Origin of the sequence: Methylosinus sp. LW3 (assembly GCF_000527115.1) — a bacterium.
GTDB lineage: Bacteria > Pseudomonadota > Alphaproteobacteria > Rhizobiales > Beijerinckiaceae > Methylosinus.
The window spans coordinates 3,933,424-3,989,621 of sequence record NZ_AZUO01000001.1; the positions used below are offsets into that span (position 1 = coordinate 3,933,424).

The window sequence follows — 56,198 nt, forward strand, 5'->3', positions numbered from 1 at the left end:
CACGCGAAAGCCGAAGCGAAAGGCGCCGCGAAATGACCTATGTCGCCGAGCCCGAGCAATTTCCGCAATTGCGTCCGCGCTGGCTGCGGCCGGTCGCGGGCGCCGCGCCGCCGCTCGTCTATCTCGCCATCTTCGGCCTTCTCGCCATGACGACGGTGGAGCCGCCGAGCTCGACGGCGGACAGTTTCGATCTCGCCTATGTGCAGGACGGCGACGCCGCGCAGCAGGCCAGCGCCGACACCGCGCCCGACGAGCTGGCGCACAACATGGACAGCACGATCGCTCAGGAGGCCGCCGAGGCGCAAATGGCGGAAGCGCCGAAGGCTTCGGCGCCCGACGCGCCGACCGCGCTCGCCATGGCCGCGCCGAAAATTCGCGCCCCCGACGCTCTGGAGCTGCCCGAGGACGAGCCGCGCGAGGAAGAGCGCAAGCCGACGCTCGAGCAGCGGCGCGAGCATTCCAGCGAGCAGACGCCCGCTCCGACGGCGGACGGCAAGGTGCAGCGCGAGGCGACAGCGGCCGCGCAGGCGTCGGAAGCCTCCTCCTCCTCGGCCGATCGCGTCGGCGCGCTGGACGGGCGCAAGACGCCGAGCGGCGCGACGCGCGCCCGCTATGGCGCGCGGGTCCTCGCCGAAATTCAAAAGCACATGTTCTATCCGCCGCAGGCGCGTCGCAGCGGCGTCAAGGGCGACGCCGTCGTCACTTTCACCGTGGGCGCCGACGGCCATATGATCGAGCGCAAAATCGTCAAATCCGCTGGCGACGAGGCGCTCGACCACGCCGCTCTCGCCATGGTCGAAGCGACTGTCGCGCCGCCGCCGCCCGCTGGCCGCTTCCAGGGCAAGACGACGATCCGTTTCGATATTCGTCACGACCGCTGAGAATAGGGGCGCATCTCGTACGCCGGCGTTTCACGGCAGAGAATGCGGTCCCGCGCCGGAGCTCCGCGCGGCCGCGAAAGCGCTGCTGGCCGCCGAGCGCTTTGCGACTGCGGTTCGGTCCGAATCGCAGTCGCTTTTCGATTCGACGCCGCGCCTCTCGAATAGAGACGATTTGCATTTCAACGCTATAAAGCCCGCCCGCCGAAACGCCGGGCCTGGAGCCGCCTCGGCTTCGATCGCCGGATCGACGAAGCGTCGCGCCCGTTCTCGCCGCTCGAAGACGCCGTAGCAGGCGCAGGCGCTTGCCATGCGGCCCGTGACCGAGGAAGACTTCGGCCTCGCTCTCGCTTTGCGGGAGCATGTCCGGTCGATACGCAGGGAGCGGCGCCCATGCGAATTCTCTTGGTGGAAGATCAGAGCGAGCTCGCGGGAGAAATCCGGCGGCGAATGCGGCGCGACGGCTTCGCGGTGGATCATGTCGGCTCGGTGGGCGATGCGCTGGAGGCGTTGCGGGCGCATTCTTACGCCGTCGCCATGCTGGATCGGCGACTGCCGGATGGGGATGGTCTCGCCATCGTCCCGGAGATCAGACGGCGCCAGCCCGGCAGCCGCGTGCTGGTCCTCTCCGCGCTGGATGCGGTGGACGAGCGGATCAACGGCCTCGACGCCGGCGCCGACGATTATCTCACCAAGCCCTTCGATCTCGACGAGATGATGGCGCGCATTCGCGCGGCCTTGCGCCGTCCGGGCGCCGACTCCGCCCCGCCGATCCGCGTCGGCGCGCTGGAGTTCGACCTTGGAACGCGCGCCGTCGCCATCGACGGCCGGCCCGCCGTGTTCCATCATCGCGAGCTGGCTCTGCTCGAGGGGCTCGTGCGCCGCGCGGGCCGTGTCGCGGAGCGCGAGGCTCTGGCCTCGGAGATTTGGGGCTTCGACGAGCCTGTGCAGTCGCATGCGCTGACGATCATCGTCTCCCGCGTGCGCGCGCGCCTGCAAAAGCTCGAGGCGCGGGTGGACATTCATATGGTGCGCGGCGTCGGCTATTTTCTCTGCGAGACGGAGGAATGAGGCCGCCGCCCTCGCTCACGCGCCGATTGATCGTCGATCTGTCCTATATGCAGCTCATCGCCATCGTCGTCGCATGGCTCGGAACGACGGCGCTCGGCGGGCTCGGCATCGTCGGCGCCAATGATTATTGGCTCGATGAATTCTACAGCTATTACTATATTCGCGATCTGGTCTTGCAATCGATCGTGCGGGATGCGGACGGAACGCTCCATATCGAGCCCAATGAGACGCTCCGCGACGAGATGCGCCGAACCCCGACATTGCGTTACGCCGCCATGGAGTCGATCCGCGGACCGGCGCTCCCCGGCTCTTTCGAGGACATCTCCGCGGCGCTCATCGGGATCACTTCGGTGGAGACGCGCGGGCTCGACTTTTTCTTCATCTCCGATGCGGGCCGTCGCACGGCGGCCTCCGCCTGGCGCTGGAAGGCTCCGACAGGGAACTTGTTCATCGCCTCTGGCGGCATGACCTTCAATTGGAAGGATGTCGTCTACGCTTTTCGAAACGAGCTCGTCTCCCAGAGCCTCTATCTCGCGGTGGTGTTCTCCGTTTCGGCGGCGGTCGCCTGGCTCGCCGTGCGACGCAGCCTCGCCCCTTTGCGGCGCGCGGCGGAAGCGGCCGAACGCATCGATCTCGAATCGCTCGGCCAAGGCCTATGCGTCGATGATGCGCCGAGCGAGATCCGCCCGCTCGTCGATGCGGTGAATCGAACGCTGAAGCGTCTCGACGCCAGCGTCGCGCGCATGCGGCGCTATACCGCCAACGCCGCGCATCAATTGCGCACGCCGGTCGCGATCCTGCGCGCGCGCCTCGAAAACCCGGAGGAGCGCGGCTTTCGCGTCGATCTCCAGCGCGACACGCGCCGCATTCAACTGATCGTCGAGCAGATGCTCGTCGCCGCACGCTTGACCGAAGGCCAAGCGTCGCCGGATCGAGATCTCGATCTCAGCGCCGTCGCGCGCGGCATCGTCGCCGATTATTCGCCGCTGATCTTCAAGGCCCGCCGTCGCATCGCCTTCGAGGCGCCCACGGCGCCCGTCGCTCTGCGCAGCAATCGCGTCGCGATCGAATGCGCCCTCGCCAATCTCATCGACAATGCGTTGCGCGCCGAGCCGGAGGGCGGGACTGTGCTCGTGCGGGTCGGCGCCGATCGCACGATTCGCGTGATCGATCATGGAGAGGGAGTCGATGAAAAGCATAGGGAGCTCATCTTCGAGCCCTTCTGGCGGCGCGGCGACGAAGCGCCGGGAAACGGTCTCGGCCTCGCCATCGTCGAGGAGCTGATCGAAATGCTCGGCGGCCGCATCGGCGTTGCGACCACGCCGGGGGGCGGGGCGACATTCGTGATGTCCTTCCCGATGCGTCGTGAAGCTCTGGACGAGGACGCACAGGCGCAGCTCTGAGCGGCAACAAAGCAACTGGCCTGCGACGCGACGATCGGTTTCTGAGGCGAGCGCCGCGGACGGAAACGGGGCTCGGGGCGTTTCCGCCGCCGGCCCCGTCCTTCATCTCGCGATTCAGGCTTCCTTCACATCCGGCGGCGTCGCCTCGGCGGCGAGCGCGGCCAGCGCGTCGGCAAGGCTCGCAGAGCTCTGCGCTTGCGAGCCGAGACGGCGGATGGAGACGGTGCGCTCGGCCGCCTCCTTCTTGCCGACGACGAGCAGCGCCGGGACCTTGGCCAGCGAATGCTCGCGGACCTTATAGGTGATCTTCTCATTGCGCAGATCGAGATCGACCGCGAGGCCGAGCTTGCGCGCCTCCGCCGCGACCTCGAGCGCATAATCATCGGCGTCCTGCGTGATGGTGCAGACGACGATCTGCAGCGGCGAGAGCCACAGCGGCAGATGACCGGCGTAATGCTCGATCAATATGCCGGTGAAGCGCTCCAGCGAGCCGAACATGGCGCGGTGAATCATCACCGGCGTCTTCTTCTCGCTGTCCGCGCCGATATAGAAGGCGCCGAAACGCCCCGGCAGATTGAAGTCCACCTGCGTCGTGCCGCATTGCCATTCGCGGCCGATGGCGTCGCGCAGCGTATATTCGAGCTTCGGCCCATAGAAGGCGCCCTCGCCCGGATTGACGCCGGTCTTGAGGCCCCGCGCGGAAAGCTCTTCCAGCACTTTGTGGAGCGCCGCCTCGGCCTTGGCCCAGGCTTCATCAGAGCCGACATGCTTCTCCGGCCGGGTGGAGAGCTTCACCACCACATCGTCGAAGCCGAAGTCCTTATAGATCGTCAGGATGAGGTCGTTGATCTTCAACGCCTCCTCCATGATCTGGTCCTCGTTGCAGAAGATATGCGCATCATCCTGCGTGAAGGCGCGCACGCGCATCATGCCGTGCAGCGCGCCCGACGGCTCATAGCGATGCACAATGCCGAATTCGGCGATTTTCACCGGCAGGTCGCGATAGGACTTCAAGCCGTTCTTGAAGATCTGCACATGGCCGGGGCAGTTCATCGGCTTCAACGCGAAGATGCGCTCGTCCTCAGTTTTCGTGAGGAACATGTTCTCGCGATAGGTCTGCCAATGGCCGGAGGTCTCCCACAAAGCGCGGTCGAGCACCTGCGGCGTGTTCACCTCTTTGTAGCCCGCGGCCTTCTGGCGCCGGCGCATATAGGAGACGAGGCTCTGGAACAGCGCCCAGCCCTTCTCGTGCCAGAAGATCGTGCCCGGCCCCTCTTCCTGAAAATGGAACAGGTCCATCTCGCGCCCGAGGCGCCGATGATCGCGGCGCTCGGCCTCCTCGAGGCGATGCAGATAGGCGTCGAGGTCCTCCTGCTTCGCGAAGGCGGTTCCATAGATGCGCGAGAGCATCGGGTTGTTGTGGTCGCCGCGCCAATAGGCGCCCGCCACCTTCATCAGCTTGAAGGCGGTTCCCACCTTGCCGATCGACGGCAGATGCGGGCCGCGGCACAGGTCGAGCCAATGGCCCTGGCGATAGATCTTCAGATCCTCGCCGCCGGGAATGCTCTCGATCAGCTCACGCTTGAAGGCCTCGCCCTTCGCCGTGAAATAGGTCTTGGCCTGATCGCGGCTCCAGACTTCCTTGGTGATGGCGGCGTCGCGCGCGACGATCTCGCGCATCTTCTTCTCGATCGCCGGCAGATCGTCCGGCGTGAAGGGCTCGGACCGATAGAAATCGTAATAGAAGCCGTTCTCGATCACCGGGCCGATGGTGACCTGCGTGCCGGGAAACAGCTCCTGCACCGCTTCCGCCAGAAGATGCGCGCAATCGTGACGAATCAGCTCCAGCGCGCGCGGGTCCTCGCGGCCGACAAACTCGATTTTGGCGTCGCGGTCGATTCTGTCGACGAGGTCGCGCAGCTCTCCATCGAGAGCCATGGCGACGGTTCGCTTGGCGAGGGAAGGGGAAATGCTCTTGGCGATATCGAGGCCGGACACGCCGGGCTCGAATTGACGGGACGCCCCGTCGGGGAAGGTTACGGCGATCATATGCTCTCCTCATGCGCCCACTCGCCGATACAAGTCGGCGTAAGTCGCTTGCGGCCCGAGATGGGCCGGGGGCATTGATAAGGCAAGCATGTCGCGCTTGGCAATCGCCGGCGCCGGGGCGGATCGGCCGAATGCCGGAAGAGGCGTTTCCACCTCCCCCTCGAGGGGGGAGGTCGAGCGCTGAAGGCGCTCGGGAGGGGGTGACGCCCGAGTCTCGGGGGCACCCCACCCCGTCCAGCGAACGCCCGTCGCAAGCGCCGGGCTATCGCCGGCCACCCCCCTGAAGGGGAGGGTGGAGCGCCCTTTCGGCGGAGTTTCTGTTACTTCAACGCAAAGCCCAACGCCCGCAGCGCCTCCTTCAGCCGGTCGCGGCCGCTGAGGCTCTCCGGGCCGCGCACGCGGGAGAGCGCCTGGCGAATCCAGCCCTGCTCGGGAAGGCCGGCCTCCTTCTGGAAATCGCGGAACTTCTCGTCATAGGTCTTCACCGCCTCGCGCTGCGCCTCGTTCCAGGCATATTGCTCGCGATGCAGAACGGCGCCTTGGCCGAGGCGCGGGCGAACGCCGCCGGCCTTGGCCGGATCGGGACGGCCGACCGCCATGCCGAAGACGGCGAAAACGCCCGGCGGCAGGTCCAGCTCCTTCGCCACTTCCTCCGGCTTGTTGCGGATGCCGCCGATATAGACCCCGCCATAGCCGAGCGATTCCAGCGCGACCAGCGCATTTTGCGCGGCGAGGCCGGCGTCGATCGCCGCGGTGAGGAACATTTCGAGATAGGGCAGCGCCGCCCCGTCGCGGCCCTGCTCCTTGCCGATATTCTCGAGCCGCGAGAGATCGGCGAGCCACAGAAAAAACAAAGGCGCGTCGCGAATATGCTGCTGATTGCCGGCGAGATCGGCGAGGCGGCTCTTGCGCGCCTCGTCCTCCACGGCGACGAGGCTCCACACCTGGAGATTGGAGGAGGTGGCGGCCGATTGCGCGGCGGCCACGACGGTCGCCAGAGTCTCGGCGGGAATTTTTTCCGGCAGATAGGCGCGGATGGACCGATGCGCGAGCAGAAGGTCCAGCGTCTCGTTCCAAACGGGCGGGGTTGGCGAATCGTCGCGGCGATAGCGGGCGCGGATCGCCTCCGCGCCATCGGCCGCGCTCAATTCCCCTTTGGTGATCGGCTTGTTCATATCGTCTCCAGAAAACGCCGCGTGACGCGCGCCCGAGATGCGCGCTCGCGCGCTTTGCGGCATGGTGACGAAAGCCGCCGCAAAAATCCACCCTGGCCCCGCGGGAAAACCGGAAGCCGGCGGGACGAGCCCGGCCCCTCGGCTTATACGGAGAGCGGCGTCGTCCGAGCTGCTCCTTGTGGACAACGCCGGGCAGTTCTGTTAATTCCCCGCGCACGGGTCAGGCGCTCCGTCAGCGCCCGACCGACTATTCTCACCCGCAGCAACGTCTCCAACCGGGGCGCGCGCCGCCTCTAGAAACAGGATCGCTTCGTGCAAGTTCTCGTCCGCGACAATAATGTCGACCAGGCTCTCAAGGCGCTGAAGAAGAAGATGCAGCGCGAAGGTATTTTCCGTGAGATGAAGCTCCGCGGCCATTATGAGAAGCCCTCGGAGAAGCGCGCCCGCGAGAAGGCCGAGGCCGTGCGCCGCGCCCGCAAGCTCGCCCGCAAGAAGCTGCAGCGCGAAGGCCTGCTGCCGATGAAGCCGAAGCCCGCCGTCGGCGGCCGCTGAGCAGAAAGACGCGGGCGCGTCGAAATCTCGCCGAATTGCCCGCTATGATTCGTCTTCGTCGCGCATTCGAAGCGCTTTCAGGGCTTGTCTGAGGAGGTCGGACGGAATGGAATTGCCGCTCGGATCGGCGGTTCGCCGGACGTCCCCCGCATTTTGTCGCCACGCGCCTTTGCGCGCGGGCGTCGTAATCCTGACTCTGCTCGCCCTCTCGGGCTGTGAGACCGCCGGCGTGCTGCGGCCGCCGGGCCGCGGCTTCGCCGAGACCGACGCCGCCGATCCAAGGGCCGCCAACGCCAATATAGAGTCGCTGTCCGAGGTCGTGCGCCGCAATCCCAGCGCCGAGGCCTTCAACACGCGCGGCGTGGCGCTGGCCAAGATCGGCCAGTTCCAGGAGGCGATCGCCGATTTCTCCCAGGCGATCAAGATCGAGCCCAGCAGCGCCGCCGCCTTCACCAATCGCGCCCTCGCCTTCCGCCAGACGGGCCGCAACGATCAGGCGCGGCTCGACTTCGACCGCGCGATCGACGTCAACCCCAATCACGCCCCGGCCTATATCGGCCGCGCCAATCTCTTGCGCGCGCAGGGCAATCTGGAGCAGGCGCTCTCTGACCTCGACCAGGCGATCCGGCTCAATCCCGAGAGCGCACAGGCGTTTCACGCACGCGGGCTGATCCATCAGAAGCGCGGCGACAATCAGCGCGCCGTCACCGATTTCGACAACGCCATCGATCGCGATCCTTTCGCGGCGGCGCCCTATCAGGCGCGCGGCGAGAGCCTCGTGACGATGGGCAATTACGACAAGGCGATCGAGGATTTCAACGCGGCGCTCAATGTCGACAATAGGAGCGCGCCGGCCTGGGCGTGGCTCGGCCTCGCCTATGAGCGCAAGGGCAATCGCCAGAAGGCGAGCGAATCCTATCAGCGCGCTCTGGCGCTCGATCCGCAGCAGCCGATCGCGAAACAGGGCTCCTCGCGCGGCTGAGCCTCAATCGCTCGCCTCGAGACGCCGCGGCGTCGCCAGCGCGGCGTCCACCCAGCGGGCGACGCGCGGGAAGACGTCCGGCAATCCCAGCACCAGATGCTGCCCCCCGGACACGATCACGAAGCGCTTCGGCTCATTGGCGAGATCGAAGAGCTTGCGGCCGAGCGCGATCGGCACCACGCCATCCTTGTCGCCATGCACGATCAGCACGGGAACATGCACGTCGCGAATGGCGAGATCGGAGCGGAACTGATCCAGCATCAGCCAGCGCACCGGCAGAAAGCCATAGCGCGTCTCGGCGACATCGGCCGCCGAGGAGAAGGGCGAGTCGAGCGCCAGCGCCGCCGCCTCCCGCCGCGCGGCGAGCTGCGTCGCGACGCCCGAGCCCAATGATTCGCCGACAATGACGATCCGCTCCGGCCCATAGCCGCGCGCGCGGGCCTCCGCATAGGCGGCCTCGGCGTCGCGAATCAGGCCCTCTTGCGTCGGCGCGCCGCTGGAGCCCGCATAGCCGCGATAGGCGATGGCGAGAAAGCCATAGCCTTCGCCCATGAAAAATCGAAAACGCGCGACCCGATCGACGAGCCCGCCGGCGTTACCGTGGAAATAAAGCAGCACAGGCCGCCCCTCGCGCGGCGGCGCATGCCAGGCGACGATCGTCTCGCCGTCTGAGGTCGCGAGCTTCAGCTCCTCGACGCCGGAGAGCCCCGCCTGCTGCGGCAAGATTTGGCGCGTGTCCGGCAAATATTGCAGGCGCCGCTGAAACAGGCCGAGCGCCGCCGCCGCCAGAACATAGGCTCCGACAGCGACGAGCGCCGCCCATTTCAGCAGCGCGAGCGCCATGGGCGATCAGCCTCCGCTTTCGGCCTTGCGCCGCGCCTCGGCGCGCTCCTCGAGCTTCACCGCGATGAAGCCCGCGACGAGCACGAGAACGGCGCCGGCGACAGAGGCGGCAAATTCGAAATGCGCCGGCGCGGTCCAGCCGAATTTCTCCCAGATCGGATCGCTGGCGATGAGCTCGCCCGAAATCCAGCCGAGCAGGCCCGCGCCCGCCCAGACCAGAATGGGAAAGCGCGACAGCGCCTGCATCAGCAGGCCGGCGCCGAAGACCACGATCGGCACCGACACGGCGAGACCGAAGATGATGAGCGGCATGGAGCCTTCCGCCGCGCCGGCGATGGCGATGACATTGTCGAGCGACATCACCGCATCGGCCATGATGATGGCCGCCACCGCGCCCCAGAGGTCCTCTTTGGCCTCCATATGATGCTCGGTCTCGTCGACGAGCAGCTTGGTGGCGACGCCGAGCAGCATCAGGCCGCCGAGCGCCTTGAGCGCCGGAATCGCCATGAGCTGAATGACCACGAAGGCGAAGGCGATACGCAGCAGCACGCCGCCGCCCGCGCCCAGCAAAATGCCCCATCGTCGCTGCTGTTTCGGGAGCTTGTGACAGGCGAGAGCGATGAGAATCGCATTGTCGCCGGAGAGAAGCAGATCGATCCAGATGATCTCTAAGACTTGGAAGCCGACGGAAAGCTCGTCGCCGTTCATTGACTTGGGTGTCCAACCCTGCCCGAGGGCAGTATGCGCGCGATCATATCGCGCTTCATGGGGCCAACGCCAGCGAGATCGGCAGCGCTTCGCGCTATCGCCGCGTCTTGGCCGCGATATTGGCCGGCGCCGGCGCGCAAGGCGGCATGAATTCGGCGAGCTTCTTCTCATCCGCGCCGGGCGCGTGGGCGTCATGGCCGAGCAGCAGAGGCAGCCAGCCGAGCGCGTCATCCGCATGGGCGTAGACGTCCAGGAGCAGAGGCCCGCTCGGGAGTTCCGCGCGGCGGCAGAACAGCCCGCCCTCGAGATCGAGCGAGCCATGGGCTTTCGCGCCGCTCTCGCGCCAGCGCTTTCCCTCCTCCTGCGCGGCGCGAATGGCGGCGAGATCGCGCCTGTCGGCCTCGAAAACCATCAGTTCGCCGTTCGTCGCCGAGTCGAGTCCGGCGAGAATGGGCCGGTCTTCCGCATGCGCGGCGGCGACGAGGCGAATTGTCAGCACCCGCTTCGCCGTCTCCTCGTCCTCGCGCCAATAGGTCACGACGACGCGCGCGCTCGTCGGCGTCGGCTCGAGCCAATCGGGCGCGCGCAAGGCGACGCGGAGCGGCGCGACATCGGCGGTCGAGAGATCGAAGGAGCGCAGCTTCCACTGCGTGGAGAGCGGAACGCCGTTGCAGGCCGAAAGAAAAAGAGCAGAGGCGAGCGCGAGAGACGGGAGGCCGCGGGTCATGGATCGCTTCCTGTTGTTCGATGATATTTTCATATTTGACATTAAAAATAATATGCGTCAAATTGTTTCCATCGCGCATGTCGGCAATTTTTGCCGACGCGGCCGAAAAGGCGAAAAGGATAGAATCCATGACCGACGCCACCGCATTCCAAGACCCGCGTCTTTCCGCGCTGCGGGCGCGCATCGGCTGGATCTGCCAGACGATTCGCGCGCTCGTCATTTTCTTCACGGCGGCCGATCTGCTCGCTATGCTGACCTTCTGGGCCGATCCCGGAAAGGTCGAGCGCCATTATCGCGAGCTGTTGCAGATCGACGTTTCGGGCGCTTCGCAAGGCCAATATGCGGCGGCGACAGCGCTGAGCCTCGTCGTCTGGGTCTTCGCCGCCGTCATCTGCTTTTGCCTGTGGCGCGTGTTCAGCCTCTATCTCGAGGGCGGCGTCTTCTCCACGGAGGCGGCGCTATGGCTGCGGCGCGCGGGCGTCATCGGACTGTTCACAGTCCTTCTGGACGTGGCGATGCGCTCCGCGATCATTCTGGCCATCGCCGCGCATCTTCCGTACGCGCAGAGCCATCACGGCTACATAAGGCTCGAGGATCTGCTGAATGTCATCTTTCTGCTGATGCTGATCGCCATAGCCCATATCTTCAAGACCGCCGCCGACATCGCCGGCGAGCATGCGCAATTCGTGTGAGCGCCATGGCGATCGTGGTCAATCTCGACGTGATGCTCGCGCGGCGCAAAATGCGCTCGCGCGATCTCGCGCAACGCATCGGCATCGCCGAGCAGAATGTGAGCCTTTTGAAATCCGGCAAGGTGAAAGGAATTCGCTTCGATACGCTGGAGAAGATCTGCGAGGTCTTGGACTGCCAGCCGGGCGACATTCTGGAATATCGGCCGGAGGCGGAGGGAAAGGGAGGTTGATTTGTTCACATTGGCGCGCGTAGCAGTTTCCTGCTACCGCGGCTACTTACGGACGGAACTCGTTTGGCTCACGTTAGCTTGGAAATAGCATTGCGCCGAATTGTGTAGAGGAAAGCGAATGGAATATCTCGGAAGCCACCTGGAATATTTTGCGGCGAGGTGGTTCGGCACTCTCGCAGTCACGGGGATTATTTGGGGTGTCGCGACGTACCGCTTTGGGTGGAGGCCAACCCTGTGCATGTCGGTTACGGCCTTTCCTGGCTTCTTGCTGCAAACCGCCATGATCTTTTTGATATTCGACGCCTTCGTTATCAGAACATTCTACGATATGCCATTCCTTGCAGCGCTCATACGCGCTCTGCCTCTGCTCTTATTAGGACTATCAGCAACCCTCATTTATGGATTCCTCTTCAACTGGATTCCTTTTCTCGTGTTCGTTTACCTGCTCATCGGTTGGGCGCGGAGAACAGGACGATGGGATCGATGGAGCGCTTCCTCGATCCTCACTTATTCGACGATGCTTTTGAGCTATGTGATGACGCAAGCTTTCTTGAATGCAGAACATTGAGAGCACAATGATGGCCAGAAGCGAACGAGACGATCAATTATCCGCCATACATAATTAGGCCGACTTTCGGAGACGTCATGAGCGCGGACAATGAGCGAACGGCGAGGCTGGAAGCGCGTCTCGGATCGGAGGCGCTGGCCATGATCGAACGCGCCGCCGAAATTCAAGGCCGCAGCGTCGGTGATTTCGTGGTCGTCGCCGCGCTGGAAGCGGCGCTGCGCACGATCGCGGAAACACAGATCATCCGTCTCTCGTTGGAAGATCAGCGAATTTTCGCTGATGCCGTCCTCGACCCGCCGACGCCGGCGCCGGGGCTGCTGCGCGCCGCCGACGCCTATCGCCGTCTCGTCGAGGCTCCGAAGTGACCGCGGATTACCGCTCTCACTTCAAGAACACGTAGATATCCACCTCGAGCCCATCGTCATCGCTGGTCTTCAATTCGGTGAGATATTCCTCGACGAACAGATTTTTCGTGTCGAGGCCCTTCTCGTCCAGAAAGGCGGTGATCGCCTCATAGGTCGAGTCGATCTCCTCATAAGGCCCGCGATGCTGGAATTTCAGCGCCTTGCCGGCGGGCGAGGCGCCGGCCTCGACGCCATGCTCGAACTTGGCCTTGGCCTCGGGCGGGCGCGTCAGCGGCAGCATGGCCTCGAAATGAAAGCCATTGTCATCCGTCTCGGTGAAGGCGACCAGCGGGCGGCCGTCCACGGTGAGGCCGGTCTTGGAGGCGGCGATGCGCAGATTGGCGATGGCCTCGGAAAGCGTTTTGAGCCCGTCCGCCCATGTGCCCTGCCCGCGCAATTTGAGGACGGGCCGGGCGATGATATCGGTCGCCTGACCGGCGATGGCGTCGGCTTGCGCCTGCGCCTCCGCCTCGGCCTGAGAGGGCTCGTTGAGGTCCAGCGTCGGCTTCGGCGCGACGGGGCTGTCCGGCGCGGACTTTTGCGGCGTCTCCGCCGCGACCTGCGCGCTCGGCGCCGGAACGACGGCGGTGGGGGTGGGCGAAGTGGATGTCGCGCCGAAAAAGGCTCCCGCGACGACGGCGAGAACGGCCAGACCCGCGACAAAGGGCCAAGCGCGCTTCAATCTCTGCGTGAAGCCCTCATCGCTCGAATTGCTCATGGGTCTCGTCCTCTTGAAAGCGCGGGCGCCGGCCATAGCGTCGCGATTCGATTCTCTATATACGCCTGTAACAGGAAATGAACGGCATGATGACCAGCCCGCTCGCCGGCCTCCCGATCTTTCGCATGAACGGGATCGGCAATGAAATCCTCGTTCTCGACTTGCGCAGCGCGGGCCTCGAGGTCGCGCCCGCCGAGGCGCGCGCCATCGCCCGCGCCCCTGGCCTGCGCTTCGACCAGCTGATGGTCCTGCATGCGCCGCGCCATGCGGACGCGAACGCCTATATGCGCATCTACAATACCGACGGCTCGCTCTCCGCCGCCTGCGGCAATGGCACGCGCTGCGTCGCCTATGTGCTCGGCCGCGCCGGGGAAGGCGAGGCGCTGACGCTGGAGACCGACGCCGGCCCGGTGCGCACATGGCGCGCGGGCGAGACGCGCTTTACCGTCGATATGGGCGCGCCTCGACTCGGCTGGCGGGACATACCGCTCGCCGCCGAAGCCCCCGATACGAGAAATGTGCCGCTCGCGCCTGAAGTCCAGGGGGCGCCCGCCGCCTTTTCGGCTGTCAACATGGGCAATCCGCATGCGGTCTTCTTCGTCGCGGACCCACTGTCCATGGATCTCGCGACGCTCGGGCCGCAGCTCGAGCATCACAAGCTCTTTCCCGAGCGCGCCAATATCTCCTTCGCCAAGATCATCGCGCCGGACGAGATTTTGCTGCGCGTCTGGGAGCGCGGCACGGGCGAGACGCGCGCCTGCGGCTCGGCCGCCTGCGCGACGCTGGTGGCGGCCGCCCGCGCCGGCCTCTCCGCCCGCGAGGCCCGCATTCGCCTGCCGGGGGGCGAGCTCGTCATCGCTTGGGGGACGGACGATCATGTGATGATGACCGGCGACGTCGAGCTCGAATTCGAGACGGCGCTGGAAGCCGGCTACTTCGCCGAGCTGGACGCGTGACCGCCGCGGTCGACATCGTCACCTTCGGCTGCCGCCTCAATTACGTCGATTCCGAGCGGCTGCTGCGCGAGGCGCGCGCCGGCGCGCAAAACGAGCGCGTCATCGTCAATACTTGCGCCGTGACCGCCGAGGCGACGCGTCAGGCGCGCCAGACGATCCGCCGCCTGAAGCGCGAGCGGCCGACGGCCGAGATCGTGGTCGCCGGCTGCGCGGCGCGCATCGACCCGCAGAGCTTCGCCGCAATGGATGGCGTCACGCGCGTGCTGACCGAGCCAGGCGAGACGCGCGCCGACAGCGCCGCCGAGGGGCAGACGCGCGCCTTTCTCGCCGTGCAGAACGGCTGCGATCATAGCTGCACTTTCTGCATCATTCCCCTCGGCCGCGGCCCCTCGCGCTCCATCGCGCCGAGCGAGGTCGTCGCCGAGGCGCGGCGGCTGGTCGAGAGCGGCAAGCGCGAGATCGTGCTGACCGGCGTCGATCTCACCAGCTATGCCGCCGAGGGCGTTACGCTCGGCGGCCTCGCGCGCGCGCTGTTGCGGGAATTGCCGCAGCTCGAACGGCTGCGGCTCTCCTCCATCGACTGCATAGAGGCGGACGCCGCGCTTTTCGATTGCATGAGCGCGGAGCCGCGTTTGATGCCGCATCTGCATCTCTCGCTGCAATCGGGCGACGATCTGATTTTGAAGCGCATGAAGCGCCGCCATTCGCGCGCGGACGCCATTCGCTTTTGCGCCGAGCTGCGCGCGGCGCGGCCGGATATCGTCTTCGGCGCCGATTTCATCACCGGCTTTCCCACCGAGACGGAAGACATGTTCGCCCGCACGCTCGCTCTCGTCGAGGAGTGCGGGCTGACGCATCTGCATGTCTTCCCCTATTCGCCGCGTCCGGGGACGCCGGCGGCGCTGATGCCGCAAGTGAATGGCGCATTGGTGAAGGAGCGCGCCGCCCGCCTGCGCGCGGCCGGAGAAGCGGCGCTCGGGCGCCATCTCGACGCGCAGATCGGCAAGACGTTGCGCGTGCTGACGGAAAAAGGCGGCATGGCCCACGCCGAAGATTTCACAGCCCTGCGCACGCCCGGCGCAGAGGCGGGGCGCATGCTGGACATGCGCGTGACGGGGCATGACGGGAAGGCGCTGAGCGGGCGAATGATCTAGGCCGCGAACCCATAAAACCGAATGACCGAGATGGGGTGGATAGCTGCCGCTAGGAAGTGTTGCGTTTCCAATACGTGTCGTCCGCCGCAAGCCGAACGCGATCCCAAATTTCATCGCTCATCTCGAACTGCCACGCACCACCGAGAACCCAAGCCATTCGCCGATCTAGGCGCGCTTCGCTTTCGAACCTATCGATATAGTCTCGGCCATGGAACGAGAGCAAGTCTTCGACGGGGCCTGCAGCAAGTGCGCAGCACACCGCCTGCGCTTCCGTTGCGGCTTCGTCGTAAAAGTCTGCCTCCGGGTAGGCTTTCACGATCAACATGATCGTGTCCCACGTGAGTTCCGGCTCCTCTCGCGGGAAGTCCGACAATAAAAACTGCGCCAGACCGTTCGACGCGTCACTTCCAACGCTCCCTCGGCAGGCTATCCAATCGGCTGCAAGCTCGTTTGGGGTGGGATTCGTCCAAGTCATGTACGAAAGCCTGTTGCAACATCTGTGTTCGCAAGGGGGACGAATGCGGACTGACGACTTTCATATCGCGCAAATATCTGATTCAGCGTCGGCGTGAGCCCATACGAATGGCGCATGACCCATCCACTGCTACCCAACGAGCCGCGAGGCGTGCCGCGCGTCGATGACCGCCGCGCTCTAAACGGCATATTCTGGACGCTGCGGTCGGGTGCGCCGTGGCGCGACTTGCCCGAGCGCGTCCTTCGCTCGCGACCGCGTGCTGCTTCAGCCATTCATTCAGCTGCCGCCGAAAAACATGCTTGGGCGGATCGAGCCGCACGAGTGCATGAAATCTCGCCCCGCGCTCTATTTCTCCCATAGAAGCTTCTTCTTCAGCAGCGCTCTCAGCTCGTCATTGGGCGGTGGCGGCCGGTCCAGCGCCGTTTCGAACTCCGCGAAGTCTTTTTCACTCAGCACGAACAGACGTTGGTCGAGCAATATGTCGACCGCATGCTGTCGAGCGCTCGCCGTAATGAACTCGCTGCGCGTCTTGCCGATGAGCGACGCCGCCGTGTCGATCAGATTGCGTGTCGTCGTCGACATGCGCACATTCACTGTGGAATCATGCCGTTCTCTGGCCGGTGCGGCGGCCTGCTTCGACGCCTCGGTCGCCATTCGGCTCTCCTCTACGATCAACCTAATGAAAAGTGTGAGTAGGGACAACGTCAACACAAAATGACGTTCGTCACGGCGCCTTATAGACAATCCGATACACCGCCCCATTCTGATCGTCCGTCACCAGCAGCGATCCGTCCGGCAGCTCCGCCACATCCACGGGCCGGCCGAGATATTGCGGATCGCCATCGTTCCAGCCTTCCGCGAAAGGCTCGCTGACGCCGCGCTTTCCCTCCGGGCCGACGCGGGTGAACATCATGCGCGCGCCGACCGGCATTGTGCGGTCCCAGGAGCCGTGCTGCGCAGAGAAAATCCCGCCGCGATAATAGGGCGGGAAGGCCGAGCCGCGATAGAAGGTCATGCCGAGATCGGCGGCGTGCGGCGCCTCCTCCACTTGCGGAAAGACGACGCCCTCCGGCGGCGTATCGCGCGAATATTCGTCAGTTCGCACATGGCCGCCGCCATACCAGGGAAAGCCGAAATGCAGCCCCGCCCGCGGCGCGCGATTCAGCTCGCCGGGCGGCGTGTCGTCGCCCATGCGATCCACCTGATTGTCGGTGAACCATAGCGTCCCATCCGAAGGATCGAAATCCATGCCCACCGAATTGCGAATGCCGCGCGCAAAAACCTCGCGGCCGGAGCCGTCGCGATTCATGCGGATTATGCCGCCCATGCCGATGCGTTCGAACAGCTCGAGCTTGTCGCGCGGCGTGACGTTATAGGGCTGGCCCAGCGAGACATAGAGCTTGCCGTCCGGCCCGATGCGGCAGACGCGCGTCGTGTGATTGGCGCTCTGCTCGGCGACGGGGATGAGCCCGCCTTGCGGCGCGAGGCTGCGCGCATCCTTCCAGGCGAGCCGGCGCCAGTCCTTCTCGGCTGAAGCGAAGCTCGAAACGCGATTCTGCTCGACAACGAACAATGTTCCATCCTCGTCGAAGCAGAGCCCATGCGGAATCACGAAAGGCGCGTCCGCGGCGAAAGTCTCGACAGAGGCGGCGCGCTCGCCGCCCGGCGTCAGCACATGAATGCGGCTCGCATCCGTGCCCACGAAAATCGCCTCGCCGCGCGGACCGATGGCGAGCGTGCGCGCATGCGGAACCAGCGCATAGAGGGAAATGGAAAACCCCTCCGGCAGTTGAATGCGGCGCAGGTCCTTTTCGATTTGCTTGGCCTCGGCCTCCGCCGAAGGCACGGCATGGGCGGCGAGCGAGGTCGTCGCGCACAGAAAGAGGCAAAGAAAGAATCGGGCGATCATGGAGGAATCTCCGGGGCGGCCGCGCCTCTTAAGAAAGATAGGGGAGCAACCCGCCGCCGGCGCGCCGATTATTTAGCCCGGGTATTATTGACTCGACAAATTTATCATGGGTATAAATAGCGCATGGAAAAAGACGCTCTCTCCCGCCTGTCGCGGCCCTGCGCCGCTTTCGCCGATGGCCGCATGCTGGCCGCCGGCCCGCTGGTAGAGGTCGCCTTGGCGGTGAAGAACGCCGATGCGGCCGATGGTTATATCCTCACTTTCGATGACGCCACCGGCGAGGTGGTCGATCTCGATCTGCGCGGCGCCAAGCCGGAGATCATCGCGCGCCTCGCCGCCGCCCCGCCGGCCGGGCAGCGCAGCGACGCCGCGCCGGAGGAAGGCGCGGAGGAAGGCGCGCGCGGTCGCGGACGGCCCAAGCTCGGCGTGGTGGCGCGTGAGGTCACGCTGCTGCCGCGCCATTGGGACTGGCTCGCCGCGCAGCCGGGCGGCGCTTCGGCGACGCTGCGCCGCCTCGTCGAGACTGCGCGCCGCGAGGGCGGCGCCGAGAGCCAAAAGCGCGAGGCGCGCGAGGCCGCCTATCGATTTCTCGCCGCCGTCGCCGGAAATCTCCCCGGCTATGAGGAGGCGCTGCGTGCGCTCTTCGCCGGCGACGCGGCGCGATTCGAATCGCTCATGGCCGATTGGCCGCAGGATGTGCGCGCCTATGCGCTACGCCTCGCCGAAAGCGGCGGCGCGTGAGCGGAACGACGACGACACGGTGGCCGCGGCTTGCAATGGCGCGATCGGGAGCGCATGTAACGCGCGACACCCGTTTCCGGCGACGAGGATTTAAATGCCGCTCTACGCCTATAGCTGCAATTCCTGCGACAATGAATTCGAGACATTGGTTCGCTCGGACGATATTCCCGCCTGTCCGGCCTGCGGCGGCGTCGAATTGACACGCCAGCTCTCGCTGATCGCCAAGCCGGCGAGCGGCGGCGAGACCGAGGCCTCCTGCGCCTCCATGGGCGGAGGGGGCGGCTGCGGAGCCTCCTGCCCCGCTTTCGCCGACTGCGGGTGAGCGCGAATTTCAGGCGTTCGCCGCGAATAGTTCTATATCGACGGTTGACTTCGTCGAGGAGAGTGAGATTCTTTCGGCGTCGGCCCTCCGCCGGGTAGCCCCGGGGGAAATGACGGCTTACGCCGCTTTCTCTCGCGCATCGGATCGGATCGGAAGACGATCGAATTCATCCTGAAGGGAGAACATCCATTCGCCGTCCAATGAAGAGCACCGCGGCCCCACAGAAAGAGGGTCCGCGCATCAACCGGGAGATTCGCGCGCGCGAGGTGCAACTGATCGACTCGGAAGGCAAGAACCACGGCGTGGTTCCGTTTGTCGACGCCCTCTCTCTGGCGGAAACGGCTGCGCTCGATCTCGTCGAGATCGCGCCCAATTCCGAGCCGCCGGTCTGCAAAATTCTCGATTACGGCAGATTTCGATTTCTCGAGCAGAAAAAGGCCGCCGAGGCCCGCAAGAAGCAGAAGATCGTCGAGGTCAAGGAGATCAAGCTCCGTCCCGGCATCGACGAGCACGACTATGATGTGAAGATGAAAGCCGTGCAGCGCTTCTTCGAGGAGGGCGACAAGGTCAAGGTCACATTGCGTTTTCGTGGTCGCGAGATCGCGCATCAGGATATCGGCTACCGTCTGATGACTCGCGTCAAGGCGGAGACGGCGACCATCGCCAAGGTCGAGCTCGAGCCGTCCATGGAAGGCCGGCAGATGATCATGGTGCTGGCGCCGCGCTGACGCGGCTTCGGGCGGGGCCTCGATCCGCACTTGCCGAGGCCGCGTCTTTCAGTCTTTGTTGTCTTTCATGTCCAACGTCTCCCTCCGCGCGATTCTCTCCGGCGCGGCGCTTCTTTCGGCGCTCCCCGCCACGACCGGCGCCATCGCTCAGATGGCGCTGCCGGGCGCGGTCGCGCCGGCGCCGGCGGGTTCTGTCGCGGCCCCCGTCGAGCCCGGCTCCAAGCCCAAGCCCCGCGCCGCCGTGACGCCCGTCGCGCCCAAGCTGCCGAGCGAGGAGACGATCGTCGGACGCATCCTCTATCAAGATGGCGAGGCGCGCGGCTCGATCGAGCTGCAACGGCGTGGCGGCGCGCTCGAGGTCGCGCGGCTGTCGCTTGTGGGCGATCGGCTGACGCGCTCCGGGGAAACCTGCCGCATCGAGGTGTCCGAGCCCTTGCGCCTGACGCCGCGGCAGACGACCAGCGGGCTTCTTCGCTATGAGGTGGAATTTCCCGCCTGCCCCTTCGGCTTCGACGCGCTCGACGGCGCAATTCTGGTCAGCTCCGAGGGCAGGGCATGCGAGCTGAAGCAGGCCGATTGCCGCGCCGACCCCAATGGACTCTGGGGCATGGGGGCCGGCGAGTTCGACCCCAAGCGGGCCGGCGAAATGCTGACGACGCGCGCGCGCATAGATCAGACCGTTCGCAATGATTACAAAGCGCTCTACGACAAGATGAAATCCGAAAAGGGCCAGCGCAAGGAGCTCGTCCGCGAGCAGGCCGGCTTTTCCGCGCGCCGCGAGGAAATTTGCCGCTCCTATGTGCAGGAGGCGGATTTCGGCTATTGCGCGCTGCGCGTGACAGAGGCGCGCGCCCTCACGCTCGGCACGCAGCTGGCGAGCGGCTTCAAAAAGACGGCGGAAGCCGAGGGGAAGAAGAAGAAGCGCTGAGGCTCGGATTTGCGCTGGCACAAAAGACTCGGCGCGAATCCTTCTCCCACGCGTGGGAGAAGGTGGCCCGGCGTAGCCGGGTCGGATGAGGGCGCCGGCCATTTTCCGAGCATGACGCAGCTTTCGAATCCGCTCGAAACAGCCCTGATACGGAATGAAAAAGGCCGCCAATCACTGGCGGCCTTTTTCATTATGCGCGGGCCTCTCCCCCTCCTCTGTAGAGGAGAGGGACAAAACCCCTCGCCTCACTCCGCCGCGGCGGGCGGCAGGCGCGGTGTCGTCGGGCGCGCTTCGGCTTCGGCGGCGCGCTGCGTGATGATGAGATCGTCGCGGCCCGTTGCGATGCCACGGAATTTCGCCATGGCAGCGCCCGTGCCCGCCGGGATCAGCCGGCCGACGATAACATTCTCCTTGAGACCGACCAGCGGATCGACCTTGCCATTGACCGCCGCCTCGGTGAGCACGCGCGTGGTCTCCTGGAAGGAGGCCGCCGAGAAGAAGGAGCGCGTCTGCAGCGAGGCCTTGGTGATGCCGAGCAGGACCGGCGTGCCATGGGCCGGCTTGCCGCCCTCCTCGAGCGCCTTGGCGTTGGCCTCCTCGAGCTCGGTGAGATCGACCTGCTCGCCATCGAGGAAGCCGGTGTCGCCCGCATCGACGATATCGACCTTCTGCAACATCTGACGCACGATCACCTCGATGTGCTTGTCGTTGATGTTGACGCCCTGCAGCCGGTAGACCTCCTGAATCTCATTGACGAGGTAAGCCGCCAGCTCCTCCACGCCCTTGATCGCCAGAATGTCGTGCGGCGCCGGATTGCCGTCGACGATATAGTCGCCCTTCTCCACGACGTCGCCGTCCTGGAGATGGATGTGCTTGCCCTTGGGGATCAGATATTCGACCGGATCCGCGCCTTCCTCATGTGGAACGATCGAGAGGCGCTGCTTGTTCTTATAGTCGCGGCCGAATTGCACCGTGCCGGAGATCTCCGCGATGATCGCGTGATCCTTGGGACGGCGCGCCTCGAACAGCTCGGCGACGCGCGGCAGACCGCCGGTGATGTCGCGGGTCTTGGCGCTTTCGAGCGAGATACGCGCGACAATGTCGCCGGCCTTGATGTGCCCGCCCGGCTCGACCGCGATGATCGAGTCGACCGGCAACGTGTAGCGGGCGTCGCCGCCGCGCTGCAGCTTGATCACCTTGCCGTCGGCGCCCTTGATGACGATCGCCGGCTTGAGGCTCGCCGAACGCGTGTTGAGACGCCAATCCATGACGACGCGCTTGGTGATGCCGGTCGATTCGTCGGCCGTCTCGGTCACGGATTGGCCTTCGACCAGATCCTCGAAGCCGATCGCGCCATCGACCTCGCTGACGATGGGACGCGTATAGGGGTCCCATTCCGCGATACGGTCGCCGCGCTTGATCTTGTCGCCTTCGTCCACCTTCAGCCGCGCGCCATATTGGATGCGGTTGACGGCGCGCTCGACGCCGTCCGGCCCGACAATCACCGCCGCGACGTTACGCGCCATGACGATGAGATCGCCGTCCGAGTTGCGCGCGACATGGCGGTTGCGGATATGCACCGTGCCTTCGAAGTTCGACTCGACGAAGGACTGGTCCGCGAGCTGCGCCGCGCCGCCGATATGGAAGGTGCGCATGGTGAGCTGCGTGCCCGGCTCGCCGATCGACTGCGCCGCGATGACGCCGACCGCCTCGCCCATGTTGACGGGCGTGCCGCGGGCGAGATCGCGCCCGTAGCATTTGCCGCAGACGCCATTCTTCGACTCGCAGGTCAGCACCGAGCGGATCTTCACCTCCTGAAGACCGGCGGCGTTGATCGGCTCGATATGCCACTCCTGGATCATCTCGCCATTGGGGACGATGATCTTGCCTTGCTGGTCCCGCAGATCCTCCGCCGCGGTGCGGCCGAGAATGCGCGAGGTGAGCGAGGCGACGACCTGGCCGGCGTCGATGATCGCCCGCATGCGAATGCCCTTCTCGGTGCCGCAATCGACCGTGGTGATGATCGAATCCTGCGCCACGTCGACGAGACGACGCGTGAGATAGCCCGAGTTCGCGGTCTTCAACGCCGTGTCCGACAGGCCCTTGCGCGAGCCGTGGGTGGAGTTGAAGTATTCGAGAACGGTGAGGCCCTCTTTGAAGTTCGAGATGATCGGGGTCTCGATGATCTCGCCCGAGGGCTTGGTCATGAGGCCGCGCATCGCCGCGAGCTGCTTCATCTGCGCGGGCGAGCCGCGGGCGCCCGAGTGGGACATCATATAGATGGAGTTGATCGGCAGATCGCGGCCATGCTCGTCCTTGCGGACGGTGGAGATGCGGATCATCATCTCCTCGGCGAGCTTCTCCGAGCACTTCATCCAGGCGTCGACGACCTTATTGTATTTCTCGCCCTGGGTGATGAGGCCGTCATTATACTGCTGCTCATATTCCTTGGTCGCGCCGCGCGTCTCGGTGATGATGCGCTCCTTCGTCTCCGGAATGACCATGTCATCCTTGCCGAAGGAGATGCCCGCCTTGAACGCCTCGCGGAAGCCGAGAGACATGATGCGATCGCAGAAGATGACCGTCTCCTTCTGACCGCAGTTGCGGTAGACGGTGTCGATCATGTTGGAGATTTCCTTCTTCGTCATCAGCTTATTGGCTGCGTCGAAGGGAATCTTGGGGTTGCGCGGCAGCAGCTGGCCGAGGATCAGACGTCCGGGCGTCGTGTCGAAGATTTTCGACACGCGCTCACCCTTCTCATTGTAGGTCCAGGCGCGGCCCTTGATCTTGGTCTGCAGCGTGATCGCCTTGGCGGCCAGCGCATGCTCGATCTCGCCCTGATCGGCGAACATCATCCCCTGGCCGGGCTCGCCGTCGCGCTCCAGCGACAGATAATAGAGGCCGAGAACAATGTCCTGCGACGGCACGATGATCGGCTGACCATTGGCCGGATGCAGGATGTTGTTCGTCGACATCATCAGCACGCGCGCCTCGAGCTGCGCTTCCAGCGACAAGGGCACGTGCACGGCCATCTGGTCGCCGTCGAAATCGGCGTTGAACGCCGCGCAGACGAGCGGATGCAGCTGGATCGCCTTGCCCTCGATCAGCACCGGCTCGAAGGCCTGAATGCCGAGGCGATGGAGCGTCGGCGCGCGATTGAGCAGCACGGGATGCTCGCGGATCACCTCGTCGAGGATGTCCCAAACCTCCGGCTTCTCTTTTTCGACCAGCTTCTTGGCCTGCTTCACCGTGGCCGAATGGCCCTTCGCGTCGAGGCGCGAATAGATGAAGGGCTTGAACAGCTCGAGCGCCATCTTCTTCGGCAGGCCGCACTGATGGAGCTTGAGCTCCGGACCCACGACGATGACCGAGCGGCCGGAATAGTCGACGCGCTTGCCGAGCAGATTCTGACGGAAGCGGCCTTGCTTGCCCTTCAGCATGTCGGCGAGCGACTTCAGCGGACGCTTATTGGCGCCGGTGATGACGCGGCCACGACGGCCATTGTCGAACAGAGCGTCGACGGCCTCCTGCAGCATGCGCTTCTCGTTGCGGATGATGATATCCGGCGCGCGCAGCTCGATCAGCCGCTTCAGACGATTGTTGCGGTTGATGACGCGGCGATAGAGATCATTGAGGTCCGAGGTCGCGAAGCGGCCGCCGTCGAGCGGGACCAGCGGGCGCAGGTCCGGCGGAATGACCGGGACTTCCTTCAGGATCATCCACTCCGGCTTATTGCCGGACTGAATGAAGGCCTCGATGATCTTCAGGCGCTTGGCGAGCTTCTTGGGCTTCAGCTCGGTGGTCGCCTCGGCGATCTCCTGGCGCAGGCGCGCGGCGATGCCCTCGAGGTCCATCGACTCGAGGATCTTGCGGATCGCCTCGGCGCCGATCATGGCGGTGAAGTGATCCTGCCCATATTCGTCCTGGGCGCGCAGATATTCGTCCTCGGTGAGGAGCTGGCGCTCCTTCAAGGGCGTCAGGCCCGCATCGATGACGATATAGGACTCGAAATAGAGGATGCGCTCGAGGTCCTTCAGCGTCATGTCGAGCAGAAGGCCGATGCGCGAGGGCAGCGACTTCAAGAACCAGATATGCGCGACCGGGGCGGCGAGCGAGATGTGGCCCATGCGGTCGCGGCGCACGCGCGCCAGCGTCACCTCGACGCCGCATTTCTCGCAGATGACGCCCTTGTATTTCATGCGCTTGTACTTGCCGCACAAGCACTCGTAATCCTTGATCGGGCCGAAGATGCGGGCGCAGAACAGGCCGTCGCGCTCCGGCTTGAAGGTGCGGTAGTTGATCGTCTCCGGCTTCTTGATCTCGCCGAACGACCAGGAGAGAATTTTCTCCGGGCTCGCGATCGAAATCTGAATCTGATCGAACGCCTGCGGCTGGACGACCGGATTGAAGAGATTCATGACCTCTTGCTGATTCATGGTCTTCTCCTAGAGACGCAGAACGGATGAAGCGCGCTCGCCTCGCGATGTCTCTCCGCTACGTCCATAAATCTTATGTGCGCATCCCCTCTCCCACTTGTGGGAGAGGGTGGCCCGACGTCAGCCGGGTCGGGTGAGGGTTCCAAGGGCTCGCGCGATCCGCAGCGGCCCTCATCCGACCCCGCTTCGCGGGGCCACCTTCTCCCGCCCTGCGGGAGAAGGAAGAGCGGCGGCCTTATTCGGCCGCCTCGGCCGTCGTCTCGCCAGGCGGCGGCTCCTCGCCCTCCTCGGGCTCGGCGGAGGTGAGCTCGACGTTGAGCGCCAGCGAGCGCATTTCCTTGATGAGCACGTTGAAGCTCTCGGGAATGCCCGACTCGAAAGTGTCGTCGCCACGCACGATCGACTCATAGACCTTGGTGCGGCCGGCGACGTCATCGGACTTCACCGTCAGCATCTCCTGCAGCGTATAGGCTGCGCCATAGGCCTCGAGCGCCCAGACCTCCATCTCGCCGAAACGCTGTCCGCCGAACTGGGCCTTGCCGCCCAGCGGCTGCTGCGTGACCAGCGAATAGGGGCCGATCGAGCGCGCATGGATCTTGTCGTCGACGAGATGATGCAGCTTCAGCATATAGATGTAGCCGACCGTCACCTTGCGATCGAAGGCCTCGCCCGAGCGGCCGTCGAAGAGCGTCACCTGACCAGAGGAGGAGAGCCCCGCCCGCGTCAGCATCTCGACGATGTCCTTCTCGCGCGCGCCGTCGAAGACCGGCGTCGCGATCGGCACGCCGCGGCGCAGATTCTTGCCGACCTCCACCACCGTCGTGTCATCGAGTCCCTCGAGCGACTCGTTCGGCCCATAGATGTCGGAGAGCTTCTCCCGAAGCGGCTTCGTATCCTTGCTGCGCATATAGGCGTCGACGGCGGCGCCCACCTGCTTGCCGAGGCCGGCGCAGGCCCAGCCGAGATGCGTCTCGAGAATCTGCCCGACATTCATGCGGCTCGGCACGCCGAGCGGGTTCAGCACGATATCGACCGGCTGACCATCCTCGAGGAAGGGCATGTCCTCCTGCGGCACGATGCGCGAGACCACGCCCTTATTGCCGTGGCGTCCGGCCATTTTGTCGCCGGGCTGGATCTTGCGCTTCACCGCGACGAAGACCTTGACCATCTTCATCACGCCGGGCGGCAGCTCGTCGCCGCGCTGCAGCTTCTCGACCTTGTCGAGGAAGCGGTTCTCGAGACCCTTCTTCGACTCGTCATATTGCTTGCGCACGGCCTCGATGCCGCTCATCAGATTGTCGTCCTCGACGACGAAGGTCCACCACTGCGAGCGGGGATATTCGTCGAGGATCGCCTGGTTGAGCGGCTGGTCCTTCTTGAAGGTCTTCGGCCCCGCGATCGCGACCTTGCCGACCAGCATCTCGAAGAGACGGGCGTAGGTGTTGCGGTCGAGAATGGCGAGCTCGTCGTCGCGGTCCTTGGCGAGACGCTCGATCTCCTCGCGCTCGATCGCCTGGGCGCGCTCGTCCTTCTCGACGCCGTGGCGGTTGAACACGCGCACCTCGACGATCGTGCCCTGAACGCCCGGCGGCACGCGCAGAGACGTGTCGCGAACGTCGGACGCCTTCTCGCCGAAGATGGCGCGGAGCAGCTTCTCCTCCGGCGTCATCGGGCTCTCGCCCTTGGGCGTGATCTTGCCGACGAGAATGTCGCCCGCCTGCACTTCCGCGCCGATATAGACGATGCCGGCCTCGTCGAGATTCTTCAGCGTCTCTTCCGAGACGTTGGGAATATCGCGCGTGATCTCCTCCGGGCCGAGCTTGGTGTCGCGCGCCATCACCTCGAATTCGTCGATATGGATCGAGGTGAAGACGTCGTCCTTGACGATGCGCTCGTTGAGAAGGATCGAGTCCTCGAAGTTGTAGCCGTTCCACGGCATGAAGGCGACGAGCACATTGCGGCCGAGCGCCAGATCGCCGAGATCGGTCGAGGGACCGTCGGCGATGATGTCGCCCTTCTTCACATAGTCGCCGACCTTCACCAGCGGCTTCTGATTGATGCAGGTCGACTGGTTCGAGCGCTGGAACTTCATCAGACGATAGATGTCGACGCCCGGCTTGGTCGGGTCCTGCTCTTCCGTCGCGCGGACGACGATACGCGTCGCGTCGATCTGGTCGACGACGCCGGCGCGGCGCGAGGCGATGGCGGCGCCGGAGTCGGCGGCGACCACCGGCTCCATGCCGGTGCCGACCAGCGGCGCGTCGGCCTTCACCAGCGGCACGGCCTGGCGCTGCATGTTGGAGCCCATCAGCGCGCGGTTGGCGTCGTCATTCTCCAAGAAGGGAATGAGCGCCGCGGCGACCGAGACGAGCTGCTTGGGCGACACGTCCATGGCGTCGACGCGCTCGCGCGGGACGAGCACCACATCGCCGGCGTGACGGCACAGCACCAGATCCTCGAGCAGATTGCCCTCTGCGTCGATCGGCGCATTGGCCTGGGCGACGTGGTATTTCTGCTCCTCCATGGCGGAGAGATAGGCGACCTCGCTCGTCACCTTGCCGTCGCGCACGCGGCGGTAGGGACCTTCGATGAAGCCGTATTTGTTCACGCGCGCGAAGGTCGCGAGCGAGTTGATGAGGCCGATGTTCGGACCTTCCGGCGTCTCGATCGGGCAGATGCGGCCGTAATGCGTCGGATGCACGTCGCGCACCTCGAAGCCGGCGCGCTCGCGCGTCAGACCGCCCGGTCCCAGCGCCGAGAGGCGGCGCTTATGGGTGATCTCCGACAGCGGATTGGTCTGGTCCATGAATTGCGAGAGCTGCGACGAGCCGAAGAACTCGCGCACAGCCGCCGCCGCCGGCTTGGCGTTGATGAGGTCCTGCGGCATCACCGTGTCGATGTCGACCGAGGACATGCGCTCCTTGATCGCGCGCTCCATGCGCAGGAGGCCGAGACGATACTGGTTCTCCATCAGCTCGCCGACGCTGCGCACGCGGCGATTGCCGAGATGGTCGATATCGTCGATCTCGCCGCGGCCGTCGCGCAAATCGACGAGCGCGCGCACGACGGCGACGATGTCCTCCTTGCGGAGAACGCGCATCGTGTCGGGCGCGTCGAGGTCGAGGCGCATGTTCATCTTCACGCGGCCGACGGCCGAGAGGTCGTAGCGCTCGGGATCGAAGAACAGCGAATAGAACATCGCCTCCGCCGTATCCATCGTCGGCGGCTCGCCCGGACGCATGACGCGGTAGATGTCGAACAGCGCTTCCTCACGCGAGGAGTTCTTGTCGACCGCCAGCGTGTTGCGGATGTAGGGACCGATGTTGATATGGTCGATATCGAGCACCGGCAGCTCGTCGAAGCCCTTCTCGACCAGCAGCGGCAGCGACTTCACCGTGATCTCGTCGCCGGCCTCGGCGAAGATCTCGCCCGTCGACGGATCATAGAGATCCTGGGCGAGGAACTGGCCGTAGAGATCCTCGGACTGGATCTTGATCGCCTTCACGCCCTTCTCGGCGAGCTGGCGCGCGGCGCGCGCGGTGAGCTTCTTGCCCGCCTCGACGATCACCTCGCCGGTGTCGGCGTCGACGATGTCGTTGACGGCCTTCAGCCCCTTCAGCCGCTCCGGGTCGAAGGGCTGGCGCCAGCTGTCGCCGGAGGCCTTGAAGGTGATGGTATTGTAGAAGGTGGAGAGAATCTCCTCGCCGTCCATGCCGAGCGCGAACAGCAGCGATGACGCCGGAATCTTTCGGCGACGATCGATGCGCGCATAGACGATGTCCTTGGCGTCGAACTCTATGTCGAGCCAGGAGCCGCGATAGGGAATGATGCGCGCGGCGAACAGGAGCTTGCCGGAGGAATGGCTCTTGCCCTTGTCATGGTCGAAGAAGACGCCCGGCGAGCGGTGCATCTGCGAGACGATGACGCGCTCCGTGCCATTGACGATGAAGGTGCCGTTCGCCGTCATGAAGGGCATGTCGCCCATATAGACGTCCTGCTCCTTGATGTCCTTGACGGATTTCGCCTGCGTGTCAGGATCGACATCGAACACGATGAGGCGCAGCGTCACCTTCAGCGGCGCGGCGAAGGTCATGCCGCGCTGGCGGCACTCGTCGACGTCGTATTTCGGCGGCTCGAACTCGTAGCGGACGAATTCGAGCAAAGCGACCTGCGAGAAATCGGAGATCGGGAAAACGGATTTGAAGACCGACTGCAGACCCTCGTCGGGACGCCCGCCCGCAGGCTCGTCGACGAGCAGGAACTGGTCGTAGGAAGCTTTCTGAACTTCGATCAGATTGGGCATTTCCGCGGCTTCGCGGATATGGCCGAAGAATTTGCGGACACGCTTGCGACCGGAGAAAGTTTGCGCCGAAGTCTGAGCCATGTCGCCTCTCGATCCTCTTATTGAAAGCGAATAGCGAGTTGCGAATAGCGAATAGAGGATCCTGTCTATTCGCTATTCGCTATTCGCCATTCGCTCCTGGTCATCCGTGCCGAAAACCCTCTCCCGCCATGAAGCGGGAGAGGGCGATTTTCGTCTTACTTGAGCTCGACCTTGGCGCCGACCTTCTCGAGGGCGGCCTTGATCTTCTCGGCCTCGTCCTTGGAAGCGCCTTCCTTGACCGGCTTGGGAGCGCCCTCGACCAGGTCCTTGGCCTCCTTGAGGCCGAGGCCGGTGATCGCGCGGACCTCCTTGATGACCTCGATCTTCTTGTCGCCGGCGGCGGCCAGAATGACGTTGAACTCGGTCTTCTCCTCGACCGGAGCCGCGGCGGCGGCCGCGCCCGGAGCGGCGGCGACGGCGACGGCCGCGGCGGCCGAAACGCCCCACTTCTCCTCGAGGAGCTTCGCCAGCTCGGCGGCCTCGAGCACGGTCAGGCTCGACAGGTCTTCGACGATCTTTTCGAGATTAGCCATCTTGCTTCAGTCCTTCGAATTCGGTTCTGCTTGGTTGGATATGCGCCGCCTATCAGGCCGCGTTCGCGTCTTTGTCGGCATAGGCCTGGACCACGCGCGCCAGCTTTGCGGCCGGAGCGGTCGTGAGCTGCGCGATCTTGGTCGCCGGAGCCTGGATGAGGCCCACGAGCTTTGCGCGCAGTTCGTCGAGCGACGGGAGAGTCGCGAGCGACTTCACACCGTCGGGGTCGAGGGCTTGGGCGCCGAGCGCGCCGCCGAGGATGACGAATTTGTCGTGATCCTTGGCGAAGGCCGCGGCCACCTTGGGCGCCGCCACCGGATCGTCCGAATAGGCGATCAGGGTCGGCCCCTTCAGAAGGGGGCCGATGGAGGCGACGCTCGTGCCGTCGAGAGCGATTTTGGCGAGGCGGTTCTTGGCGACCTGAACGGAAGCGCCAGATTCACGAGCCTGCTTGCGCAGCTTCTGCATCTGGGCGACGGTCAGGCCGGAGTAATGCGCCACGACGACGACCGGGGTCTTCGCAAAGACCTCGTTCAGCGCCGCGACGGCTTGCTTTTTCTCCGCTCTGTCCACGGTTGCTCTCTCCTCGAGCGGGGACGAGCCCCGCCGTTGCGATGAGCCGTCGCATCGCCGCGGGAGCGGCGGGCGCGACGGCGCCGTAGATCCTGTCCCCTCGGCTGAGGGCCGAAACGGCCTCGCCTCGGATCAGAGGGGCGCCAACCAAATTCGAAAGACCGCGCGCGAGCTTTGAAAAGCGCCGCGCCGGCCCTACAATTCCGGTCTTCCCCGTCTATGCAGGCCGCTCGTCGGGGGCGGAGGGCTCCGCCGTCCAGCGAGCCGATTGAGCCGTCCTCGGGGTGAGCCTCGGACAGGCGCCGGCAGTCTCGGACAGGACATGGCCGGACGGGACGCGAGGAATCTCCCCCGGGTCCGCCGGCCTATCCACCGTCTCGCCCTGTCCCCGTATCGGGAATCGAGCTCGACGGAAGCTGATATCTGAAAATGGGGTCGCGAACGCTGGCCGACCCCGAGGGGCCTTATTTAACGACGGCCAACGCTCTTGCCAAGTGGAATCTTCGCTGCGCCCCGGCGCGGCCGAAGGCGACCGCTCGGCCCGCCTGCGTGCTGCGCTCAGGCTCGCGCTCCGCGGCGGCCGCGCCTCACCGCCTCGCCGGCCTCGACATAGGCCAGCTTGACGAAGCCGCCAGCGACGATGAGGGCGATCAGCGTATGGCCGAGGGCCTTGCACATGCGGTCGGAGATGAGATGGAAAGCGCCTTCGTCGCCAGAATTCAGGCGATAGCCGGCGTTGCGTCCTGCGCTTTGCTCAGTGAACATCCACACGACTTTCTTAAAAATCGGCGATCTACGCAAATTTTCCGAAACGCGCCCGCCGGTCTTCACGACCTCGAGCAATAACGGAAGCTGCACTGAGCTTAGCATGGAATTCACAGTTAACAATTGATTAATGGAAAGGCGCAAAAACATCGTTAATCTCTCGCCGGAGAGAGGGGCCGCGCCCCGCCCCGCCGGGGAGAAAACGGCGGCCCTGGGGCCGCCGCCTCGCATCACGCCTGCGTCGCGCCGAGCGTCGCCACATCCACCTTGACGCCAGGCCCCTGGGTGGAGCTGAGCGCCACGCGCTGGATATAGGTGCCCTTGGAGCCGGCGGGCTTGGCCTTGGCCACCGCATCCACAAAGGCGCGGATATTCTCGGCGAGCTTGCCCTCCTCGAAGGAGGTCTTGCCCACCGTACCCTGCACGATGCCGGCCTTCTCGACGCGGAACTCGACGGCGCCGCCCTTGGAGGCCTTCACCGCGCCGGCGACGTCCATCGTCACCGTGCCGACCTTGGGGTTCGGCATCAGGCCGCGCGGGCCGAGCACCTTGCCGAGGCGGCCGACGAGCGGCATCAGCTCCGGGGTGGCGATGCAGCGATCGAACTCGATCGTGCCGCCCTGGACGATGGTGACGAGATCCTCGGCGCCGACGATATCCGCGCCGGCGGCCTTGGCCTCATCGGCCTTGGGGCCGCGGGCGAAGACCGCGACGCGCAGCGTGCGGCCGGTGCCATTCGGCAGGTTGACGACGCCGCGCACCATCTGGTCCGCATGCTTGGGGTCGACGCCGAGATTCATCGCGATCTCGATGGACTCGTCGAATTTGGCGGTGGCGTTGGCGCGAACCAGCTTGATCGCCTCGTCGACCGGGTAGAGCTTGGTGCGCTCGACGGCCTGGCGCGCCTTGGCGATGCGTTTTCCGATATGGGCCATGATCTCACCCCACCACTTCGAGGCCGATGGAACGGGCGGAGCCCTCGATCATCGACGCGGCCGACTCGATCGACGTCGTGTTGAGGTCCTGCAGCTTCTTCGCGGCGATCTCGCGAATCTGCGCCCGTGTGACCTGGCCGACGAAACCGCGTCCGGTCGTCTTCGAGCCCGATTTGACGCCCGCCGCCTGCTTCAGGAAGTAGGAGACCGGCGGCTGCTTCAGCTCGAAGGTGAAGGAGCGATCCTGAAAGGCCGTGATGATGACGGGGATGGGCGTCCCCTTCTCCATCTGCGCCGTCTTGGCGTTGAAGGCCTTGCAGAATTCCATGATGTTGAGGCCGCGCTGACCGAGCGCGGGACCGATCGGCGGCGACGGATTGGCCGCGCCCGCCGGCACTTGCAGCTTGATGTAGCCGGCGATTTTCTTCGCCATGTCTCATCTCCAACATTGAGCGGCCGGACACGCTTCCGCGTCCCGAGCCGCCGGTTGCAGTTCGTGGTCCGACGCGTGATCCCCCTGGCGACAGGGGCGCGCCCGCCACGGCTTTTTCCTTCCCCCGCTCGCGAGAGAAGGCGTCGCGCGAATGCGCGACGGTGAGGACTCTCGAAGCGCCCTCACCCGACCCGGCTTACGCCGGGCCACCCTCTCCCGCGAGCGGGAGAGAGAATTCGTGGAATCAAACCTTCTCCACCTGCGCGAATTCCAGCTCCACCGGCGTCGGCCGGCCGAAGATGGATACCGCCACCTTGAGCCGCGAGCGGGCGTCGTCGACCTCTTCCACTACTCCGTTGAAGGAGGCGAAGGGGCCGTCGGCCACGCGGACCGTCTCGCCGATCTCGAAGGAGATGGAGGGCTTGGGGCGCTCGACGCCATCGGCCACCTGGCCCTTGATGCGCATCGCCTCCGCCTCGCTGATCGGCATCGGCTTATTGTCTGCGCCGAGGAAGCCGGTCACTTTCGGCGTGTTCTTGATGAGAGAGAACACTTGGTCGGAGAGGTCGCATTTCACCAGCACATAGCCGGGGAAGAACTTGCGCTCCGAGCTGACCTTGCGGCCGCGGCGCACCTCGATGACCTGCTCGGTCGGCACGAGAATCTCCTCGAACTGATCGGAGAGATTGCGCTGCGCGGCGCCCTCGCGAATGGAGTCGGCGACCTTCTTCTCGAAGTTCGAATAGGCGTGGACGATATACCAGCGCATGCTCACGGCGCGACAAGCTCCAAAATTTCGCTCTCGACGATCGGCGCGCCGGCGGGTTCCTCGGCCTTACTGGCCGATCCGCAGCAGCATGCCCACGGCGAGTCGCAGCCCCTGATCGACGACGACGAAGAAAATGCTCGCGGCCAGCACCATGAGGACCACCAGGCCGGAGGTGATGAGGGTCTCGCGGCGGGTCGGCCACGCGACCTTGCTCGCTTCCGAGCGCACTTCTTGCAGGAACTGAAACGGATTGGCCATGCTTCACCGAGCCGAGATGTTTCACCGAGCCGAGGACCGCGGCCACGGGACTCATCGGGACCGCCACAAAACAGTCGCGGCGCGAGACCCCAGGCCGCGCGCCACGCATCTGGTGCTTATAATCGAGTAAGGCGGGGCCGCCAAGCGGAAATTCAGGCCCCCGGGAAAACGCGGTTCCGAGCCCGGAGCCGCCCGCCTGCTCACCCAGCCGCCGACGCGCCATTATGCTTGGCGAACCAGGCGCGCGCCTCGTCGCGCGTGCGCTCCAGCTCGCGCAGAGCGCCGTCCAGCTTCGCCTCGTAATCGGTGAAGCTCTCGCTCGGATCGAAGACATCCGCCGCCAGCGAATAAGGGGTTGCGATCTTGAGCTCGGCGCGCAGGCCTTCCTCGGTCTCCACCGCCGCAAAATAGAATTTCGCCATTGCTGCCGCTCCTCGAATATAGGCGCCGCAGAGTCAAGATAGGACAGCCAGAGCCTGCGCCAATGCGACGAATCCGCCGATGTCGATCTCCTCGGCGCGGCGCGTCTCCTCTATGCCCGCCCGCGCCAGCAGCGCGGCCACGTCCAGGCCCGGCTTCGGCAGAGATTTCAGGCTCTGGCGCAGCATTTTGCGGCGCTGGCCGAAGGCGGCGCGCGTCACCTGCGACAATAGCTTCGGATCGCAAGGCAGCGGCGACGCATTGGGAATGAGCTCCACCACGGATGACGTCACCTTGGGCGGCGGCGTGAAGGCCGAGGGCGAGAGGTCGAACAATATGCGCGAGCGCGTCCGCCATCCGCAGAGCACGGCGAGGCGGCCATAATCGGCGCGCTGCGCGGGCGTCGCGACGATGCGCTCGGCAACCTCGCGCTGGAACATCAGCACATAGCGATCGAAGACGGAAGGCCAAGGCTCCGTCTCGATCCAGCGGGCCAGCAGCTCGGTGGCGATATTGTAGGGGAGGTTCGCGCAGATGCGCGCCGGCCCGCCGAGCCCGTGCAGCCGCGCCAGCTCCGCCGGATCGAGCGCCAGCGCATCGCCCTCGACGATGACCAGCCGCCCAGGATAGCGCGCCTCTATCTCGCGCAGCGCCGGAATGCAGCGCGAATCGCGCTCCACGGCGATGACGCGCCCCGCCCCCTCGGCGAGCAGCGCGCGGGTGAGGCCGCCGGGACCGGGGCCGATCTCGACGATGGTCGCGCCCGCGAGCGGGCCGGCGGCGCGAGCGATGCGGGCGGTGAGGTTGAGGTCGAAAAGAAAATTCTGGCCGAGCGCCTTGCTGGCCATCAGCCCATGGCGCGCGACCACCTCGCGCAATGGCGGCAGATCGTCGATCATCGCGCCGTCATTCGGTCGGCGAGGCGGATCGCCTCTATGACGCTCGTCGCCTCGGCGACTCCCTTCCCGGCTATGTCGAAAGCCGTGCCATGGTCCGGCGATGTGCGCACGAAGGGCAGGCCGAGCGTGACATTGACGCCGCGATCGAAGGCCAACGTCTTTATGGGGATCAGCGCCTGATCATGCGTCGGACAGATGGCGACGTCATAGCGCGCGCGGGCGGCGGCGTGGAACATGGTGTCGGCCGGATGCGGGCCGGTGGCGTCTATCCCGCGCGCGCGCAGCTCGGCCACGGCGGGGGCGATCACGTCGATCTCCTCGCGGCCCATGGCGCCGCTCTCGCCGGCGTGCGGATTGAGCCCGGCGAAGGCGAGGCGCGGCGAAGCGAGGCCGAAGCGGGACGAAAGATCGGCGGCGACGATCACCCCGGTTTCCACCAGCAGCTCGCGGGTGAGCAGGCGCGGAACCTCGGCGAGCGCGACATGGATCGTCGCCGGAACGACGGCGAGCTCCTCGGCGTAGAGCATCATCACCGGGCGGAAGGGGCGCCCGAACCGCCGCTCCGCCAGCGCCGCGAGAAACTCCGTATGGCCCGGATGCGCGAAGCCGGCGGCGTAGAGCACATTTTTGGCGATCGGATTGGTGACGAGCGCGCGCGCTTTTCCCTCCGCGACCAGCTCGACGGCCCGCTCTATGGAGAGGATCGTCGCCGCCGCGTCGGCGGGCTCGGGCGCGCCGGGAACTCCTCGAACCGAAAGCCCGAGCGGCACGACCGGCAGAGCCGCGTCGAAAACCGCCGCCGCCCCCTCCGGCGCGACCTCGCGCAGCGCGATCTCGAGCCCGAGCGCCGCCGCCGTCCGCGCGAGCTGCGCCGGATCGGCGAGCGCGAAGAAAGGCGGCAGAGCCCGCGCCTTGCGCGCGGCATAGGCCTTCAGCGTCAGCTCCGGGCCGATGCCGGAAGGGTCGCCCTGGGTGAGAGCGAGGGGGAGTCTGGTCAATCTGTCGTCCCGAGCTTGCGCGGGCGAAACCTTCCCGCGGTCACGAAGTCCTAGCCTTCGAGATACCGATAGATCACGACGAAAGGCGAAACCACCCCTATCCACTCAATGCGGTTCTGCGTCGCGGGATGGTCGGCGATCCGCCGGTAGAGGGTTCAAAGACGCCGCGGTGTTTGCCGACAGTCGGAGGTCCGGCGACGCCATCGAGATAGGCGAGAACTCTCGCCAGATCGACATTGGCCTTTCGCGCAACCTCGAGCCTTTCACGCGACAAAGAGACGCGCCTTCAGCACGCCTCGGCGCGGACCAGAGCGTCGAGTTGCGAGAGATGCTCGTCCAGCGTCATTGCTCCACCGGCCGCGACCTCCTCCACCGCCACATCGACGAGAAGTTTCGCCCAAGCCAGACGAGCGACAACGAGATCCACGAGGGCAAGAACGACCATCTCACAATCAAAATTGACTCGGAAAAGGACCTGTTACTGGCCACGCACCGAATACGGATCGGTCGTCGAGGCAGACACCCGAATCGTCATGCCAGGTTTAAAATTCGGCGACAGTCGTTCCGCTGGAATCTGAATGCGCTGCGAATAGTTTTTTCCGTCGGCGGGCGACACGTACTCGACGAACATTACAAAATATCTCTTGACCGGAAATTCGGATGTTCGATCAAGTTCGCGCTCACTGGCCGAGTCGCAGGGGATCGAGCCCGGCGGCACGGGTTTGTGATCCCGCTCTTCTGGCCAGCCATTCTTAATTTTTGGGCGGTAGTAGTCGCACAGCTGTTCCGCTTTCGTGATGCGAGCGTCAATGGTTCGATATGGATCGAACAGACCGATAAGCGCGTTGAAGGCGACCAAGCCCACGGCGCCGAACACGAATCTGACAACGCCGCGCACATGATCGTCGTGCGTTAGAGACTCTGAGAAACGTCTGGCCTTCTGTCCTGCTGGATCGCCGTCCATCATCTACCCGGAACTGACACACGTCGGCGCGCGCTGTGCCAAGTTTAGAGTTCTCGAGCTTCGTAACAGCCAGCGCCGTCGGCGCTTGGCAAAATAGCTATTGAGCGGCGCTGTTGAAAGGGCTGCTTCTGACGCATTGGCGAAATTCAAATCGACCCGCTTTCCGTACTCGGCATGCTGATGTCCCGGTCGAAAAAATCCTGCGTCGATCGTCTCACTCGCTCCCCGGCGGGCGATAGGTCAATATATCGTCCGCCTTCAGCCAGCCCTGCGTGCCTTCCTTGAACTGCGCCTGGGCGCGCGTCGCTTGCGTGCGCGCCTCGACATATTTGCCGGCGACGAAGAGGCCCTCGGCCGCCGCGAGTTGCGCCTTGGCGTTCTCGCCCTTGCGGAAATAGGCCATGGACAGAAACTCCCAGGCGTCGGCGCTATCCTCGTCGCGCTGCGTCGCATTGGCGAGCACGCTCACGGCCTCGTTCAGCAGCTTGGGATCGTCGGCTGAGACCAGCGCATGGCCGAGCAGCACGCGGATCGGCGTCGCGCCCGGCCCGGCGATGGCGGCCGCCTTGCGCAAAGGCGCGATGGCCTGATTGGCGCGGCCGGCCTCGAGCAATATCTGCCCCTTCAGCTCCCAAAAGTAAGGGTTCTTCGGATCGGCCGCGACCAGGGCGTCGGCGCCGCGCAGCGCATCCTCCAGCCGGCCGAAGCGATTATCGGCGATGACGCGGGCGTAGCGCGCCGGTAGCGAAAGATCGGAGATGGGATAGCGCCGCGCCACCTCGCCGGAATTGCCCATGAAGCCGATGAGCTTGGCGCGCATCAGATCGTGACGGGCCTGCAGCGCCGGCGAGTCCGGGACATCGAAATAGGGCGATTGCTTGGCGGCCTGATCGAGGTTGGAGATGCGCTCGTTCGGCAGCGGATGCGACAGCAGATAGGGATCGATCGCCGTCGTCTTGAACAAGGATTCGCTGGCGAAGCGGTTGAACACTTCCAGCATGCCCTTGGCGGATTGATGCGTCGCCGTGAGGAAGCGCACCGCCATGCGGTCGGCGGCCTGCTCCTCGCCGCGCTGATAGGCGAGCAGCGAGCGCTTCACCGCCTCTTGCGGGCCGAGCAATATTCCGACGGCGCCGGCGGAATCCATGCCCACCTGCCCGTCGCGGCGGTTGAAGGCGCCGCGCGCCGCGACCATGGCGCCGGCGCTCGCCAGCATGCCGGCGACGGAGAGGATGGTCGCCTTGGCGAGCTCCTGGCGCCCGCGCGCCAAATGGCCGCCGGCGATATGGCCGGTCTCATGCGCGAGCACGCCGATGATCTCATTGGGCGTCTTCGCCTCCATCAGCGCGCCCGTGTTGACGAAGATTTTCTGCCCGTCGGCAACGAAGGCGTTGAAGGAGCGGTCGCCGACCAGAATGATCTTGGCCGCCTCGCTGTGAATCCCCGCCGCCTTCAGCACAGGCGCGGTGTAGTCCCGCAATAATTGCTCGATCTCCGCGTCGCGGATGATCGACACGCGCGGGCCGTCTTCCTCCGCGCGCGCGGGCGCGCAGAGCGCGAAGATCAGGAGACCGGTGAGAAGCGTCCGCCGCTTGCCGCTTTTGCGATCCATGGGCGGAGAGTGGCGTAAGCCAGGACGGAAGGCAAACCGCGTCACGAGGCGGAAGGCTCTCCTTCCGCCTCGTGCGAGAAAAGGCGCGGCCGCTCAGAAGCGATAGGACACGCCGCCATTGAGCGCGGCGCCGGTCAGCTTCTCGCCGGTGCGATAATCGCCGCGCACAAAGCCGACCCAGCCGGTGTCGATGATCTGCGCCGAGACGCCGAGGCCGAATTGCGCGAAAGCGCCGGAGCGCGACACGGAGATCGGCACATAGGTGACGTTCTGCTGGAAGCTCTCCTTCAGATTGGTCTCGAACTCGTTCCAGCCGCTGACCGAGGCGAAGGGCTGGAAGGCGTATTTATTGTCGAGGACGAAGGAGGTTCCCGCCCGCAATCCGACGCGGCCGAGAGTCGAGCGCACCGTGTCGAGGACGAGATAGGCCGGCGTCGTGCCCGCCGCCACCTGCAGCCGATCGAAATCGACGCTGGTGACATTGATCGCGGCCGAGGGCTCGATGAACCAATCATTGGGCAGATCCCAATGATAGCCGAGCGAGGCGGAGCCCGCCCAGCCGCGGCCCTCCAGCGGCTTCTCGTTGAGGCCGGCGCGATAATTGGTGATGTCCGCGTTCCAGAAGTCGTGACGGAACTGCACATCGGCGAAGAAGCCGAAGCCGGTCGCCACCGCATAGACGCCGACGAAAGGCACGTCGAAACGCGTCCTCGTGCCGGAGCCGAGGAGATCATAGGAATTGGAGAGATATTGGCCGGCCATCACGCCGCCGTGCAGGTTGATCTGCGTGTTCTCTATGTTGGAGAGCGAGGCGTCGAGGCCGACCTGATAGCCGCTGTAGAGCGTGCGCGTCTTCTCATTGGTGATGGCGGTCCCGCCTGCGGCCGTCGGCGCGCTGGAGGAGCTCGCGAGATCGGAACGGCCGACGGCGGCGCGCGTCCAAATTCCGAAATCGACGGCGTTGGGCTTGGCGTCGGGATGCGATTGCACGAAGGCCGAGGCGCTCTGGAAGAAGCCGGTGGTCGCCGAGGCGACCGCCGAGGCGACGCTGCCGCCGATCGCCGACAGCGATCCGGTGTCGAGATTGGGGACGAGATACCATTGGCCGGGGGTGAGCTGCTGCAGGTTGAAGCTCACGAGGCCCGTGTTGAGCGCCTGCGCGGCGCCTATGCTGGTGGTGGCGTTGCCGAGCTGGAATGTCGAGGTCGAGCCGGGGTTGGTCTTGGCGATCAGAATCGGGCTGGCGAAAAAGCCGGTCTGATTCTGGAACGGATTGACGATCACCGTGGTGACATTGCCGGCGCCGGCGCCGTTCACCAGCAGCTCGCCGGCCCGCTGTCCGCCGAGATCGGCGAAGCGCGCCGCCACATTCAGCACGCCGCCGCCCGTGTAATTGCCGTTGACGGTGAGCGAATTGGCGAGCGCCGCCGCTGTCGCGCCATTGGCGACCACCTGATTGGCCGCGGCGAGATCGAGCGTTCCATTATTGGTGAGATTGCCGGCGATGATGGAATTGACCGTCGAATTGGTCGTGCGGTCGCCGAGCGCGATCGTCGCATTATTGACGACGCTCGTCGCGCCGAGCGTGCGGCCATGGCCGAGCGAGACGCCGATCCCCTGGAACTGCGCGCCCGCCGTCGCGTCGCCGACGGAATTGTTCGTCAGCACGCCGATATTGGTGTAATCGCCGGCCCCGACGATGAGCGCGCCATTGCCGTTATTGTCGAACTTGCCGCCATTATTGGCGAGCGCCGCGGTGACATTGAATGTCCCCGTATTGGTCACGCCGCCGCCGATGGTTCCGGCGGCGTTGACCTTGCCCTGATTGACGAAGCCATTGGTCGTCAGCAGCGCGCCGCCGAAAATCGCGATCGTCGAGCCGGCGGCGTTCGTCGCGCTGGTCGCAGAGAGCGTGCGGCCGGAGGCGATCGTCACACCGGTGGCGGCGGTGGAGCTGTTGGTCAGCGCGCCGACGCCCGTGTAATCGCCGCCGGAGACGGCGAGCGTTCCCGCGCCGCCATTTGCGAAATCGCCGCCGCCATTGGCGAGCGCGCCGGTCACGGTGAATGTTCCCGTATTGGCGACGCCGCCGGCGATCGAGCCCGCCGCATTGGCGAGATTCGTGTTGTTCAAGCCGCCGGTGAGCGCGCCCGTCGAGGTCAGCGTTCCGGCATTCTGGATCGCCGCGCCGGTGGAGGCCAGCGTTCCCGCATTGACGATCGTCGCGCCGGCGCTGTTGGCGACGCCGCTCGCGCTCAGCGTGCGGCCGGCCGCGATGGAAACGCCCGTGGCCGCCGTGGAGCTGTTCACGAAGGCGCCGATATTCGTGTAGTCGCCGCCGGTGACGAACAGCGTCCCGGCGCCATTATTCGCGAAGCTGCCCGCGCCATTGACGAGCGCGCCCGTGACGGTGAAGGAGCCCGTATTGGTCACGCCGCCGGCGAGCGAGCCGGTGACATTGGCCGGTCCGCTATTCGTCAGACCGCCGGTCAGCGAGCCGGCGAGCTGATTAAAGGCGCCGGCATTATTCAGGCCGCCGGTGACGGCGCCGGAATTATTGAGCGTTCCAGCGTTCTGAATCACATTTGCGGAAGCGAGCGCGCCGAAATTAGCGATGGTCGCGCCGGCGGTGTTGGTCACATTGGCCGCCGAAAGCGTGCGGCCCGCCGACACGGACACGCCGGTCGCGGCGGTCGAGCTATTCGTCAGAGTGGCGATATTGGCGTAGTCACCGCCGGTGACAAAGAGCGTTCCCGCGCCATTATTGGCGAAATTGCCCGCGCCATTGGCGAGCGCGCCGGTAACGGTGAAGGAGCCCGTATTGGTCACGCCGCCGGCGATGGAGCCAGCCGCTTTCGTCACGCCCGCCGCGGCGTTGACCAGCCCGCCAGTGACGGCGCCCGTCGTCGTGAAGGAGCCGCTATTGGCGACGCCGCCATTGACGCTTCCACCATTGGTCGCCGTCGCGCTATTGGTCAGCCCGCCATTGAGGATGGCGCCGGCATTATTGTTGAGCGTCCCCGTATTGACGAGGCCGCCGTTCAGCGTTCCGCCATTATTATTGTTGACGAGGCCGGCGTTCTGGATCGCGGCGGCCGAGGTGATCGTCGCATTATTGTTGATCGTCCCGCCGGCGCCCACGGTGAGCGCCGCGGCCGTCACCACGCCGCCGGCGTTATTCGTCAGAACGCCGCCATTGACCGCGAAGGTCGTCGTCGCGCCGATGGTCCCGCTATTGGTGATGAGGCCGCCGGTCTCGTTGATCGCATTGGCGGCGATCGCGCCGCCGATATTCTGAATCGAGCCCGCGGCCTGCGTGAGCGTTCCATTCACCGCGAGACTGCCGCCGGCGATGGTGATCGCGCCATTATTGTTCAGCGCGCCGATGTTGGTGAAGCTTCTCGAATTGACGTCGAGCGTCGCGCCGGCATTGTTGTTGACCGTGGAGCCATTGTTGGCCAACGCGCCATTCAGCGTAAACTTGCCGCTATTGTCGATCTGCCCATTAATCGCGCCGGACGCGAACACCGTGCCGGCGACGCCATTGACGAGGCCGCCATTGACGGTTCCGCTCGTCGTCAGCGTTCCGCCGGTGACGGTCGCGCCATTGTTGATCGTGCCCGTCGAGGTCAGCGTTCCGGCGAGGACGAGCGCGCCGCCGTCCAGCACGCCGGCGTTGGTCGCCGTTCCCGAGGTCGTCAGCAGCCCTGTGAGCGTGGAGGAAGCGAACAAATTCTGAAAGGTTCCGGCGACGTCATTGGTCAGCGCGCCAACCCATACGCCGCCATTGGCGATGGTTCCGCTCGAATTGACGGCGTTTCCGATCCAGGTCGACGCACTGGTGATCGAGCCACCCGTGTTGGAGACGCTACCGAACCACGCGCCCTGATTGACGATCTTTGCACCGGCCGAGTTCGACAGCACATTTCCGGTCCACTGGCCTGTCGTTAGGTTGGTCACCGTCGCTGCAGCGCCGGAATTGATGAGATCGCCGTTGTAGATGCCGGAATTGAAAACCGAGCCGGTATTGGTGAGCGCGTCATTGACCTTGCCGCCGACCAAGACCGAGATCGCGCCTGAGTTGGTCACACCGCCGAGCGCGGTGAGCGTCGCCGAAGCTCTGACGATGATCAAGCCGGCGTTGTCCACGGTCAGGGAGCTTGAAGCGCCGGAGACCGTTCCCTTTGAAATATCGACGGTCGCGCCGGCCGAGTTCTGCACCGAATCGGTCTTCAGATCGCCGGTGACGTTGAACGATCCAGCGAGATTTTTCACAATCCCATTGATCGCGCCCTGCGCCTGGGTCGTTCCCGAATTGGTCAGCCCGCCATTGACCACGCCCTTGGTGGTGAATGTCCCGGCCGTCACAGCGACGCCGCCGCTGATCGTCGCGCCGACGGCGTTGGTCGCCGTTCCCGAGGTCTTCAGCCCGCCGGTGACATTGCCGCCGGCGTAGTTGCTGAAGGTCGCGGAATTGTCGACCGAGCCGGAGATCGTCGCATTATTGTCGAGCCGGCCGCCGGTGACCGCGACGGCGCCGATGATCTGATTATTATTGGTCAGCAGGCCGCCGGTCACTGAAGCGCCGCCATTGAGCGCGCCCGCATTGGTCGTCGTTCCCGCGGCCTGAGTCAGCAGGCCGGAGACAACGCCGCCCGAAAGATTGTCGAACGCGCCGGAATTGGCGACTGTTCCGGTGATCGTTCCGCCGTTCTTCAGCTGGCCGAGATTATTGCCGACATTGCCGGTCCAGGCGCCGCGATTGTCGATGGAGCCGGTATTGGCGCCGGCGTTGACATTGCCGATCCAATTGGCGCCCGCCTCATTGACGATCGTACCCTTATTGGCGACGACATTGCCCTGCCAGACGCCGGTCGGGGCTTTGTTGGTCACCGTGCCGGCCGCATTGTTCTGCAGATTCGCCGCCACCAAGCCGCTGTTGTTGACGACTCCATTGTTGACGAGATCATCAGTGAGGCGGCCGCCGGCTTCTATGGTGACGGTTCCCTGATTGGTGAGGTTGTTGGTCCCCGCATCGACCGTGCCGCCGGTCTTGATCAGCAGCGCTCCATCGACATTGATGGCGCCGGCGTGATTGGCGGCCGTGCCGATTGCGCCGCCAGCGGCGACGGCGAGGCCGGAACCGGCGTCGATCTGAGTCGTTCCCGAATAGATGTTCTGCCCCGTGACGGTCAGCGTCTTGCCGCCCGAGACCTGCGCCGACAATTGGCCGGCGCCGTCGCGCATCTGGCCCACGAAGGTCGAATCCGCGCCGAGGCCGAAGGTCAGCTTCGAGGCGGCGCCATTGGTGGTGACGGTTCCCTGCCCGCCGACGCCGGAGACAGTGGCGTTGAATCCGTTGAGATCGAAGGTCCCGCCCCAATTGACGGTGAGCGCGCTATTGGCGCTGAGGCCCTTCGCGCTGTTCAACCGCAATGTGGCACCGTCGACCAATGTGGCGCCGGAATAAGTATTAGCGCCCTCGAGATTGGTCGTGCCCGCGGTCAACCTCAAGCCCGTGGAGCCAGAGATGCTTTCGACTGCGCCGCCAACCGAGATAATTCCACCGAAAGATGAGACAGCTATATCGGTGCTGGTCAGCGTCCCATTGCGAATGCGGCCGCCAGCGAGATAGATGGTGTCTATCGTCTGGTTGAAGCCGTTGAGGTCGAGTTTTCCAAGAACACTGGTCGTACTTTTTTGGCTGAAGGCGTTGGCGGTGCCGGCTTTCAATGTCGCAGCGGAGTCGATAATCGTTGGGCCGCCGTAGGTATTCGCGCCCGCCAGCGTCAGCACGCCGCCCGATGTCTTCACATTGATCCCGACCTGACCGGCGACGCCGTCCTGGATCACGCCTGAATAAGTCGTATCGACGGAATTGTTGGTCGTGACCGTGGCGAGGCCGCCGCCATTATTGGTGATGACGCCCTTGGATGAGCCCGTCAGATTATTGGCGGTGAAACTGAAGCTATAGGTGTCGAGCGTCGCCGCGGTCGTCGCGTCCTTGCCGACATTGAGTCCGCCCTGCAGGCCCGAGACTGCGCCCGCGCTCTGCGCATTGCCGAGCCGCAGCGTCCCTCCGTCCACCGAAGCGGCGCCCGCACTGGCGACCGTCGCGAGAGTGGGCGCGAGAACCACGGTTCCGGTGTTGGTCGCCGATCCGAAATGCGCCGTCGTCCCGGCCCCGCCCTGCAAGGACAGCTGCTTGCCCGCGCCGGGCGCGATGGTCAGTGTCGAGCCGGCGCCGGCGCCGATGGTTCCGGACACGCCGGGATCGATCTTGACGTTCTGGGTCAAAAACTGCGCGCTGGCGCCGGCGGCGAGTTGGAAGGCCGGCGCCGCCACGCCGCCGGCGACGAGCGAGAGATCGCCGCCGCCGAGCGCCCCCGCATTGGCGACCGAGAGCGTCCCGCTCTTCACCTGCGTCTGGAATTGATTATTTGCGGCGTTGCTCAGCGTGACCGCATTCGCGCCGGCGTCGACGACGACGTTGAGATTGCCCGCCGTATCCACGATCTTATTCGCATAAGCGGCGTTGCCGGCGCCCGCGACGGTCTGATCGAGCGTCAGCGTTCCGCCATTGGCGCGAATGTCGCCCGAGAGCGCGCCAGCGCCCAGAGTGATAAGCCGATTGGTCCCGGACAGATCGAGCGCGACGCCGGCCGAGCCGCCCGCCCCGCCGGCTGCGCCGCCGGCGATCGCGCCGGAATTGGTGATTGTGAGACCGGAGCCGACGATCGCGGCGCCCCCATTGCCCGAGGCCGAGCCGCTGGCGCCGAGCCCGCCCGCGCCGCCCTTTATGGCTCCCGAGTTGACGATCGTCCCGCCGGCGATCGCCGAAAGGCCCGCTCCTCCGGCCCCGCCCGTCCCGCCGACGCCGGTGGCGGTCACCCCGCCGACGCCGCCGGCGCCGCCCACGATCGAGCCGACATTGGTCACGGTTCCGAGCGCCCCGACAGCGGAAATAGCCGCGCCGCCCGTGCCGCCGGCGCCGCCATTGCCGAAGAGAGAGGCGCTCTTTCCGCCGGCGCCGCCGGCCCCGCCGACAGCCGCGCCATTGATATTCACATCAGACCCGGAGCCGGTGAACAGAAATGCCGAGCCGCCGCCGCCGCCCGCGCCGCCATTGCCGGCGGCTCCTGTCGCCGAGCCGCCGTTGCCGCCGGCCCCGCCCGTCGTCGTCGCGCCGACGGCGACACCGCTGAACACGCCCGCGCCGCCGGTCATAACGGCGAGATTGCCGCCCGCGCCGCCGCCGCCGCCGGAGCCCGTTCCCGAGCCGCCGGCCCCGCCCGCGCCGCCGGGGTTGCCCACGAGGTTGGCGACGGCTGTCGCGCCGACAAAGGTAAAGGCGGTCGCGGCGCCCGCGCCGCCGCCGCCGCCTTGATCGGCAGGCCCATTCGCCCCAGCGCCGGCCGGGGCGGTTCCGCCTGGCGCACCGCCGCCGCCCGCGCCGCCTTTGGCGTTGACGCCACCGCCACCGCCGCCGCCCGCGGCGTTGGTCGCATTGCCGCCCGCCGTTCCGACTCCGGCGCTATTCGTCGTTCCCGCCGTTCCGCCGCCCGGATTGCCGCCGGCCCCGCCCGCCTGCTGCGCTTGCGCCGGCGAAAGGCCCATGGAAAGCGCGATGCTGAGCGCCGAGACGCCGAGCAGGAGCCCGCCTCTATGAGAACTGCCGATCGAAAGGCCCGAGGACGGGGAACGCACGCTATTGCCGTGACGGCCGGACAAACGGGTCATTCGATAGTCTCCAGAACTCGTCGAAATTCAAACGACAAAATCACGTCGAGCGAGGCCGACGCGGGCCGACTCGCGCATTTCCAGTTGTGCGATTTCTATTTTCGATCCGGGAGCGCAGCAAGGCCACAGCTGCGCGTCCAGCGAGCGGCGGGGCTGCGGAGCGGGCGGAAACGCCTACTAAGTGAATTACTTAAGTGTTTCTATGAATTTCTGTTTTTTGTCTCGCGCTCGGCGAATTTCAACGGCTGTGGCAATTATGCCACAGATCGTCAATGCTCCCGCGCAAGCGCATCCAGCGCCGGCGCGAGGCCGCGAAACGAGACGGGCAGCGCCGCATCCTGCCCGGCCGCGCTCTTGAAGGCGATGCGTCCCATCCCGTCGTAGGTCCGCCAGCGGGCGAGAATCGGCTCGGCGAGAGAAACGCTGGCGAAACATCCCGCTGCGGCGCAGCGCCGCCAGACGAGATCGAGCGGCTGCGGATCGGCGTCGCTCACCGTCACGCGCGGCGCCGCGTGAAAGGCGACATCGACCGGCACGACGATCGTCATGGAGAGCCCTTGCGCGCCATCCGGCTTGCCGAAGGCGATTTCCGCGATCGTCGCGCTCTTGTCCTTGACGAGGACGGATTGCAAAATCTCGCAGCTACGATGCGCCGTCTGCCCGCCTCCGGCCGCCAGGCAACGCAGCCGCCAATCGCCGAACACGCGCGGCGCCTCTCCTGCGGGAGAAGCGGCGGGCGCCTTCGCCGGCGGCGCCGCACGCGCGCTCGGCCGGTCCAGCGCATGGGCGACGGAAATCTGCAGAAGCAGGACGAGAGCCGATGCGATAGGACGAGCCATGACGAGCCTCGACGCGCGAAGACGATCGGATAGGCGATTGGGTCTTAGGTAGCCTAGGCGCGGCTGTCGCTCAAGGTAGTGCAGCGCTCGAGCTTCCCAACATGGCGCGGCGGCAAAGGTAATTGACTAGGAAATCTTTTCGAGATAGTTTCCAAGGAAAGTAATTGAGAGCTTCTCGTCATGCCGTCCCGCATCCCTGATCTCACCGATCATCTCGGCTACTGGCTGCGCCAAGTCTCCAATCACGTCTCGCTCGGCTTCGCCCGAAAGCTCGCCGACAAGGATGTGACGGTCGCCGAATGGGGACTGATGCGAAGTCTCTACGAGCGGGAGCCGACCTCGCCCAGCCGGCTCGCCAGCGAGATGAGCCTGACGCGGGGAGCGGTCACCAAGCTGGCCGACCGCCTCATCGCCAAGGCGCTCGTCATGCGTGAAGCGAGCGAAGTGGACGGACGCGCGCAAACGCTGCGGCTCACCAGCAAAGGCGCCGGCTTCGTGCCCGAGCTGGCGGCCCTGGCCGACGAGAATGAGATCGCGTGCTTCGGGAGCCTCTCCGCCGAAGACCGACGCGTCCTCGAGCGGATTTTGCGCGAAACGGTCGCGCGACTGGGCCTGACGAAAATGCCCCTCGATTGAACGCCCTCCCCCCCAATAGCCGAAGGAGCAACCATGGACGCTGGAATATCCGAAGTCGCCGAATACTGTCTGCGGGCGGCCGAGAGCAATAGTCTGAGCTTTCCAGAAATTGTCGGGAAGCTGATGCAGGCGGGATTCGAAAGCTATTCGATCGATTTTCGCCGCGCGACGGCGACCTATTATCTGCCCGACGGCGAAAGCGTCGTCCTTGCGACGCATCGCCATCACACGCCGATCGCCGCCGCGCTGAACGGCGCGGCTCTGCGAGCAGCGATCGAGGAAGCGCAGCATTCGGCTTCGGGCTACACCTATCTCGGTTTCTGCGAGAAGGTCATGACAGGCGGTTGCGCAGGCTATCTGGTGTCGTTCTCCGGGCGCCGCGCCGTCTATTTCGGCCGCACGGCGGAAACGCATGTCGAGCCCTTCCCTCAGCGCTGATGCGATTCGGGAGCCTGCCCTCCGGCGGGCTTTTCGTTTCCCGCGCGTCTCACCTAAGCGTGCTTGATTTCACTTCATATTTTCTGCGACCGGCACGCTCCCGTGTTAAAGATGTTGGAAGCTTCCGAGCCGGCCTTGTGATTCCGCAGTATGAAGAAAATGCCGCTGATCGATTATAGGGAGCGGGGAGTCTCGATGTACCAATGTTACAAGGCGGCACGCTCGTCAATTTCGCTGACTATATGGTGCTCGCTATGAGAGAACGCGCAAGACAAAAAGGAAATACCCTGTTTTCAATCTTATATTTAAATACAGCTATTCTTTGCGCGTTATTATTTATGATGAGGCTCGTCGAACAGGCGACAAACATCGACGTGTCTTATATTAAGATAACTATATTTATATATTATATATCAACATTTATATTTTATTTATATGAAATAGTGTGCAATTTTAGATCCTATTTTTATGCATACGCGCAAGTCGTGCGCAAGCGTTCTTTATTTGGTCCTAGCCTATGGTTTTTTGTCGTCGGCTGCGTGTGCCTTTTATTTTTACTAGCGACTTTGATCATGATCGCGGCGTTTGATGAAAAGTTCAAATCATATATTACTGATGGGTCCATTAGATGGTTAATAACATTAAATATTGCAGCAGGAGCAGATATCATTTTTTTTGGAATTTATGCGTGTTGCGTGCTAGGAGCATATAGAAATATGCGAAGATCGGTGTTTAGCAGATACCCGTGATATCTCAATATAGACAGCACGAACGGAGACATTTTGATGTAAACTTCGCTTTTTTCTCAACAACACGAGTCTGTTTGGATCCGATCAGTCGGACTAGTATGATATATACTACTACGAAATAAATGTAAGTAGTCGATTTCGTGGGGTTCGACATAACATTTACGACACGGGAATAGGCGCCGCGGCTTACTATGCTGAACGAAGTGGAGCTGTTGGCGCTTTTGCTTCGTGTAAAACAGCGGTCTGAACCCGTGTCCGTCACGTCGCTGGGGTAGCACAATTTGCTACGATCATAAGCGCGCGCGATTTTCATACGTCCACATCGGCGATCTCCGCGAGAATCGGGCCGCCTCTATTGGACTCACAGCCCATTCATCCGATTCAACTTGTCCTCGGACCGACACTAAGCGGAAGGCGCCGCGCGTCCGCTCCTCAAAACCCATCGCCGCCGGCGCTGGCCACCGGTGCGATCGAGGTGAGCGCGGCGAGGGCGATGGCGACGACAAGCAACAGGGTCGCCGCCAGCGGCAGGCGGGAGGTGGTGATCTCGTCCTTCGGATGCACGGATTCGGCGCGCTTATAGCCCGTGACCATGGCGCGCACGAGATTCTCGCGCTTCACCAGCACATAGGCGATCACCGCCGCGACATGAATGAAGACCGCCGCCGCCAGCACATAGAATCCCTTCCTGTGCAAAGAGGTGAGCAGCAGGCTCGTCTCCTTGCTCACCGCGCCGGCGAAGGGACCGACGTTGAAAATCTCGTCATTGGCGAAAAGGCCCATGGTCGCTTGCGCCAATAGGCCGAGCAGCAGACCTACGACCATCAGCGCGCCGAGCGGATTATGCCCGGCGTAGAGCGGCGCCCCACCGCGCAGCAGGCCTCGCGCATAGAACCACGCCTCCCGCGGATGCCGCAGAAAGCTCGCGAAGCGCGCGTGCTTGGCGCCGAAGAGGCCCCAGAGCACGCGAAACACGACGAGCGTGAGGACGGCGTAGCCGAAGCGGACATGCCAGTCGAACCAGGCGACGCCGAGCCTGTTGGTCACATAGGCGCCGATGAAAGAGACGACGAGCGACCAGTGGAACAGCCGCACCGGCAAATCCCACACCAGACGCTCTGCTTTTTGCGCGTCCGCCGCCCCTGTCTCGGGCGGCCTGTCGATCACCGTCATCTTACGTCTCGTCGCGCTATGTCGGGCCTGACTACTTCGCCTTGTAGGAGTCGTGGCAGCCCTTGCAATCCTGGCCGAGATTGGCGACCGCGGTCTTGAAGGCTTCCGTCGCGCCCTTCTCCTTGCCGATCGCATCGGCGAAGACATGGGCGTCCTCCTTGAACTTGGCGAGCTTCTTGTCGAATTCCGCCTTCTCTTTCCAGATTTCGGCTTTCGCCTTGCTGTCCGGCTCGCCGACATTGGAGACATCGGGGAAGGACTCGTCGAGCAGGCCGGCGAGATAGGCGATGCGCTCGGAGCGCTTCTTGGCCTCCGCCTCGTCATAGGGGGCGTTGCCTCTGGCGACGCCGCCGAACCAGCGGAAGAAATTGCCGATCAGCACGAATTCCGCCTTGCGATTCTCCACCGCGATTTTCGCCGGCGTGGGGCCGGGCGCCTGCGCGGAGGCGGAATTCAGAGCGACGCAACCGGCGATGAGCGCGCCGCCGAGGAGAGCGAGCGAGCGCTTCGAATACAGACTCATGATCGTCCCTTTTATGCTGAGGTTGAACGCTAGGCTCAAATCTTGCTGGGTTTGTGGCTCTCCTGCCACTGCCGCACGAATTGGAGCGTCTCCGAGACATGCTTGATCGGGTCTGAGCTGACATAGGTCAAGCCGATTTTGCCGTCCGGCGTCACGACGTAAGAGATGCGGTCGGAAACCGCGTCGCCATTCTGCGTCGGACGGTCGCGCTTTGCGTCATAGGCGTTGATGACGGAAAAATTCGCGTCCGCCGCGACGGGGAACTTGTCGCGGCACTCTTTGGTAGAGAAATCGCGCTGCGTCTCGATCGTATCGGCGGAGACGCCGATCAGCGAAGCGCCAGCCGCGGCGAAATTGTCGTAATTCTCGGCGAACTCATGCGCCTCGATCGTGCAGCCGCGCGTGAAGGATTTGGGGTAGAAGTAGAGGACCACGGGGCCTTTCTTCAACGCCTCGGCCAGAGAGAAGACGAAGTCCTTTCCGCCTATGGCGGCGGGGGCGCTGAAATCGGGCGCCGAGGCGCCCGTCTTCAACGCAGCGGAGGCCGGGGCGGCCGCGAGAGCGACCGAGAGAGCGGTGAAAATCGCGAGCTTACGCATCTTGGCCTCACTTGGCGCCAGAGTTGGGAGCCGCCGCGGCGGCAGGGGCGGCGGCGGGAGCAGCAACCGCAGCCGTCGCGGCGGGAGCCGGCGGCGCGATCTTGGTCAGAGTTCCGCCCTCGTCCTGATAATCGAGCACGCCGATCGCGCCGACGACATGAAAGCCGAGGCCGGCGAGAATATCGCCGACGGCGCCGGCGCGATGCGCGCGATTGGACACGGTGACGATGAGACGGTCACGCGGAATATAGGAGAGATATTTCTGAACCTCTTTGGTCTGGATGCTCAGATAAACCGGGAAGCCGCCGACCTTGGTCAGCTCGTCGGGCCGGCGAATGTCCAGAACCAGAAGATCCTCCGGCTTCGCCAGCAGAGCGTCGAAGGCGGCGCGATTGAGGCGCAGGGTCTTGTAGGTATAGGCCGGATCATTCTGCGGCGTGACGGGCGCCGCGGCGGGGGCGGCGGGCGCAGTGGCTTGCTGCGCATCGGCGCCGGCGACGAAAAACGCCACGCCGAGCGCCAGGCCGAGGAAGAGCGTCGAGGCTCTCATGCTATTTCCTTTTCTCTCTCAGGCGCGCAGACGCGCATTGAAGAAATCGACGGTGCGTTTCCAGGCGAGCTCGGCGGCCGCGGCGTCATAGCGCGGCGTCGTGTCATTATTGAAACCATGCTGCACGCCCGGATAGACGAAAGCCTGATAATCGACATGCGCGGCTTTCAGCGCCGTCTCATAGGCCGGCCAGCCGGCGTTGATGCGATCGTCGACGCCCGCATATTGAATGAGCAGCGGGGATTTGATCTTGGCGACCTCCTCGGCCGGCGGCTGGGCGCCATAGAAGGGAACGCCGGCCGCGAGATCGGGCAGCTTGGTGGCGAGGAAATTGACGACGCCGCCGCCATAGCAGAAGCCGACCGCGCCGACCTTGCCATTGCCGATCGGGCAGGTCTTCAGCGCGCCATAGGCGGCGATGAAATCATTGCGCGTTTTGGCCTGATCGAGCTTGGTGAAGAGCTCGCGGGCCTTGTCCTCGTCGCCCGGATAGCCGCCGAGCGGCGCCAGCGCGTCCGGCGCGAAGACGACGAAATTGGCCAGCGCGAGGCGGCGGGCGATGTCCTCGATATGCGGATTGAGGCCGCGATTCTCGTGGATGACGAGGACGGTCGGCAGCTTGCCTTCCACCTTGGCGGGCTGGACGAAATAGCCCTTCACCGTTCCAGTTCCGTCTGGCGAAGGAACCTCGAGCGTCTTGCCGACGATGCGCGGATCGTCCTTCTTGACGACCTCCGCCTCGGCGAAGCGCGGCAGCAGCTCGTCGAGGAAGGCGGTCGCGGCGGCGGCGCCGATGGCGATCTTCTTGGCGCCCTCGACAAAGCCGCGACGGTCGATGTCGCCATGCACGAAGAGATCGAAGAGCTTCAATATTCCGGGCGGGAACTCGTTTGCGGTCTTACGCGTCATGGGTCTGTTCCTCGGGTCTCTCAACGTGCGAGTCGGGGCTTGTAAATTTCGTGGCAGGTTTTGCAGACTTGCGTCGCCTCGCGCGCGGAAGCGGCGGCGGCGTCGAACTCACCTTTGTCGACCTTGGCGACGACATCGGCGATGAGGCGCGATCCGTCACGGGAGATCGCCACCGCGTCGTCCTTGCCGCGCTTGGCGAAATAATCTTCCGTATAACGGAATCCGTCGAGCAGCACTTCCGCATCCTCTTTCGCGGCCTGCGAATTTTGCGCGGTGATGTCCGGCTCGAAATATTTGATCGTCTTTTCGAGATCGCGCATCAGATCGTCGTCGTAATCGCGCAGGTCCAAGGCGGCCAGCGCCGGCGTGGCGATCAGGATCGCGCAGAGGGCGAGACGCGCGTAAGAATTTCGATAAGCTGAGATGCGGCTCATGGCGCTTTCTTACAATCCTGCCTCGAGGTTTCGTCTGTGCCGAGGACGCGCCGCTGCGATCTCGCGACGCGCGCCGCGAGCTCGATCGGCGTGTCGCGCCGGAGCCTCGCGGGCTCCGGCGAGTCTGATCAGGCAAGAATGTCGTTCACGACCTTGCCGTAAACAACCGTCGGACGCTCGGCGCGGCCGGCGCGCAGATAGATCGTCTTGAGGTGATCGAGGCCGAGGAGCTGCAGCACGGTCGCATGCAGGTCATAGGTGTCGACCGGATTCGCGACGGTCTTGAGGCCGATCTCGTCGGTGCGGCCATAGGTGAGGCCATGCTTCAGGCCGCCGCCGGCGAGCCATTGCGTATAGCCCCAGGGATTATGGTCGCGACCGTCGCCGCTCTGGCCGTAAGGCGTGCGGCCGAACTCCGACGTCCATACGATGAGCGTATCGTCGAGAAGGCCGCGCGACTGGAGGTCAGCGAGCAGGCCGGCGACCGGCTTGTCGATCGCGCGCGCATGGGCGCTGTGATTGCTCTCGAGCTGGCGATGCGCGTCCCAGCTGGCGTCGTCGCCCTGGCCGAGACCCGCGATCGGACCCGACACGACATGCACGAAGCGCACGTTGCGCTCGACGAGACGACGGGCGCGCAGCAGCACCGTGCCCATGTCGCGCGTCGCCTCGTCATCGAGGCCGTAGAGCGCCTTGGTGGCGGCGGTCTCTTTGGAGAGATCGACGGCCTCGGGCGCGGTCGCTTCCATGCGATAGGCGAGATCATAGGAATTGGTGCGCGCGGCGAGCTCGCTGTCCTGCGGCCGCGCAGCGGAGCGAATATCGTTCAGCTGATGCAGCAGGTCGAGGCTCTCGCGCTGCTGCTGCAGGCCGATCAGCTCCGGCGGCGCCTGATGCAGGATCGGCTGCGCGCCCGGACGGAAGGCCGTGCCCTGGTAGACCGCCGGCAGGAATCCCGAGCTCCAATTGACCGAGCCCGCGCGCGGCTCGCGCTGGCCGCCATAGAGCACGACATAGGGCGGCAGATCGGGATTGGCCGAGCCGAGCGCATAAGCGACCCAGGCGCCGAGCGACGGCCGGCCGGGGGAAAGATCGCCGGTGTTGAGCTTCAGGATCGAGATGTCATGCGTGGCGCCGACGGTGACGCTCGATTTGACGAAGGTCAGCTTGTCGGCCTGTTGCGCGAGATTCGGCAGCAGGTCGGAGAACCAGGCGCCGCTCTGGCCATATTGCTTCCAGCTGCGCTTGTTGGAGACGAAGAGCTTGCCGACGCCGCCCTGTGTCGAGGTCTTGATGCCCTCGAGGAAGGAGGCCGGAATGTCCTGGCCGGCGAGGCGCTCGAGCTCGGGCTTATAGTCATAGAGATCGAGCGTGCTGGGCGCGCCGTCCATATGCAGCCAGATGACCGATTTCACCTTCGCCGGAAAATGCGGCTGCTTGGACGCCAGCGGATCGACGAAAGTCGCCGCATTGGCCTGCGGAACGCCGAGCCAGCCGCCGCCCGGCATCATGCCGCCGACGGCGAAACCACCCACTCCATAGGCTGCGCTGCGCAGCCATTCGCGACGCGATGTCTTGATGAGCATTTGTCTGCTCCCCTCGGTTCAGATTGCTGTGGTGTCTTTTAGAAGCGGTAGACGAAGTCGTTGCTGTTCACGACCGTGTGCACGAGATCGACGAAGGCCGAAGCGCGCAGCGGATCGACGAAATGCGCTTTCGTCGTCACCGGCACAGCAATCGAGAGCTTGCCGTTCTCGGCCTTCTCGGCGATCGTCTTCTGATGCTGATCGAGGAAGGCGTGCAGCGCCTTCGTCTCCTGCTCGCTCGGCTTGCGGCCGAACAGCACGAGATAGAGCCGATCGAGCTGCGCGGCTTCATTGTCGCCGGCCTCCTCGATCACGCGGCCGGCGAGCGCTTGCGACCATTGGAAGATGAGGTCGCTGTTGTAGAGCGTCAGCGCCTGCAGCGGCGTCGTCGTCACGTCACGCTTGCTGTGGATCTGCTGCGGATTCGCCATGTCGAAGGTTTCGAGCAGCGGATAGGGCAGGCTGCGCCGCGTGAAGATATAGAGGCTGCGGCGCGTGTAGTCCTGGGGGTCTTTCGACGTCGCCCAGGCGGGATCGGTGTTGTTGAAATTGCCGCCGCCGATGAGATTGGCGGGAATGGGCGGAAACACGCTCGGTCCGCCGATATGCTCGTTCAGGCTGCCGGACGCCAGCAGGATCGAATCGCGAATCTCCTCCGCCTCGAGGCGCTTGCGCGGGAAGACGGCGAGCAGCTTGTTCTCGGGATCGGCCTTGGCGACATCCTCGCGATAGTCAGAGGACTGGCGATAGGTCGCCGAGAGCAGAATGGAGCGATGCAGCCGCTTCACGCTCCAGCCGTCCTTCACGAAAGTGAAGGCGAGATGGTCGAGCAGCTCCTGATTGGTCGGCTTGTCGCCGGCCTTGCCGAAATCGCTGACCGTGCCGACGATGCCCTTGCCGAAATATTGGTTCCACACACGATTGACGAAGACGCGCGCGGTGAGCGGATTCTTTTCGCTCACCAGCCAGTCGGCGAGCGCGGTGCGGCGGCCGGAGGAGGTCGCCGTCGGCTTGATGTCGGGAAGCTCGCTCGTGATGCCCTCCGGGAAGGCGGGCTGCACCTCGTCGAGCGGCTTCTCGTGATTGCCGACAAAGAGAATATGCGTGGGCGGCGCGTCGCTATGGCCGAGCTCGGTGGCGGCGGTGTAGGTCAGCGAGCCTTTGTTCGAGCGCAGATTCTGGAACTTGCGCAGCTCCTGCGTGAGCTTCTGATATTCGTCCGCCTTTTTGACGATCTCCTCGCTGTGCTCCGGCGCGCTCTTGTCGTCGGCGGCGTAGCGCAGGAAGCCGGCGAGCGCGGCGTCGTTTGTCACCTCGTCGAGCCGGTGATTGACCCAGCGGTCGAGCGCGTTCCACTGATCCTTCGCCTTGAAGATCGATTCGCGGCTGTCGGTCAGATAGCGCTCCTTGTGATATTTGAGCGCCGCCTCGCGAACCGAATCGATGATCTCCTTCTGCCGCGCGCGAATGTTCTTGGTCGCCTCGTTATAGACGGCCTGCTCCTTCAGGAACTCGGCCTCCACCTCGCCCTTATTGGCGGGCGCCTTCTCGTCGAAGGCGGTGTTGGCGAAGAAGGCCTGCAGCGAATAATAATCCTTCTGCGTGAATTTATCGGTCTTGTGATTGTGGCAGCGCGCGCAGCCGACCGTCGTGCCGAGGATCGCCTGGCCGACCGTGTCGACCATATCCGTGGTGATCTGATATTTGCGCTGCACCAGATCGCGCGAATTGCTGTTGTCCGGATAGCCGGCGAGGAAGCCGGTCGCGACCAGCAGCTCCTGATTGCCGGGCGCAATCTCGTCCGCCGCGATCTGCTCGCGGATGAACTG

51 protein-coding genes and 2 pseudogenes (2 of these 53 only partly in view) are annotated in these 56,198 nt (G+C 64.7%); 19 read left to right on the forward strand and 34 right to left on the reverse strand.

Features of this window, described 5'->3' with window-relative positions; translation table 11 throughout:
* The 4 genes from METLW3_RS0119840 to METLW3_RS0119860 all read left to right on the forward strand — a co-directional run.
* Positions 1-36 carry the end of a biopolymer transporter ExbD gene (locus tag METLW3_RS0119840; RefSeq protein WP_024881555.1) on the forward strand. Its footprint begins 414 nt before the window's first position, so only the last 36 of its 450 coding nucleotides appear in the window; its start codon lies off the left edge, out of view; its stop codon occupies positions 34-36.
* Positions 33-881 (forward strand): energy transducer TonB, encoded by an 849-nt coding sequence (locus METLW3_RS0119845; protein ID WP_024881556.1) that lies wholly within the window; start codon positions 33-35, stop codon positions 879-881. The genes METLW3_RS0119840 and METLW3_RS0119845 overlap by 4 nt, the downstream gene beginning before the upstream one ends.
* 390 nt (positions 882-1,271) lie before the next feature.
* Positions 1,272-1,949 carry a response regulator transcription factor gene (locus METLW3_RS0119855; RefSeq protein WP_024881558.1) on the forward strand — a complete coding sequence of 226 codons (678 nt, stop codon included), beginning with the start codon at positions 1,272-1,274 and terminating at the stop codon, positions 1,947-1,949.
* Positions 1,946-3,352 (forward strand): HAMP domain-containing sensor histidine kinase, encoded by a 1,407-nt coding sequence (locus tag METLW3_RS0119860; protein ID WP_024881559.1) that lies wholly within the window; start codon positions 1,946-1,948, stop codon positions 3,350-3,352. The genes METLW3_RS0119855 and METLW3_RS0119860 overlap by 4 nt, the downstream gene beginning before the upstream one ends.
* Positions 3,353-3,466: 114 nt before the next feature.
* Here the strand turns inward: METLW3_RS0119860 and thrS are convergent, their stop codons facing one another.
* Positions 3,467-5,401, reverse strand: coding sequence for a threonine--tRNA ligase (gene thrS / locus METLW3_RS0119865; RefSeq protein ID WP_024881560.1), 1,935 nt, complete (start codon positions 5,399-5,401; stop codon positions 3,467-3,469).
* A gap of 320 nt (positions 5,402-5,721) precedes the next feature.
* Positions 5,722-6,576 carry a nitroreductase family protein gene (locus tag METLW3_RS0119870; RefSeq protein WP_024881561.1) on the reverse strand — a complete coding sequence of 285 codons (855 nt, stop codon included), beginning with the start codon at positions 6,574-6,576 and terminating at the stop codon, positions 5,722-5,724.
* Between the two features lie 312 nt (positions 6,577-6,888).
* Here METLW3_RS0119870 and rpsU point away from each other — a divergent pair.
* Together rpsU and METLW3_RS0119880 are read left to right on the forward strand one after the other, a co-directional pair.
* A pseudogene (gene rpsU / locus METLW3_RS0119875) lies at positions 6,889-7,110 on the forward strand (30S ribosomal protein S21); the annotation flags it as partial.
* Between the two features lie 124 nt (positions 7,111-7,234).
* On the forward strand, positions 7,235-8,110 hold the full coding sequence (locus METLW3_RS0119880; protein WP_024881563.1) for a tetratricopeptide repeat protein: 876 nt from the start codon (positions 7,235-7,237) through the stop codon (positions 8,108-8,110).
* A gap of 3 nt (positions 8,111-8,113) precedes the next feature.
* Here METLW3_RS0119880 and METLW3_RS0119885 read toward each other — a convergent pair whose 3' ends face one another.
* From METLW3_RS0119885 to METLW3_RS27035, 3 genes are all read right to left on the reverse strand, one after another.
* A complete protein-coding gene (locus tag METLW3_RS0119885) occupies positions 8,114-8,953 on the reverse strand; it encodes an alpha/beta hydrolase (protein ID WP_024881564.1) in 840 nt (279 codons plus the stop codon).
* Between the two features lie 6 nt (positions 8,954-8,959).
* Positions 8,960-9,661 (reverse strand): TerC family protein, encoded by a 702-nt coding sequence (locus METLW3_RS0119890; protein ID WP_024881565.1) that lies wholly within the window; start codon positions 9,659-9,661, stop codon positions 8,960-8,962.
* 94 nt (positions 9,662-9,755) lie between these two features.
* Positions 9,756-10,388 carry a hypothetical protein gene (locus METLW3_RS27035; protein WP_024881566.1) on the reverse strand — a complete coding sequence of 211 codons (633 nt, stop codon included), beginning with the start codon at positions 10,386-10,388 and terminating at the stop codon, positions 9,756-9,758.
* A 128-nt stretch (positions 10,389-10,516) separates the two neighbouring features.
* Here METLW3_RS27035 and METLW3_RS0119900 point away from each other — a divergent pair, with 128 nt between their 5' ends.
* The 4 genes from METLW3_RS0119900 to METLW3_RS0119915 all read left to right on the forward strand — a co-directional run bounded on the left by METLW3_RS0119900 (position 10,517) and on the right by METLW3_RS0119915 (position 12,243).
* Positions 10,517-11,080: a DUF2975 domain-containing protein gene (locus tag METLW3_RS0119900; RefSeq protein WP_036309846.1), complete on the forward strand. Its 564-nt coding sequence runs from the start codon at positions 10,517-10,519 to the stop codon at positions 11,078-11,080.
* A 5-nt stretch (positions 11,081-11,085) separates the two neighbouring features.
* A complete protein-coding gene (locus METLW3_RS0119905; protein ID WP_024881568.1) occupies positions 11,086-11,310 on the forward strand; it encodes a helix-turn-helix transcriptional regulator in 225 nt (74 codons plus the stop codon).
* Between the two features lie 118 nt (positions 11,311-11,428).
* Positions 11,429-11,878, forward strand: a complete 450-nt coding sequence (locus METLW3_RS0119910) for a hypothetical protein (protein ID WP_024881569.1) — start codon at positions 11,429-11,431, stop codon at positions 11,876-11,878.
* Positions 11,879-11,955: 77 nt separating this feature from the next.
* Positions 11,956-12,243 carry a DUF1778 domain-containing protein gene (locus tag METLW3_RS0119915; RefSeq protein ID WP_024881570.1) on the forward strand — a complete coding sequence of 96 codons (288 nt, stop codon included), beginning with the start codon at positions 11,956-11,958 and terminating at the stop codon, positions 12,241-12,243.
* Between the two features lie 16 nt (positions 12,244-12,259).
* Here the strand turns inward: METLW3_RS0119915 and METLW3_RS0119920 are convergent, their stop codons facing one another.
* A complete protein-coding gene (locus METLW3_RS0119920) occupies positions 12,260-13,000 on the reverse strand; it encodes a GyrI-like domain-containing protein (RefSeq protein ID WP_036309848.1) in 741 nt (246 codons plus the stop codon).
* An 89-nt stretch (positions 13,001-13,089) separates the two neighbouring features.
* On the opposite strand from METLW3_RS0119920, the gene dapF reads away from it, so the two are divergent.
* The gene (gene dapF / locus METLW3_RS0119925; RefSeq protein ID WP_024881572.1) at positions 13,090-13,956 is read left to right on the forward strand and encodes a diaminopimelate epimerase; all 867 of its coding nucleotides are present in this window, start codon (positions 13,090-13,092) and stop codon (positions 13,954-13,956) included.
* Complete coding sequence (locus METLW3_RS0119930; RefSeq protein ID WP_024881573.1) at positions 13,953-15,110, forward strand: MiaB/RimO family radical SAM methylthiotransferase; 1,158 nt, start codon at positions 13,953-13,955, stop codon at positions 15,108-15,110. Before dapF ends, METLW3_RS0119930 begins: the two co-directional genes overlap by 4 nt.
* Before the next feature lie 49 nt (positions 15,111-15,159).
* On the opposite strand, the gene METLW3_RS0119935 is transcribed toward METLW3_RS0119930, so the two are convergent.
* A complete protein-coding gene (locus METLW3_RS0119935; protein WP_024881574.1) occupies positions 15,160-15,585 on the reverse strand; it encodes a DUF6869 domain-containing protein in 426 nt (141 codons plus the stop codon).
* Between the two features lie 114 nt (positions 15,586-15,699).
* Between METLW3_RS0119935 and METLW3_RS27680 the strand changes: the two are divergent.
* A pseudogene (locus METLW3_RS27680) lies at positions 15,700-15,822 on the forward strand (transposase); the annotation flags it as partial.
* A 108-nt stretch (positions 15,823-15,930) separates the two neighbouring features.
* Here the strand turns inward: METLW3_RS27680 and METLW3_RS0119940 are convergent.
* Positions 15,931-16,239: a DUF1778 domain-containing protein gene (locus METLW3_RS0119940; protein ID WP_024881575.1), complete on the reverse strand. Its 309-nt coding sequence runs from the start codon at positions 16,237-16,239 to the stop codon at positions 15,931-15,933.
* 70 nt (positions 16,240-16,309) lie between these two features.
* Positions 16,310-17,494 carry a PQQ-dependent sugar dehydrogenase gene (locus METLW3_RS0119945; RefSeq protein WP_024881576.1) on the reverse strand — a complete coding sequence of 395 codons (1,185 nt, stop codon included), beginning with the start codon at positions 17,492-17,494 and terminating at the stop codon, positions 16,310-16,312.
* 123 nt (positions 17,495-17,617) lie between these two features.
* Between METLW3_RS0119945 and METLW3_RS0119950 the strand changes: the two genes are divergently transcribed.
* The 4 genes from METLW3_RS0119950 (at position 17,618) to METLW3_RS0119970 (ending at position 20,213) form a co-directional block, all read left to right on the forward strand.
* Entirely contained in the window at positions 17,618-18,235 is a 618-nt protein-coding gene (locus METLW3_RS0119950) for a DUF2239 family protein (protein ID WP_024881577.1), read from the forward strand.
* Positions 18,236-18,329: 94 nt separating this feature from the next.
* Positions 18,330-18,557 carry a zinc ribbon domain-containing protein gene (locus tag METLW3_RS0119955; protein ID WP_024881578.1) on the forward strand — a complete coding sequence of 76 codons (228 nt, stop codon included), beginning with the start codon at positions 18,330-18,332 and terminating at the stop codon, positions 18,555-18,557.
* Between the two features lie 200 nt (positions 18,558-18,757).
* Complete coding sequence (gene infC, locus METLW3_RS0119965) at positions 18,758-19,285, forward strand: translation initiation factor IF-3 (protein WP_024881579.1); 528 nt, start codon at positions 18,758-18,760, stop codon at positions 19,283-19,285.
* A gap of 67 nt (positions 19,286-19,352) precedes the next feature.
* Positions 19,353-20,213, forward strand: a complete 861-nt coding sequence (locus METLW3_RS0119970; RefSeq protein WP_245267425.1) for a hypothetical protein — start codon at positions 19,353-19,355, stop codon at positions 20,211-20,213.
* Positions 20,214-20,458: 245 nt separating this feature from the next.
* Here the strand turns inward: METLW3_RS0119970 and rpoC are convergent, their stop codons facing one another.
* From rpoC to METLW3_RS0120050, 17 genes are all read right to left on the reverse strand, one after another.
* A complete protein-coding gene (rpoC, locus tag METLW3_RS0119975) occupies positions 20,459-24,649 on the reverse strand; it encodes a DNA-directed RNA polymerase subunit beta' (RefSeq protein WP_024881581.1) in 4,191 nt (1,396 codons plus the stop codon).
* Positions 24,650-24,884: 235 nt separating this feature from the next.
* A complete protein-coding gene (rpoB, locus tag METLW3_RS0119980; RefSeq protein WP_024881582.1) occupies positions 24,885-29,033 on the reverse strand; it encodes a DNA-directed RNA polymerase subunit beta in 4,149 nt (1,382 codons plus the stop codon).
* A 155-nt stretch (positions 29,034-29,188) separates the two neighbouring features.
* Positions 29,189-29,566 (reverse strand): 50S ribosomal protein L7/L12, encoded by a 378-nt coding sequence (gene rplL / locus METLW3_RS0119985; protein ID WP_018267526.1) that lies wholly within the window; start codon positions 29,564-29,566, stop codon positions 29,189-29,191.
* A gap of 52 nt (positions 29,567-29,618) precedes the next feature.
* Complete coding sequence (gene rplJ / locus METLW3_RS0119990; protein ID WP_024881583.1) at positions 29,619-30,140, reverse strand: 50S ribosomal protein L10; 522 nt, start codon at positions 30,138-30,140, stop codon at positions 29,619-29,621.
* Positions 30,141-30,698: 558 nt separating this feature from the next.
* A complete protein-coding gene (locus tag METLW3_RS0119995) occupies positions 30,699-31,055 on the reverse strand; it encodes a hypothetical protein (protein ID WP_157096066.1) in 357 nt (118 codons plus the stop codon).
* 80 nt (positions 31,056-31,135) lie between these two features.
* The gene (rplA, locus tag METLW3_RS0120000; RefSeq protein ID WP_024881585.1) at positions 31,136-31,840 is read right to left on the reverse strand and encodes a 50S ribosomal protein L1; all 705 of its coding nucleotides are present in this window, start codon (positions 31,838-31,840) and stop codon (positions 31,136-31,138) included.
* A gap of 4 nt (positions 31,841-31,844) precedes the next feature.
* Positions 31,845-32,273: a 50S ribosomal protein L11 gene (gene rplK / locus METLW3_RS0120005; protein WP_018267520.1), complete on the reverse strand. Its 429-nt coding sequence runs from the start codon at positions 32,271-32,273 to the stop codon at positions 31,845-31,847.
* 244 nt (positions 32,274-32,517) lie between these two features.
* Complete coding sequence (gene nusG / locus METLW3_RS0120010; protein WP_024881586.1) at positions 32,518-33,048, reverse strand: transcription termination/antitermination protein NusG; 531 nt, start codon at positions 33,046-33,048, stop codon at positions 32,518-32,520.
* Positions 33,049-33,108: 60 nt separating this feature from the next.
* Positions 33,109-33,300, reverse strand: a complete 192-nt coding sequence (gene secE / locus METLW3_RS0120015; RefSeq protein WP_024881587.1) for a preprotein translocase subunit SecE — start codon at positions 33,298-33,300, stop codon at positions 33,109-33,111.
* 200 nt (positions 33,301-33,500) lie between these two features.
* The gene (locus METLW3_RS0120020; RefSeq protein WP_024881588.1) at positions 33,501-33,722 is read right to left on the reverse strand and encodes a hypothetical protein; all 222 of its coding nucleotides are present in this window, start codon (positions 33,720-33,722) and stop codon (positions 33,501-33,503) included.
* 33 nt (positions 33,723-33,755) lie between these two features.
* The gene (gene rsmA / locus METLW3_RS0120025; RefSeq protein WP_024881589.1) at positions 33,756-34,619 is read right to left on the reverse strand and encodes a 16S rRNA (adenine(1518)-N(6)/adenine(1519)-N(6))-dimethyltransferase RsmA; all 864 of its coding nucleotides are present in this window, start codon (positions 34,617-34,619) and stop codon (positions 33,756-33,758) included.
* Entirely contained in the window at positions 34,616-35,617 is a 1,002-nt protein-coding gene (pdxA, locus tag METLW3_RS0120030; RefSeq protein ID WP_024881590.1) for a 4-hydroxythreonine-4-phosphate dehydrogenase PdxA, read from the reverse strand. The genes rsmA and pdxA overlap by 4 nt, the downstream gene beginning before the upstream one ends.
* 286 nt (positions 35,618-35,903) lie before the next feature.
* A complete protein-coding gene (locus METLW3_RS28375; protein WP_157198955.1) occupies positions 35,904-36,062 on the reverse strand; it encodes a hypothetical protein in 159 nt (52 codons plus the stop codon).
* Positions 36,063-36,095: 33 nt separating this feature from the next.
* The gene (locus tag METLW3_RS25940) at positions 36,096-36,584 is read right to left on the reverse strand and encodes a hypothetical protein (RefSeq protein WP_157096068.1); all 489 of its coding nucleotides are present in this window, start codon (positions 36,582-36,584) and stop codon (positions 36,096-36,098) included.
* Positions 36,585-36,795: 211 nt separating this feature from the next.
* A complete protein-coding gene (locus tag METLW3_RS0120040; protein ID WP_024881592.1) occupies positions 36,796-38,193 on the reverse strand; it encodes a M48 family metalloprotease in 1,398 nt (465 codons plus the stop codon).
* A 93-nt stretch (positions 38,194-38,286) separates the two neighbouring features.
* Positions 38,287-45,933, reverse strand: a complete 7,647-nt coding sequence (locus METLW3_RS0120045) for a hypothetical protein (protein WP_024881593.1) — start codon at positions 45,931-45,933, stop codon at positions 38,287-38,289.
* Positions 45,934-46,202: 269 nt separating this feature from the next.
* The gene (locus METLW3_RS0120050) at positions 46,203-46,772 is read right to left on the reverse strand and encodes an invasion associated locus B family protein (protein ID WP_024881594.1); all 570 of its coding nucleotides are present in this window, start codon (positions 46,770-46,772) and stop codon (positions 46,203-46,205) included.
* A gap of 180 nt (positions 46,773-46,952) precedes the next feature.
* Here METLW3_RS0120050 and METLW3_RS0120055 point away from each other — a divergent pair, with 180 nt between their 5' ends.
* Both METLW3_RS0120055 and METLW3_RS0120060 read left to right on the forward strand, forming a co-directional pair.
* On the forward strand, positions 46,953-47,408 hold the full coding sequence (locus METLW3_RS0120055; RefSeq protein ID WP_024881595.1) for a MarR family transcriptional regulator: 456 nt from the start codon (positions 46,953-46,955) through the stop codon (positions 47,406-47,408).
* A gap of 33 nt (positions 47,409-47,441) precedes the next feature.
* Positions 47,442-47,846 carry a DUF1398 family protein gene (locus METLW3_RS0120060; RefSeq protein ID WP_024881596.1) on the forward strand — a complete coding sequence of 135 codons (405 nt, stop codon included), beginning with the start codon at positions 47,442-47,444 and terminating at the stop codon, positions 47,844-47,846.
* Positions 47,847-49,027: 1,181 nt separating this feature from the next.
* Here the strand turns inward: METLW3_RS0120060 and METLW3_RS0120065 are convergent.
* From METLW3_RS0120065 to METLW3_RS0120100, 8 genes are all read right to left on the reverse strand, one after another.
* The gene (locus tag METLW3_RS0120065; protein WP_024881597.1) at positions 49,028-49,768 is read right to left on the reverse strand and encodes a cytochrome b/b6 domain-containing protein; all 741 of its coding nucleotides are present in this window, start codon (positions 49,766-49,768) and stop codon (positions 49,028-49,030) included.
* A 31-nt stretch (positions 49,769-49,799) separates the two neighbouring features.
* Positions 49,800-50,291, reverse strand: coding sequence for a cytochrome c (locus tag METLW3_RS0120070; protein ID WP_024881598.1), 492 nt, complete (start codon positions 50,289-50,291; stop codon positions 49,800-49,802).
* Positions 50,292-50,326: 35 nt separating this feature from the next.
* Positions 50,327-50,890 (reverse strand): peroxiredoxin, encoded by a 564-nt coding sequence (locus tag METLW3_RS0120075; RefSeq protein WP_024881599.1) that lies wholly within the window; start codon positions 50,888-50,890, stop codon positions 50,327-50,329.
* Positions 50,891-50,897: 7 nt separating this feature from the next.
* On the reverse strand, positions 50,898-51,440 hold the full coding sequence (locus METLW3_RS0120080; RefSeq protein ID WP_024881600.1) for a sulfurtransferase: 543 nt from the start codon (positions 51,438-51,440) through the stop codon (positions 50,898-50,900).
* 18 nt (positions 51,441-51,458) lie between these two features.
* Positions 51,459-52,349 carry a dienelactone hydrolase family protein gene (locus METLW3_RS0120085; RefSeq protein ID WP_024881601.1) on the reverse strand — a complete coding sequence of 297 codons (891 nt, stop codon included), beginning with the start codon at positions 52,347-52,349 and terminating at the stop codon, positions 51,459-51,461.
* 20 nt (positions 52,350-52,369) lie between these two features.
* Entirely contained in the window at positions 52,370-52,783 is a 414-nt protein-coding gene (locus METLW3_RS0120090) for a hypothetical protein (protein ID WP_024881602.1), read from the reverse strand.
* Positions 52,784-52,911: 128 nt separating this feature from the next.
* Positions 52,912-54,369 (reverse strand): DUF1501 domain-containing protein, encoded by a 1,458-nt coding sequence (locus tag METLW3_RS0120095; RefSeq protein WP_024881603.1) that lies wholly within the window; start codon positions 54,367-54,369, stop codon positions 52,912-52,914.
* Between the two features lie 38 nt (positions 54,370-54,407).
* Positions 54,408-56,198, reverse strand: partial view of a DUF1549 and DUF1553 domain-containing protein gene (locus METLW3_RS0120100; protein WP_024881604.1) — the 3' portion only. It continues 546 nt past the right edge of the window; the window shows 1,791 of its 2,337 coding nt (coding positions 547-2,337); its start codon lies beyond the right edge, outside the window — the gene reads right to left on this strand; its stop codon occupies positions 54,408-54,410.

Excerpts from the sequence above, each read along its gene's own strand:
- infC (WP_024881579.1), top strand. The coding sequence starts at position 18,758 with ATGAAGAGCACCGCGGCCCCACAGAAAGAGGGTCCGCGCATCAACCGG.
- METLW3_RS28375 (WP_157198955.1), bottom strand. The coding sequence starts at position 36,062 with ATGGTCGTTCTTGCCCTCGTGGATCTCGTTGTCGCTCGTCTGGCTTGG.
- METLW3_RS0119955 (WP_024881578.1), top strand. The coding sequence starts at position 18,330 with ATGCCGCTCTACGCCTATAGCTGCAATTCCTGCGACAATGAATTCGAG.
- METLW3_RS0119885 (WP_024881564.1), bottom strand. The coding sequence starts at position 8,953 with ATGGCGCTCGCGCTGCTGAAATGGGCGGCGCTCGTCGCTGTCGGAGCC.
- METLW3_RS0119995 (WP_157096066.1), bottom strand. The coding sequence starts at position 31,055 with ATGTTTTTGCGCCTTTCCATTAATCAATTGTTAACTGTGAATTCCATG.
- METLW3_RS0120040 (WP_024881592.1), bottom strand. The coding sequence starts at position 38,193 with ATGGATCGCAAAAGCGGCAAGCGGCGGACGCTTCTCACCGGTCTCCTG.
- METLW3_RS0119900 (WP_036309846.1), top strand. The coding sequence starts at position 10,517 with ATGACCGACGCCACCGCATTCCAAGACCCGCGTCTTTCCGCGCTGCGG.
- METLW3_RS0120020 (WP_024881588.1), bottom strand. The coding sequence starts at position 33,722 with ATGGCGAAATTCTATTTTGCGGCGGTGGAGACCGAGGAAGGCCTGCGC.
- METLW3_RS0119860 (WP_024881559.1), top strand. The coding sequence starts at position 1,946 with ATGAGGCCGCCGCCCTCGCTCACGCGCCGATTGATCGTCGATCTGTCC.
- METLW3_RS0119855 (WP_024881558.1), top strand. The coding sequence starts at position 1,272 with ATGCGAATTCTCTTGGTGGAAGATCAGAGCGAGCTCGCGGGAGAAATC.
- METLW3_RS25940 (WP_157096068.1), bottom strand. The coding sequence starts at position 36,584 with ATGATGGACGGCGATCCAGCAGGACAGAAGGCCAGACGTTTCTCAGAG.
- METLW3_RS0119950 (WP_024881577.1), top strand. The coding sequence starts at position 17,618 with ATGGAAAAAGACGCTCTCTCCCGCCTGTCGCGGCCCTGCGCCGCTTTC.
- METLW3_RS0120090 (WP_024881602.1), bottom strand. The coding sequence starts at position 52,783 with ATGAGCCGCATCTCAGCTTATCGAAATTCTTACGCGCGTCTCGCCCTC.
- rplA (WP_024881585.1), bottom strand. The coding sequence starts at position 31,840 with ATGGCCCATATCGGAAAACGCATCGCCAAGGCGCGCCAGGCCGTCGAG.
- METLW3_RS0120055 (WP_024881595.1), top strand. The coding sequence starts at position 46,953 with ATGCCGTCCCGCATCCCTGATCTCACCGATCATCTCGGCTACTGGCTG.
- rsmA (WP_024881589.1), bottom strand. The coding sequence starts at position 34,619 with ATGATCGACGATCTGCCGCCATTGCGCGAGGTGGTCGCGCGCCATGGG.
- METLW3_RS0120050 (WP_024881594.1), bottom strand. The coding sequence starts at position 46,772 with ATGGCTCGTCCTATCGCATCGGCTCTCGTCCTGCTTCTGCAGATTTCC.
- METLW3_RS0119845 (WP_024881556.1), top strand. The coding sequence starts at position 33 with ATGACCTATGTCGCCGAGCCCGAGCAATTTCCGCAATTGCGTCCGCGC.
- dapF (WP_024881572.1), top strand. The coding sequence starts at position 13,090 with ATGACCAGCCCGCTCGCCGGCCTCCCGATCTTTCGCATGAACGGGATC.
- rpoC (WP_024881581.1), bottom strand. The coding sequence starts at position 24,649 with ATGAATCAGCAAGAGGTCATGAATCTCTTCAATCCGGTCGTCCAGCCG.
- METLW3_RS0120070 (WP_024881598.1), bottom strand. The coding sequence starts at position 50,291 with ATGAGTCTGTATTCGAAGCGCTCGCTCGCTCTCCTCGGCGGCGCGCTC.
- METLW3_RS0119880 (WP_024881563.1), top strand. The coding sequence starts at position 7,235 with ATGGAATTGCCGCTCGGATCGGCGGTTCGCCGGACGTCCCCCGCATTT.
- METLW3_RS0120065 (WP_024881597.1), bottom strand. The coding sequence starts at position 49,768 with ATGACGGTGATCGACAGGCCGCCCGAGACAGGGGCGGCGGACGCGCAA.
- rplK (WP_018267520.1), bottom strand. The coding sequence starts at position 32,273 with ATGGCGAAGAAAATCGCCGGCTACATCAAGCTGCAAGTGCCGGCGGGC.
- METLW3_RS0120085 (WP_024881601.1), bottom strand. The coding sequence starts at position 52,349 with ATGACGCGTAAGACCGCAAACGAGTTCCCGCCCGGAATATTGAAGCTC.
- METLW3_RS0119970 (WP_245267425.1), top strand. The coding sequence starts at position 19,353 with ATGTCCAACGTCTCCCTCCGCGCGATTCTCTCCGGCGCGGCGCTTCTT.
- rpoB (WP_024881582.1), bottom strand. The coding sequence starts at position 29,033 with ATGGCTCAGACTTCGGCGCAAACTTTCTCCGGTCGCAAGCGTGTCCGC.
- secE (WP_024881587.1), bottom strand. The coding sequence starts at position 33,300 with ATGGCCAATCCGTTTCAGTTCCTGCAAGAAGTGCGCTCGGAAGCGAGC.
- METLW3_RS0119945 (WP_024881576.1), bottom strand. The coding sequence starts at position 17,494 with ATGATCGCCCGATTCTTTCTTTGCCTCTTTCTGTGCGCGACGACCTCG.
- METLW3_RS0119910 (WP_024881569.1), top strand. The coding sequence starts at position 11,429 with ATGGAATATCTCGGAAGCCACCTGGAATATTTTGCGGCGAGGTGGTTC.
- METLW3_RS0119940 (WP_024881575.1), bottom strand. The coding sequence starts at position 16,239 with ATGGCGACCGAGGCGTCGAAGCAGGCCGCCGCACCGGCCAGAGAACGG.
- METLW3_RS0120060 (WP_024881596.1), top strand. The coding sequence starts at position 47,442 with ATGGACGCTGGAATATCCGAAGTCGCCGAATACTGTCTGCGGGCGGCC.
- thrS (WP_024881560.1), bottom strand. The coding sequence starts at position 5,401 with ATGATCGCCGTAACCTTCCCCGACGGGGCGTCCCGTCAATTCGAGCCC.
- METLW3_RS0119920 (WP_036309848.1), bottom strand. The coding sequence starts at position 13,000 with ATGAGCAATTCGAGCGATGAGGGCTTCACGCAGAGATTGAAGCGCGCT.
- rplL (WP_018267526.1), bottom strand. The coding sequence starts at position 29,566 with ATGGCTAATCTCGAAAAGATCGTCGAAGACCTGTCGAGCCTGACCGTG.
- METLW3_RS0120080 (WP_024881600.1), bottom strand. The coding sequence starts at position 51,440 with ATGAGAGCCTCGACGCTCTTCCTCGGCCTGGCGCTCGGCGTGGCGTTT.
- METLW3_RS0119915 (WP_024881570.1), top strand. The coding sequence starts at position 11,956 with ATGAGCGCGGACAATGAGCGAACGGCGAGGCTGGAAGCGCGTCTCGGA.
- METLW3_RS0119905 (WP_024881568.1), top strand. The coding sequence starts at position 11,086 with ATGGCGATCGTGGTCAATCTCGACGTGATGCTCGCGCGGCGCAAAATG.
- METLW3_RS0119935 (WP_024881574.1), bottom strand. The coding sequence starts at position 15,585 with ATGACTTGGACGAATCCCACCCCAAACGAGCTTGCAGCCGATTGGATA.
- METLW3_RS27035 (WP_024881566.1), bottom strand. The coding sequence starts at position 10,388 with ATGACCCGCGGCCTCCCGTCTCTCGCGCTCGCCTCTGCTCTTTTTCTT.
- METLW3_RS0120095 (WP_024881603.1), bottom strand. The coding sequence starts at position 54,369 with ATGCTCATCAAGACATCGCGTCGCGAATGGCTGCGCAGCGCAGCCTAT.
- METLW3_RS0120045 (WP_024881593.1), bottom strand. The coding sequence starts at position 45,933 with ATGACCCGTTTGTCCGGCCGTCACGGCAATAGCGTGCGTTCCCCGTCC.
- METLW3_RS0120075 (WP_024881599.1), bottom strand. The coding sequence starts at position 50,890 with ATGCGTAAGCTCGCGATTTTCACCGCTCTCTCGGTCGCTCTCGCGGCC.
- METLW3_RS0119890 (WP_024881565.1), bottom strand. The coding sequence starts at position 9,661 with ATGAACGGCGACGAGCTTTCCGTCGGCTTCCAAGTCTTAGAGATCATC.
- METLW3_RS0119870 (WP_024881561.1), bottom strand. The coding sequence starts at position 6,576 with ATGAACAAGCCGATCACCAAAGGGGAATTGAGCGCGGCCGATGGCGCG.